42 protein-coding genes (1 of these 42 running past the window's edge) are annotated in these 57,671 nt (G+C 67.2%); 14 read left to right on the top strand and 28 right to left on the bottom strand.

Features of this window, described 5'->3' with window-relative positions:
- The 9 genes from BDO18943_RS30890 to BDO18943_RS30930 all read right to left on the bottom strand — a co-directional run.
- Positions 1-593: YbjN domain-containing protein (locus BDO18943_RS30890; protein WP_175025259.1), on the bottom strand; the 593-nt coding region annotated here is incomplete at its 3' end.
- 59 nt (positions 594-652) lie between these two features.
- Complete coding sequence (locus tag BDO18943_RS30895; protein ID WP_089452510.1) at positions 653-1,336, bottom strand: hypothetical protein; 684 nt, start codon at positions 1,334-1,336, stop codon at positions 653-655.
- Positions 1,337-1,348: 12 nt separating this feature from the next.
- Positions 1,349-3,160, bottom strand: a complete 1,812-nt coding sequence (locus BDO18943_RS30900; RefSeq protein WP_175025260.1) for a putative porin — start codon at positions 3,158-3,160, stop codon at positions 1,349-1,351.
- Between the two features lie 92 nt (positions 3,161-3,252).
- The gene (locus tag BDO18943_RS30905; RefSeq protein WP_175025261.1) at positions 3,253-3,951 is read right to left on the bottom strand and encodes an energy transducer TonB family protein; all 699 of its coding nucleotides are present in this window, start codon (positions 3,949-3,951) and stop codon (positions 3,253-3,255) included.
- A gap of 4 nt (positions 3,952-3,955) precedes the next feature.
- Positions 3,956-4,366 (bottom strand): ExbD/TolR family protein, encoded by a 411-nt coding sequence (locus BDO18943_RS30910; protein ID WP_043177386.1) that lies wholly within the window; start codon positions 4,364-4,366, stop codon positions 3,956-3,958.
- An 18-nt stretch (positions 4,367-4,384) separates the two neighbouring features.
- Complete coding sequence (locus tag BDO18943_RS30915) at positions 4,385-6,190, bottom strand: DUF2341 domain-containing protein (RefSeq protein WP_175025262.1); 1,806 nt, start codon at positions 6,188-6,190, stop codon at positions 4,385-4,387.
- Positions 6,191-6,256: 66 nt separating this feature from the next.
- On the bottom strand, positions 6,257-7,909 hold the full coding sequence (locus tag BDO18943_RS30920) for a ShlB/FhaC/HecB family hemolysin secretion/activation protein (RefSeq protein ID WP_235996231.1): 1,653 nt from the start codon (positions 7,907-7,909) through the stop codon (positions 6,257-6,259).
- 151 nt (positions 7,910-8,060) lie between these two features.
- Positions 8,061-8,711, bottom strand: a complete 651-nt coding sequence (gene cysC, locus BDO18943_RS30925) for an adenylyl-sulfate kinase (protein ID WP_175025263.1) — start codon at positions 8,709-8,711, stop codon at positions 8,061-8,063.
- On the bottom strand, positions 8,708-9,880 hold the full coding sequence (locus BDO18943_RS30930; RefSeq protein ID WP_175025264.1) for a TIGR03032 family protein: 1,173 nt from the start codon (positions 9,878-9,880) through the stop codon (positions 8,708-8,710). Before BDO18943_RS30930 ends, cysC begins: the two co-directional genes overlap by 4 nt.
- Before the next feature lie 650 nt (positions 9,881-10,530).
- Here BDO18943_RS30930 and BDO18943_RS30935 point away from each other — a divergent pair.
- The gene (locus BDO18943_RS30935) at positions 10,531-11,094 is read left to right on the top strand and encodes a hypothetical protein (RefSeq protein WP_175025265.1); all 564 of its coding nucleotides are present in this window, start codon (positions 10,531-10,533) and stop codon (positions 11,092-11,094) included.
- Positions 11,095-11,130: 36 nt separating this feature from the next.
- A complete protein-coding gene (gspK, locus tag BDO18943_RS30940) occupies positions 11,131-12,126 on the top strand; it encodes a type II secretion system minor pseudopilin GspK (protein WP_175025266.1) in 996 nt (331 codons plus the stop codon).
- A 16-nt stretch (positions 12,127-12,142) separates the two neighbouring features.
- Here the strand turns inward: gspK and BDO18943_RS30945 are convergent, their stop codons facing one another.
- Positions 12,143-12,340, bottom strand: coding sequence for a hypothetical protein (locus tag BDO18943_RS30945; protein WP_175025267.1), 198 nt, complete (start codon positions 12,338-12,340; stop codon positions 12,143-12,145).
- A gap of 43 nt (positions 12,341-12,383) precedes the next feature.
- Entirely contained in the window at positions 12,384-14,021 is a 1,638-nt protein-coding gene (locus tag BDO18943_RS30950; RefSeq protein ID WP_175025268.1) for a transposase, read from the bottom strand.
- A 182-nt stretch (positions 14,022-14,203) separates the two neighbouring features.
- Here BDO18943_RS30950 and BDO18943_RS30955 point away from each other — a divergent pair, with 182 nt between their 5' ends.
- Positions 14,204-15,028: a hypothetical protein gene (locus BDO18943_RS30955; protein ID WP_175025269.1), complete on the top strand. Its 825-nt coding sequence runs from the start codon at positions 14,204-14,206 to the stop codon at positions 15,026-15,028.
- Between the two features lie 265 nt (positions 15,029-15,293).
- Here the strand turns inward: BDO18943_RS30955 and BDO18943_RS30960 are convergent, their stop codons facing one another.
- The 6 genes from BDO18943_RS30960 to gspG form a co-directional block, all read right to left on the bottom strand.
- On the bottom strand, positions 15,294-15,545 hold the full coding sequence (locus tag BDO18943_RS30960) for a FecR/PupR family sigma factor regulator (RefSeq protein ID WP_175025270.1): 252 nt from the start codon (positions 15,543-15,545) through the stop codon (positions 15,294-15,296).
- 257 nt (positions 15,546-15,802) lie between these two features.
- On the bottom strand, positions 15,803-16,798 hold the full coding sequence (locus BDO18943_RS30965; RefSeq protein ID WP_175025271.1) for a FecR family protein: 996 nt from the start codon (positions 16,796-16,798) through the stop codon (positions 15,803-15,805).
- Positions 16,799-16,809: 11 nt separating this feature from the next.
- Positions 16,810-17,358: an RNA polymerase sigma factor gene (locus BDO18943_RS30970; protein ID WP_043177401.1), complete on the bottom strand. Its 549-nt coding sequence runs from the start codon at positions 17,356-17,358 to the stop codon at positions 16,810-16,812.
- Positions 17,359-17,364: 6 nt separating this feature from the next.
- Positions 17,365-18,111, bottom strand: coding sequence for a secretin and TonB N-terminal domain-containing protein (locus tag BDO18943_RS30975; RefSeq protein ID WP_175025272.1), 747 nt, complete (start codon positions 18,109-18,111; stop codon positions 17,365-17,367).
- Positions 18,112-18,294: 183 nt separating this feature from the next.
- The gene (locus tag BDO18943_RS30980; RefSeq protein ID WP_235996233.1) at positions 18,295-18,801 is read right to left on the bottom strand and encodes a prepilin-type N-terminal cleavage/methylation domain-containing protein; all 507 of its coding nucleotides are present in this window, start codon (positions 18,799-18,801) and stop codon (positions 18,295-18,297) included.
- A 4-nt stretch (positions 18,802-18,805) separates the two neighbouring features.
- A complete protein-coding gene (gene gspG, locus BDO18943_RS30985; protein WP_175025274.1) occupies positions 18,806-19,273 on the bottom strand; it encodes a type II secretion system major pseudopilin GspG in 468 nt (155 codons plus the stop codon).
- A gap of 64 nt (positions 19,274-19,337) precedes the next feature.
- Between gspG and BDO18943_RS30990 the strand changes: the two genes are divergently transcribed.
- Positions 19,338-19,784 carry a general secretion pathway protein GspC gene (locus BDO18943_RS30990; protein ID WP_175025275.1) on the top strand — a complete coding sequence of 149 codons (447 nt, stop codon included), beginning with the start codon at positions 19,338-19,340 and terminating at the stop codon, positions 19,782-19,784.
- Between the two features lie 8 nt (positions 19,785-19,792).
- Here the strand turns inward: BDO18943_RS30990 and gspF are convergent, their stop codons facing one another.
- A complete protein-coding gene (gene gspF, locus BDO18943_RS30995) occupies positions 19,793-21,010 on the bottom strand; it encodes a type II secretion system inner membrane protein GspF (RefSeq protein WP_175025276.1) in 1,218 nt (405 codons plus the stop codon).
- Positions 21,011-21,674: 664 nt separating this feature from the next.
- Between gspF and BDO18943_RS31000 the strand changes: the two genes are divergently transcribed.
- The gene (locus tag BDO18943_RS31000; RefSeq protein ID WP_175025277.1) at positions 21,675-23,000 is read left to right on the top strand and encodes a substrate-binding domain-containing protein; all 1,326 of its coding nucleotides are present in this window, start codon (positions 21,675-21,677) and stop codon (positions 22,998-23,000) included.
- Between the two features lie 152 nt (positions 23,001-23,152).
- The gene (locus BDO18943_RS31005) at positions 23,153-24,460 is read left to right on the top strand and encodes a substrate-binding domain-containing protein (RefSeq protein WP_175025278.1); all 1,308 of its coding nucleotides are present in this window, start codon (positions 23,153-23,155) and stop codon (positions 24,458-24,460) included.
- Between the two features lie 186 nt (positions 24,461-24,646).
- Here BDO18943_RS31005 and BDO18943_RS31010 read toward each other — a convergent pair whose 3' ends face one another.
- The 8 genes from BDO18943_RS31010 to BDO18943_RS31045 all read right to left on the bottom strand — a co-directional run bounded on the left by BDO18943_RS31010 (position 24,647) and on the right by BDO18943_RS31045 (position 47,041).
- Complete coding sequence (locus BDO18943_RS31010; protein WP_175025279.1) at positions 24,647-37,375, bottom strand: filamentous haemagglutinin family protein; 12,729 nt, start codon at positions 37,373-37,375, stop codon at positions 24,647-24,649.
- Between the two features lie 184 nt (positions 37,376-37,559).
- On the bottom strand, positions 37,560-39,827 hold the full coding sequence (locus BDO18943_RS31015) for a tetratricopeptide repeat protein (protein WP_175025280.1): 2,268 nt from the start codon (positions 39,825-39,827) through the stop codon (positions 37,560-37,562).
- Positions 39,824-42,064 (bottom strand): tetratricopeptide repeat protein, encoded by a 2,241-nt coding sequence (locus BDO18943_RS31020; protein ID WP_175025281.1) that lies wholly within the window; start codon positions 42,062-42,064, stop codon positions 39,824-39,826. The genes BDO18943_RS31015 and BDO18943_RS31020 overlap by 4 nt, the downstream gene beginning before the upstream one ends.
- A gap of 42 nt (positions 42,065-42,106) precedes the next feature.
- Positions 42,107-44,329 (bottom strand): tetratricopeptide repeat protein, encoded by a 2,223-nt coding sequence (locus BDO18943_RS31025; RefSeq protein WP_175025282.1) that lies wholly within the window; start codon positions 44,327-44,329, stop codon positions 42,107-42,109.
- A 178-nt stretch (positions 44,330-44,507) separates the two neighbouring features.
- A complete protein-coding gene (locus tag BDO18943_RS31030; RefSeq protein ID WP_175025283.1) occupies positions 44,508-45,182 on the bottom strand; it encodes a PulJ/GspJ family protein in 675 nt (224 codons plus the stop codon).
- Entirely contained in the window at positions 45,166-45,597 is a 432-nt protein-coding gene (gene gspI, locus BDO18943_RS31035; RefSeq protein WP_175025284.1) for a type II secretion system minor pseudopilin GspI, read from the bottom strand. The genes BDO18943_RS31030 and gspI overlap by 17 nt, the downstream gene beginning before the upstream one ends.
- A 291-nt stretch (positions 45,598-45,888) precedes the next feature.
- Positions 45,889-46,095, bottom strand: coding sequence for a hypothetical protein (locus BDO18943_RS31040; RefSeq protein ID WP_043177420.1), 207 nt, complete (start codon positions 46,093-46,095; stop codon positions 45,889-45,891).
- Positions 46,096-46,435: 340 nt separating this feature from the next.
- Entirely contained in the window at positions 46,436-47,041 is a 606-nt protein-coding gene (locus tag BDO18943_RS31045) for an alpha-ketoglutarate-dependent dioxygenase AlkB family protein (RefSeq protein WP_175025285.1), read from the bottom strand.
- Positions 47,042-47,271: 230 nt separating this feature from the next.
- Between BDO18943_RS31045 and BDO18943_RS31050 the strand changes: the two genes are divergently transcribed.
- On the top strand, positions 47,272-47,859 hold the full coding sequence (locus BDO18943_RS31050) for a malonic semialdehyde reductase (RefSeq protein WP_043177424.1): 588 nt from the start codon (positions 47,272-47,274) through the stop codon (positions 47,857-47,859).
- Between the two features lie 74 nt (positions 47,860-47,933).
- Here the strand turns inward: BDO18943_RS31050 and BDO18943_RS31055 are convergent, their stop codons facing one another.
- Positions 47,934-49,082, bottom strand: a complete 1,149-nt coding sequence (locus tag BDO18943_RS31055; protein WP_175025286.1) for a metallophosphoesterase — start codon at positions 49,080-49,082, stop codon at positions 47,934-47,936.
- An 826-nt stretch (positions 49,083-49,908) separates the two neighbouring features.
- Between BDO18943_RS31055 and BDO18943_RS31060 the strand changes: the two genes are divergently transcribed.
- The 5 genes from BDO18943_RS31060 to BDO18943_RS31080 all read left to right on the top strand — a co-directional run bounded on the left by BDO18943_RS31060 (position 49,909) and on the right by BDO18943_RS31080 (position 55,998).
- A complete protein-coding gene (locus tag BDO18943_RS31060) occupies positions 49,909-50,202 on the top strand; it encodes a hypothetical protein (RefSeq protein ID WP_175025287.1) in 294 nt (97 codons plus the stop codon).
- The gene (gene mdtN, locus BDO18943_RS31065) at positions 50,199-51,248 is read left to right on the top strand and encodes a multidrug transporter subunit MdtN (RefSeq protein ID WP_175025288.1); all 1,050 of its coding nucleotides are present in this window, start codon (positions 50,199-50,201) and stop codon (positions 51,246-51,248) included. The genes BDO18943_RS31060 and mdtN overlap by 4 nt, the downstream gene beginning before the upstream one ends.
- Entirely contained in the window at positions 51,229-53,454 is a 2,226-nt protein-coding gene (locus tag BDO18943_RS31070; RefSeq protein ID WP_175025289.1) for an FUSC family protein, read from the top strand. The genes mdtN and BDO18943_RS31070 overlap by 20 nt, the downstream gene beginning before the upstream one ends.
- Positions 53,441-54,985, top strand: a complete 1,545-nt coding sequence (locus BDO18943_RS31075; RefSeq protein WP_175025290.1) for a TolC family protein — start codon at positions 53,441-53,443, stop codon at positions 54,983-54,985. The genes BDO18943_RS31070 and BDO18943_RS31075 overlap by 14 nt, the downstream gene beginning before the upstream one ends.
- 305 nt (positions 54,986-55,290) lie before the next feature.
- Positions 55,291-55,998 (top strand): MgtC/SapB family protein, encoded by a 708-nt coding sequence (locus tag BDO18943_RS31080; protein WP_011354660.1) that lies wholly within the window; start codon positions 55,291-55,293, stop codon positions 55,996-55,998.
- Positions 55,999-56,048: 50 nt separating this feature from the next.
- Here BDO18943_RS31080 and BDO18943_RS31085 read toward each other — a convergent pair whose 3' ends face one another.
- Positions 56,049-56,768 carry an autoinducer binding domain-containing protein gene (locus BDO18943_RS31085; protein WP_089452485.1) on the bottom strand — a complete coding sequence of 240 codons (720 nt, stop codon included), beginning with the start codon at positions 56,766-56,768 and terminating at the stop codon, positions 56,049-56,051.
- 73 nt (positions 56,769-56,841) lie between these two features.
- On the opposite strand from BDO18943_RS31085, the gene BDO18943_RS31090 reads away from it, so the two are divergent.
- On the top strand, positions 56,842-57,285 hold the full coding sequence (locus tag BDO18943_RS31090; protein WP_175025291.1) for a DUF4902 domain-containing protein: 444 nt from the start codon (positions 56,842-56,844) through the stop codon (positions 57,283-57,285).
- A gap of 210 nt (positions 57,286-57,495) precedes the next feature.
- Positions 57,496-57,671, top strand: partial view of an acyl-homoserine-lactone synthase gene (locus tag BDO18943_RS31095; protein WP_175025292.1) — the start only. 433 nt of this gene lie beyond the right edge of the window; only the first 176 of its 609 coding nucleotides appear in the window; the start codon lies at positions 57,496-57,498; its stop codon lies off the right edge, out of view.

The following is a 57,671-nucleotide window of genomic DNA, read 5'->3' on the forward strand; positions in this document are numbered from 1 at the left end:
CACTGCGCGGTGGCCTCGAGCCCGGCGACTGCCGCTGCCGCCTCGGCGGCCGACGCGGTGGCCGGATCGCCTGCCGCCGCGCGCGCCGCCGCTTCCTGCTCGGCCATCGCAGGACGATTGCGCAGGTGCAGCAGGAATTCCTGGATCAGGCGATCCCACAGTTCGATCGTCGAGCGCAGGTAGCGCTCCGACACGCCGCCCGCGACGACCACGTCCATCTCCAGCGCGAGAAACGGCCCGTGGCTCGCGAGACGCGCGAAGCGCTTGGTCCGGTTCCAGTCCGCGACGAGTTCGGCCGGCAATTCACCCTGCACCTGCAGCACGCACGACAGCGTGTAGTCGATGAACAGCAGCGACGCGGGCGATGCGTCGGGCCCCTGCGGCGCGAGCACGGCGGCCGGGTTGCCGAAGCGCACCGCGAAGCCGATGCCCTGGCTCGCACTCATCAGTTGCACCGCGCCGTTCTGTTCGGCCGCCGTCACGCGGTAGCCCGCGCGGCGCAGCACGTCGGCGAGGCGGTCGGCGCTGATCGCTTCGATCGGCGCATCGTGTGCCGCGCGTTCGTCGCCGGCGTTCGGTTGCTTGTCTTGCATGTCTGTGTTCCCCGTATTCAACAAATCGATCGGTTCGACCCCGGCTGCGGGCCGCGCGCTCACTGCGGGTTCGCCGCAGCGGCCGATGCCGGTGCCGGCGTGGCGGCAACGGGCCGCGCAGCCGGGTCGTACTTGCCCGCATACAGCGCATCGCCGTAGCGTTGCGCAATGTCGTCATACTTCACGCGCGCCGACTGCGCGAACGGCTGACGCGACGAGAACAGCGTGCCGATCCCGACGTGCTCATAGGCGTCGAGAATCTCGTGCCCCACGCGATACAGCTCGGCATTGTGTGCCTGGCAGGTTTTCAGTTGCGTGTCACGCGCCGCCACGTCCTTCTGCAGTTGCGTGTGCTGCGTATCGCGGGCGCGCGACACGGCGAGCAAGTCCTCGTAGGACGACTTGTATTTCGCGAGCGACTTCGCGTCCTGCTCGCGGCCCGCACGCTCCTGCGCGAGCGCGCGCTTCGCGGCCGCTTCGGCGCCCGAGTCGCCGTGCGCGGCCGCCAGTTGCCCCTGCATCGCCTTCAGTTGCGCGAGCGCGTCGTCGCGCTGCTTCTCGGCCGCCACCTTGTCGCTTTGCAACTGCGCCTGGTTGTCCTGCAACTGGCGCAGCTCCTGCACGGTCGAGCGCAACTGGCTGCGCAGCTTGTCCTCGATGCTCTGCGCGTGTGCGCCGCCGGCCGCAAGCAGCAGCGTGCCGGCCACGCTGGCCGCGAACATCGTGCGAGTGATCGTGTTCATCCGCGGCTCCGGTCAGAAGCGAGCATTGAGCTCGATCTGCAGCACGTCGATCGATACCGGCGGCCCGTACACTTCCTTCGAGCTCAGGTAACGGGCCGACACCCACGTGTCCCGTGCGACCGCATACGCGGCGCCGAGCACGTAGCCGCGCGCGTTGGTGCCGCCGAGATGGAAGTCGGGATCGTTGAACGCGTCGAGCACGGCGTCCGGCTGCAGGTACTTGTACGCGATCGAGAAGTTCCACTGGCCCTTCTCGCGCGGCTCCGGCTCGCCGAACGTCGCCTTCGCGAGGAAGCCGTTCGGGCCGCTGCGATAGTCGGCGCGCGTCGCGTTCACCGACGTCGAATCGTAGTTGTTGACCGGCAGCGACGCCGCCGCGAACGCCTTGTTGTCGTTGTACGCGAGGTTGCGCACGTATTCGCCGTCGAGACGCAGCTTGAAGCGATCGGCCACCACCGTGTCCCACTGCGCCTTCAGGTCGAGCAGCCGATAGTTGTAGGCCAGGCCGAAGAGCTGCGGCTGCGGTGTCATCCCCGGCGCGAGATTCGGGTTCTGCACGATGTTGCGCAGCGCGACCAGCGTGTTGCCGCCCTGCATGAATGCCGGCGCCTCGTTGTCGGTGCTGCAGCTCGTCGCGCCCAGATACAGCGCGCACGGCGACGACAGCGTGCCGCGCATGTTCTGGAAGTCGTAGTACGCGACCGCGCCGCGCAGCCGGTTCTTCGCGTCGATCTTCCAGTCGGCACCGAACTGCGCGCCGAACATCCACTTCGTGTCGCTGCCGGCCTTGTCGGTGCTGTTCGACGGGAAGTTCTCGCTCGTGTACTGGATCGGGAACACGCCGAGCGTGCCGAACAGCGTGACGTCCGGATTCCACGGCAGCGCATGGCGCAGGTTCGCGGCGAGGCCGTCCATCATCAGGTCGTCCGAGAACACCAGGTCCGACTTGAAGAACGGATTGTCGAACCGGCCGGCCGTCAGGTTCAGCCACGGCGTCGGCCGGTACGCGAAGAACGCCTTGTTCAGCCAGATGTTCTTCTTCGCGAAGCCGCCGCCCGCGGTGGCCGTGGTCGACACGGGCCCGTTGTCGTTGCCGCTCGCGAGCTGGATGCCGGCGATCATCTCGTCGGACAGCGTCGCCGTCACGCCGAGCCGCGCGCGGTAGCGCAGCAGGTTGTTGCGGTTCTCCCGCGTGTTCTGCGTAGGAATCTGCGTGTTGTTGGTGTTCGAGTTGACGTCGAACCCGCCGCCCTGGTTGATCGCCGCGAAATTCGTCACGCCGTTCGTGTTGCGGCCGCCATAGAAGTGGTACTCGTCACGCACGCGCAGGTCGCCGTCGAGCTTGATGCGCGACACCCAGTCGGGGAACGTGTTCGGTTGCGCCCAGTTCTCGGCCTTCGCCTGCGCGATCACTTCCTGCTTCACCTGGTCGCGGATCTGGTCGCGCACGAGCTGCGGCACGTACGGCACCGCGACATCGCCCGGCTGTGTCGGCGGGTTGACCACACCGCCCGCCACGACCGGTGCGCCCGACGCACGGGCCGCCCTGGCCTGCGTGGCTTCGGTACGCGCCTCGCTGATTAGCTGGTTCGCGTTCTGCTGCGTGAGCACGCCGCGCTTGACAAGCAGGTTGATCAGGTTGATCACCACGCTCTCAGTCGGCGCAGCCTTCCCCGATGCCGCCTGCGCCTCGAGCGACTGCCCGTGCGCGGCGGACGCGCACGCCAGCCCGAGCGTCAGCACCGCCGCACCGACGCGCGACAGGCGCGCGGGCGGCGCGCCGTTGCGGGGCACCCCACCCCGTCCGTTCATCTTCCGAATCATCGAAGCACTCCGAACAATTTTCGTTTCTTTTCCGGCAGCATCCGTGCAACGGCGCTGCCCCATGATTCTTTCGTGATGTCTCGTGGTCGTCGTCATGCCGGCTTGCGTCCCTGGAGCTTGACGAGCACCGGATACGACGTCGCCGGCGGCGGCACTTCATCGACCTTGCCGAGCGCTTCCACCGCCGCGACGACGGCCGTATCGATCTTCGCGTCGCCGGTCGACTGCGCGATCGTCACCTTCGTGATCCGCCCGGCCGAGTCCATCCACAGGTTCAGGCTGCCCGCGAAACGCGCGCCGCCGGCCTCCTGCACGCCCTTGTCCTGCTCGATCGCACGCTGCAGCACGTACACCATGTATTGCGCGTAGCTCGCGTTGCCGAACTTCCCGCCCCCGCCGCTGCCGAGCATGCCGGACCCGTCGCCCGCACCGATGCCGAAGTTGTCGGTGCCCGCCTGCGCATCGGCATTCATCGTCATCTGCTTCGGCTGGTTGTCCGACGGCTTCGGCGCCTCGGACGGCTTCGGTGCGATCGTCGGCCGGTCGACCGGCGTCTTGACCTCTTCCTTCACCTTCTCGGGCGGCGGCTTCTGTTTCGGCGGCGGCGGGGGCGGCGGCAACGGAATCACCGTCGTCACCTGCGGCGCGCTCACGCGCTTCACGCCGGCCGTGTCGCCCGCGAAATGCCAGATCAGCGCGGCCACGCCGGCGAGCACCAGCGCGATCGCGATGGGCTTCACGTAGCGGCCGGGGCCCTTGTCCGGCGGGCCGCCGTTGTAGGTCATTTCCATCGCGTCAGCCGCCCTGCTTCGCCTTGCCGGTCACGAGACCGACCTGCGACAGATCGAGGCGGCGCAACAGGTCGAGCACGTCCATCACCTTCTGGTACTGCACGCCCGCGTCGCCCTTCAACACGATCGGAAACTCCGGATTGGTCGCCTTCTCGGTGCGCAGCCGGCTCTCGAGTTCGTCCATCGTCACCGGGTACGCGTCGAGGAACACCTGCCCCGAATCGGCCACCGTGATCGCCTTCGTCTTCGGCTTCGCGAGGCTCGCTGACGAGCTCGCCTTCGGCAGATCGACCTTGATGCCCTGCACCGACGCGGTCGTCATGATGATGAAGATGATCAGCAGCACGTACGCGAGGTCGAGCATCGGCGTGATGTTGATGTCGTCGTACGGCTTGTCGTCGTCCTGAACCTGCATGGTGGTCTCCTGCGTGCGTCAGTCGGCCAGCACCGCGTGATCCGGCGCGCGGTGCGCTTCGGCGAGGCGCGTGACGAATTCGTCGACGAACACCTGCATGTTCGCGGTCACGTTCTTGTTGCGGATCAGCAGGTAGTTGTAGCCAAACAGCGCGGGAATCGCGACGAACAGGCCCGTGACCGTCGCGAGCAGCGCGGCCGCGATACCCGGCGCGATCGCGTTCACGTTCACGTCGCCGGCCGCCGCGATCGCCGCGAACGTGATCATCACGCCGACCACCGTGCCCAGCAGCCCGAGGAACGGGCCACCCGAAATCGCGATCGTCAGCAGCACCATCGACTTCGACAGCCGCTGGTTTTCACGCACGAGCGTCGCGTCCATCGACGCGCGGATCGCCTCGATCGATTCGGACGTGATCACCGTGCGGCCGTTGTTGTCCACGCGGCTGTGGATTTCATGCACGCCGGCCTTGTACAGCCGGTACAGCGACGACTGGTACAGCCGGCGGCCGTCGGCGCTCGCTTCGTCGACATGCGCGAGGCCGACCAGATGACGCCCGGCCACTTCGCGGAAACGCTGCACGAAATACTGGTTGGCCTTGTCGACGGTGCCGACGTAGCGCGCCTTCGTCCACATCACGATCCACGACACAAGCGCCATGCCGAGCAGGATCGTGATCACGACCCACGCGTCGACGGTCACCGACTGCACGATCACGCCGAAGTAGCCGAAGCCGAAGCCCGACTGCTTTTCATCGGCGCCGTACGCGACGAGCTTCGATTCCGAACCCTGCGCGAGCGCGTCGACCGCGATCGCGGCCGGCGAGCGCGCGATCTTCGACAGACGCAGTTCGTCGAGCGCGCCCGCATACGCGGCGAACCCGGCCGGTGCACCGGCAGTGTCCGCACCGACCGTCGCCGCGCCGTTCAGCGCAGGCAGCGTCGCTGCGACCTGCGCGGCCTGCTTGCCGTTCACGTACACGGTCAGGCTCTTGCCGTCGGCCGTGACGGCGAGATGGGTCCACAGGTTCGCGGCGACCGGCGGGGCAGCCGGCGTACGCACCGGCGCAGGATTATTGGCCGCGCCATCGACTTCCGCGAACGGCACGCCGTTGTCGAGGCCGATCAGCAGTGCGTTCGCACCGTCGCGATGGCTGTACAGCAGCGTGTTCGCCGCCAGCGCAGACGGCTTCACCCACGCGCTGAACGTGAAGCTGCCGCCTGCCGGCACATTCAGCGACGCGCTCGCCGGCAGCGTCAGCGACCCCGTGCCGTCGAACCGCGCACCCTTGCCGACGATGCCGTCCTCGACCGTGCGGAACGACGCGTTCTGCGCGTTGTTGCCGTACGCCGTCGCATCCTTCGGCGGGGCGCCCGCCGCGCCGTTGAAGTGATAAACGAGCGTGTAGTCGGCATCGAACGTCTCGGCCGGCTTGCTGCCGTCCGGCGCCTTCTTGTTGCCGTAGTACATCCAGATCGACTCCGCGGCACCGGCCGGCATCTTCGGGATGTCCACCCAGATCAGCGCGACGCCGAGCACCGGATCGTATTGTTCGACGTGGTAGTTCAGCGGTGTCTTGTCGTCGGCGGCGACGAAGCGGATATCCGCGCCGTTGTCGGCCAGCCCGTCGAACTGGAAGTTGCCCGAGTGCAGGCGGATCAACAGCGGCACGCGGCCGGCCGATTCCGCGAGGTTCGCGCCTTTCGCGCTCGCGTCGATCGTGATCGCCTTCCGGTACGACCAGTCGTTCTGCCACCATGCATTCGCGATGCCGGGCAGCACGCCGAGCATCACCGCCAACAGGAAAAACAAGACTCGCTTCACGATCCACTCCCCGAATGTGCGGGCGCCGCGCTCGTCGCATCGCCCCGGCACGATCAAAAAAAACCGTCAGAAACCCAGCCTTACGTAGAAATCGAATCGCGGGCTGTACTGCCGCGTATAGACGCCCGCCTTCAACGGCCACCCGGCCTCGAAATCCGCGCTCGCATACTTCATGATCTGCACGCGTGTGCCGACGCCGACACTCATCAGGTTGAAACGCGACGTCTGCTCCGGCAGCGGGCTCAGCAGCCACAGGTGCGCCGCGTCGAAGAACGCGTGGAAGCGCCATTCGTTCACGCGGCTGCCGACCGCCCCGCCGAGCCACTTCGCGAGCGACGGGCTGCGCAGCTCGACCGATGCGATCACGCCGCTGTCGGCCGTGTCCTCGGCCTGCATGTAGCCGCGCACGCTGTTCATCCCGCCCGCGGCGAACTGCTCGCTCGACACGAGCGGCGAGTTCGAGATCTGCGCGTTCACGTGCGCGTTCGCCTGCATGTCGTTCGCAAAGCGTTGCGTGTGGTTGACGTCGAACTTGCCGTACACGAAATCGGGCGTCGCGTTGTAGCGCTTGTTGTCCCACGCGGCCCAGTCGCTGCCGACGCCGCGGAGGTTGGTCGTCACCGATGCGGCGAACGACGTCTGTGAATTCTTCAGGCTCAGCTGCCCGTTGTACGACAGCGTCACCGGCACGTACGTCAGCGGCGCCGTCGAGCTCGGCTGGCCCGGCATCGACACGTTTTCGTCGAAGTGCTTGCGGTCGATCTCGATGCTGACCGAGTGCGCGTAGGTTTCCGACGCCGGCAGCGAATAGATCGCGGTGAAGCCGTACGTGGTGCCCTTGCCGAGCACGTTGGTGCTCGCGACCGACGCGACGTTGCTGTCCGAATGCACGACCGTCGCGAGGAAGCTCCAGTGCGAATCCTTGATCGGCGCGAGATACGAGAACGCGTAGACGCGCGCATCGTTCGGATGCTGCGGCGCGAGCACGTAGGTGCCGGAAATCACGTGGCCGAGCTGCCAGAGATTCGAATAGCTGAGGTTCGCGGTCGTGCGCAGCGTCGACGTGCCGGGGCTGTTGTCGTTGTTCAGTTCGAGCGAGCCATGCAGCGGGCTGTGATCGTCGACCTTCAGGTCGACGTCGACCGTCTGCGGCAGCGCGCCCGGCTTGAGGATCGGAATCACCTGCCGGTCCGCCGAGCGGTTCAGGTCGGTGAGCTGTTGCTGCGCCTGGTTGAAATCGGGCACCTGGCCTTCGGCCAGCGCGGGCACCGCATCGCGGATGTTCTGCGGCGAGTTGTATTTCGCGCCGTCGACCCGCAAGCGGCCGACCTTCGCCTCGGTCACCTGCAGCAGGATCACGCCGTTCTTCACCTGCTGCTGCGGCAGCTCGACGACGACCGACTGGTAGCCGCGATCCTGGTACACCTTCTGCAACGCATCACGTGCCGCGTTCACGTCGGCGAGCGTGCGGCCCGGCCCTTCAAACGGATACACGGCCTTCTCGATCTCGAGCGTCGGCAACGTCGTGTTGCCGCGCACCACGAAGGCATTCACGTCGAACGACTGAGGCGCGGCCGGTGCCGCCTTCGCAGCCGGCGCGGCTTCCTGCGCATGAACGCCCGGCGCGAGGCCCAGCCCTCCGGCCAGCACGACACCGGCCAGGCATCGGCAGTTAAGCCGCCATCGTTCACGTGACTTGCGGTCTACTCTCGGCGGCATGCGCCATTCCCCTTTGTTGTTCCGGATCGCAACGAAGCACACCGCACCAGCCGTTCGCTCCGCTATCAAATGCCTGTTTCACTTTGATGACTATTTATTCGTCATCCTTAGCATAATCTTCGCAATGCCATTTCCGTTTTCCGAGCCGAATTTAGCCGTGACGCATCTGTGCCGCCCGTGCATCGACCGGACAATCGAACTGCGCACACGCGAACTGCATCAGCGTATCGACGCACATCGCAAGCGACGCACGACCCGTATCGATCTCGAGGTCGGCTGCCACCGGCGGTTCGTACGGCGCCGAAACACCCGTGAATTCCGGCAGCGCACCGCACCGCGCCTTCGCATACAGTCCCTTCGGATCCCGCGCCTCGCAGCAGGCCAGCGCCGTGCTCACATACACTTCACGGAATGCCGGTCCCACGATCGCTCTCGCTTCGTCGCGCATCGCCGCAAGCGGTGAAATGACCGCGACAATCGCAAGCGCGCCGGATTCGCTCAACAATGCCGCGACTTCGGCAATGCGCCGCACGTTCTCGAAACGATCATGCACCGTAAAACCGAGATCCCGATTCAGCCCGGTCCGCAGCCGATCGCCGTCAAGCACCACCGAATTCGCGCATCGGTCGCGCAGTTGCGCGGCCACCGCATCGGCCAGCGTCGTCTTGCCTGCGCCCGACAGCCCCGTGAGCCACAGCACCCCGCCGGCCCGCTGCGGCGAGCCCCCCCACCCTGCGTGAGCCCCGTCTACCGATAAGGACGAAACGACGCCGGAAAACCCGCAACGTTCGATCTTCATCACGCCCGCTCCCCCGTGTTCGCGGGTTCGTCGTCCTCGCGCGGACGCGTCTGCCAGAAGCCGCCCTGCATCGTCACGATCGACGGTGTCTCGGCCCATTGATGCGGGCTCAGGATTTCGGCACGCCGCACGTTCGGGAGCACCTGCACGTCGAAGATCTCGTCGACGCCGTTGAAGAACTGAAGGATGCCGAGCACGTCGCCGGTGTTCGCGTCGAGCGCGGCAACCCCCGCGACCAGCACATCCGATTCGCTTTCGATCGGCAACCCCTGCGGGCCGCGTTTGTCGCGCAGCTTCGATAGCCCGACGAACAACACGCCACCGTACTCGGCGAGACCGTGCGTAAACCCCGGCAGCTTCGCGAGCACACGCCGTGCGCCGGACTGCGGATCGATCTGCAGCACGTGGCCGCGGCCGCCTTCGAGCACATGCAGCCGGCCGCCGATCACGCGCGGCGAATGCGGCATCGACAGCCCCGATGCGACGACCCGGCCGGACGGCACCTCCATCACGATGCCGCTGTTTGCCATCCCGCTCCGCCAGCCGAACGGCTCGTTGCTCATGCCGAGCGCTGTTGCGAACCGAACCTTGCCATCGGCGAACGCCATGCCGTTCAGGTGGCAGCGATCGTCCGGCGCGGTTTCCGTCACGAACGGCGGCTGCCAGATCGGCGTGAAATTGAAATAGCCGTCGATCACGCTGATGCATGAATAACGTGTGTTGACCGCGAGCAGGACGTGCTTGTCGAACGCCATGTCGTGCAGGTCGAGATCGCCGGTGTAGTAGGACATGCGCGGCACGAACATCGCGTCGTAGCGATCCGGGCGAGCCGGATAGCGCGGCGCGAGCGTCGACACATTCGCGAACACCATCAGCTCGTGCATCGTCGCGACCGCAAGCCGGTTGCCCGACACGGCCATCCCCATCGAGCGCGGCAACAGACACGCTGACAGTGTGGGAACGCCGTCGTCAACGCCGATCACGGCTACGCCTGACGGGCGGCGGCTCACGGCCAGCGAGCACTTGAGCGCCTCGAGCACCTGCAGGAAGCGCCCAGTGTCGCGCAGGTTGATGACCGGCGACAGCGCTTCCGCTTGCCGTGCCGACACGTCGTCAGATGGCGTGCCGCTATCGCCGGCCGGCCGGGTTTCCTCGAACTGTTCCACTGTCATGCACCTGTCGGCTTCACGCCGCCTGATGAGAAAAAATGCGCATGTCCGCGTGCTCCCGCGCGCCGCCACGACGCATGTGCGCCGGTCGCGAACGGGGCCGCGTACGGCGCACCAAGTCGCAGCTCCCACCTACCTAGACGGAACGAAGCGCGCATTGCCGCAATGTTTTTTTGGCGTGGCGTCGATCGATCCGCCTGCACGGGCAAACGATCGACGCAAGCGGGCGGCAATGCGTGCGCAGCCGCCCCTCGCGCAAGACGTGCGAGATGCGGCGCATGACCTTGCGTGGCCCCCGTTTCGTGTACGTGTCGTCGCCTGGCCGACGTGCGGCGCTCGGCGTCCGCCGTTGCGCGCGGACGGCCGGCAAACGTGTCGCCATCTGGCCGGCCGACGCGCAAAAAGCGCGCCGTGCCAGCGAGCGGCCCGACAATCCTCGGGTTTCAACCGGGAAGTTTTTGTGACATTCCGCTGAAGATATTCACGAAACGCTCGCGAAGCGCGGCAAGCGAACGTCGAGACCGTTTACGCGGCACGGCGGAGTCGCGATGCGCAGCGCGGCAAAACGCCGGTACGCACGAAATCCTGCGGCTTGCGGCTGCCCGCTTCGTCCTAGCTATTGAGAACGGAACACGTCAACGACAGGACCCTCCATGTCATTCGCCACGATGCTCGTACGGTGGCTTGCCGGGCGATTGTCCGGCGCCGCCGGAATGCCGGGCCGGCCGCTTCCGCATGCCGCTCATGCCGCGCTGATCCCGCCGCTGCGCTGGCGCGCGCCGTGGCTCGCGTGGCAGCTGCTGTCATGGTCCGTACTCACGCTGCTCGCGCCGCCGATCTGGATGATCGGCACGCTGCTGCTGATCAATCCGTCGAGCGATCAGCCACTGTTCTGGGGGCTCGCGATGGCGATCGTGCCCATCGCAAACGGGGTCGCGATCGTCGCGACGAACCAGCGGCATCACCGCATGCCGTTCACGCGGCGTCCGGCGGTCGCGGCGCACATGTTCGGCATCGCGATGGCCGTCGGCTGCGCGCTGTTCGTGCTGCTGCTGTGGCGTACGCACGCGATCGCCAGCCTGGTCGGCCCGCTTGCAAACGACGGCATGCGTCCCGCGACGCTCGCATGCTGGGTCGCGGGGCTCGCCGCGCTGTTCGGCGTCACGTCATCTGCGCATGCGAGCATCGCGCATGCGTGGCTGGCGTTCGAGGTGTGAGCGCACCGCGCCGACAGACACTGCGGAGGCACGTGGATGCATCGATACGGGACAGGAAGAACGGCGCGCGCACGACGCGAAAGCGGCATCGCAATCGTGACGGTGCTGCTCGTCGTCGCGCTGGCGGCCACGCTTGCCGCCAGCGTGCTGTGGCGCCAGCAGGTCGCGACGCGCGACGTCGAGAACCAGCGGCTCGCGACGCAGACGATGTGGATCGAGCGCGCCGCGGTCGAGTGGGCACGCGCGACGCTGCGCGCGCAAAGCGCGACGTCGAACGTCACGTTCGTCGGCCAGCCATGGTCGGCACCGGTCGCCGACGTACCGCTCTCGGACCTGCTGCCGTCCGACGCGCTGGCGGTCAACGCCGAGCTGTCGCGCGCGTGGATCTCCGGCAGCGTCGAGGACGCGCAGGCCCGCTTCAACCTGACGAACCTCGTATCGCGCGCCGCGCCCGGCAAGCCGTGGCAGTCCAGCGGCGAAGGCGTGCTGGCGTACCGGCGCCTGCTCGGCCAGCTGTCGCTCGATCCCGCGCTCGCGCAATCGACGGCCGACTACATGCTGCGCTCGCTGCGCGACGCGAACGGCCCGGACGGCTGGCCGCTGCAGCTCATGTCCGTCGACGATCTCGCGCGCATTCCCGGCTACGACGCGCGTACGATCGAAGCAATCGCGCCATTCGTGACGATCCTGCCCGACCTGACCGTCGTCAACGCGAACACCGCGGCCGAACCCGTGCTCGTCGCCGCGATTCCGACGCTGTCGCAGAGTCAGGCCAAGCGGCTCGTCGACCGGCGCGCGACGGCCTATTTCGTCAGTACCGGCGACATCGCCGAATACTTGCTGCCGGCGCAGGGCGGCAACCCGACGCTGCCTGACGGCTCGGCCGTCGGCGTGAACAGCGGCTATTTCATCGTGCATTGCCGCGTGCATTCGGCGCGGATCAACACGCGTATCGACACGCTGATCGCGCGCTACGGCAGCGGCAATTTCGCGTGGACGTCGGTCGTCTGGGTACGGCGGCTCACGAGTTGAAGCCGACGGGCTGGCCTCAATGCGTACACGGGCCGACGGGCTTCATGTCGGTCTGGTCGATACCCTGCATCGTCCACAGACCGGATCCGTGGTCGCGTTCAAGACGCAGTTGCTGAATCGGGCAAACGCCTCGGACGACGTGAATCGGCATGCCGTTCACGAAACGGCCTTTGACGAGCGCATCCATACCGTACAAACGATCGTCGGCCCGCATGAATGCGGACTCCCCGGATACCGGACCGGGCCGGAGCGGAACGCTAGACCTGCGACAACTCGCCCAACTCGACCGCACGCCCCCCCTGCGGCGTCACCGCCGCATCGAACGACAGCCGCGAGAAACTGGTCTCGCGCACTTCGCCGAGCAGCCGGTTCCAGTCGTCGATCGACACGAGCAGCGCGATCGGCCGGTTGTACTTGGTCACCATCACGAGCGCCTCGCCCGCATGTCGCAGCGCCTTCGACGGATTGCTGCTGAAGTCGCGCGTCGCCATCGCGATCGTGCGCAGGCTGAACACGTTCGCGGCCGGATCGTCGCCGTCGTCGTGCATCAGGCGCTCGAGCGTCGCTGCGCGCAGCAACGCCTGCGACTTCGCGGACAGCCGGTTGTCGCGGCGCCGACGCCGCTCACTGCGCGGGTCGACGTGCACGGCGAGCATCCGCACGATCTGGCCGAGCGTCGTCGCGGGCAACTGGTCGTATCGCTGCCACCAATCCGGCGGCAGCGCGATCATCATGCCCGCATAGGTGGCCGTCACGCCGTCGGCGATCAGTGACGGCAGGCGGTCGACGTCACGCACATCGAGATCGAGCGCAGCGCCGACGACGCGTGTCATCACGCTGAACGTGTTGTATGCGAACGCGGCGATCCCGCTCGCAAGCAGTGCCGCGCGTGCGGGCACGGCGCCGAACGGCGCGCCGCCCGTGACGAGGTCAAGCGCCAGTGGCATCGCATCGCGCCAGCGCCGGCACGACAGCGCCACGACCTGCGGCGCGTCGAAACGCTCGGCCGGTAGATCGGTCAACAGCGTGACGATTTCGCCGGGCGCCTCGGCGCTGTGCCATTCGATTCGCCGAAACGCGCCCGACACGCCGCCTTGGCCGGCCATCCCGACGGATTGTTCGCGAACGCGCCCGTTGTCGAACACGCCGCCCTCCTGCCAGTCGTCAAGCGGCCGGCACGCGGCCGAGCGGCCGTATTCACGCATCACGAACGCGCCGCCGCGACGCGGCCATCCAGAAAGGAGCGCGTCCGTATCGAAGCGCCCGTCGACGATCCACAGCTCGCCGGGCCGGACCGTTTCAAGCAGCGCGCCGACGAATGCACGCTCGTGCGTCCGGCCCCGCTCGCACGGCAGCAGGTCGACGATCATCCCGAGATCCGGATCGTAAACCGGCAGGACGCGCGCACCGCCCGCCGCCGCATCGCGCGCGGGGTCATCGCACGCGCGCCCGCAGTCGCATCCGTCGGCCCGTGGCGCGCAGGCCTCGCCGGTACCGTCCAGCACGCGCAGCCGCATCCCGTCGACTGCACGCTCACCGTCGACGTTTCGCACCGACACGACCGGCAGCAGCAGTTCGACGCTGTCCTTTGCCAGCGCGCGCCCCCAGCCGGACCGCCACCGACTCATGCAGTCGTGCAATCCCGCCACGGCCGCGCCAAACCCCGGCGCAGCCGCCACGGCGGCATCCGGCGTCCGCTGCCACGCGGCAATCGACGCGAGCGCGTCGACGGCGACGGCGAACAGCGCCTCGCGGATCGACTCGCCATCGGGCTCCTCGCCGGCGTCCGCCGCAGCACCGACCCAGTCGTCGTGCAGCGCGCATTGCAGCACGAGCCGCGCCATGATCGTCATCGGGCTCTGCTCGACAAAGCGTTCCACGATCGTGCGCATCATCGGGTTACCCCACACTGTCTGGTTGAGCGCGCGGGCCGCCGGGACGGCATGCGCACGCGTGCGTCGCGCCCCGTCCGCACTTGACGGAGCGCTGTCGACGCCGCAGCATCGTGGGCGACCGGACCCGCGCGACGGCGCGCCGCCGCGGCGGTCCGCCCGCAATCGATGCACGAGGCACCGGCATGTACGTAGATCCCCGCGTGGCCCATGGCCGCGCCCGGTTCGACCTGAGCGGCTCTCCGCGGCTCGTCGCCGACGAGCGTCGCTGGGAAATCAGCGACGTGGTCACGCGCGGCCTCGACGACTTCACAGGCGTGCGCAACCGCCGCAACCTGATGCGGCTGCTCGAACGCCAGATCGCGCCGAAGCTCGCGCGCCTCGGGCTCGAGCCGTTCGTCGGCGCGCTCGGTCATGCAGAAGGGTTGTTCGTCAACTTCTCGACGATGAGCGCCGAGCATGGCCTGCGCGAATTCCAGCTTCAACTGACCGTGCCCGACCTCGTGCTGCGCAGCTTCGCGTCGAACGTGATCCGGCCGCATGCGGTCGCGCGCTGCATGCAGCGCAACGGCGTGATGTCGCTGGCGGAAATCGAGCATGAATCGCGCATCGCGTTCGTCGCGGCACGCGTGATGCGCTCGCTCGCCCTCGCGGAAGGCTGGCAGCAGATCGGCGTGCCGACGCCGCACGGGCTGTTCGTCGGTACGCTGACCGATGCGCGCGATGTCGCGATGAACACCTATTTCCGGCCCGGCGACAACGACCGTCCGTCGCGCTGGAGCGGCTTCTCGGCCCTCTTCTCGACGATGCCGGACTGGCGCCCGGAACAGGTCCGGCACGGCGGCGAACTGCTGCAATGGATGGTCAACCATATCGTGGCCCTGCAAGAATCCGCACCGTTCGTCGAACGCTTTCCCTTTCTGCGCGAGCCGCTGCACGATGCCGGCGATCCGCTCGACGCCGCCTGGCACGGCGCACGCGCCGGCCTGCAGCCCGGGCCGCCCTCCTGAATCCCGAGTCGTAAATCCGGGCTTGCGTGACGCGGCCGGCACGTACTCGGCCACGCCCGCCACCATGCGTGAGCGGTGATCCGGAAGCCCATTCAGACCTCCGTTCCCCGGTCTCCGCTTTACAGCCCCTCTGTACAGCCCCCTCGCTCTCTCATATACAAGGTCGAAGCGGGCCCGCCTAACCCGCATACTTTCTTTCAGCACGCGCGTGCCACGGCGCAAATGCGAATGCGCACCACACCAGTGCGCACGACAAGCCGCCGTATCAATGCGTACGCGTCGACCCGCCAGGCGCCTGGCGGCCGACTGCCTCCAGCACGGCCCACATCCAGATCAGCTCGCGAACCGTGCGCGCATGCTCGTCGCTCTGCGCACGCCAGCGCGCGAAGGCGTCGAGTTCCTGTTCCGTCGTGTCGCCGGCGCGCAACCACAGCAGCCAGCGCACGGCGCCCTCGCGGATCGCATCGGCGCGCGTAGTCGCGTCGCCGGGATCCGACTCCCGTTGCGATTCGTTCATGATCACGCCACCGCCCGAAGCTCCCTCGACACACCTCCCCCGCACCGCGCATCGCTGCACGACCGGGGCGCTTGCCACCCACGCCTCGGGTCCGACGACGTCACACCGGGCCGCCATGACAGACAGCCCGGCGTTTGCCGGCCCTCATTGATCAAGTCGTATCGGACGGCCGTAACCCGCAGCGCGCGGACAGCCGGAAGCGACGCGAACGCATCGCCAGCGGAAGGAAGAAGGAAAAGTAAAACGCGGGAAGCCGGTCAGCTCAGCAGCACGATGTTGCCGGGCAGGCGCGTGATGTGCGCGCCATACAGACGGCCGACCATGTCGATCACGTCGTCGAGCCGCGTGATCGGGAACTGCGCCTGCATGCGGTTCTCGCCGAGCGACGCGCTGCGCAGGATGACCTTGCCGCGCCGGTAGCGGTTGATCTCGTCGACGACATCGGCGAGCGGCACGCCGTTGAACACCAGCATGCCGCGCCGCCATGCACTGACGGCGCCCGGATCGATCCGCGACACGGGCTGCACGCCACGATCGTCGTAGACGACCTGATCGTCGGTCGCCAGCGTGCGCGCGCCGCGCGGATGCTCGAGCGCGACCGTGCCCGACAGGCAGGTCACGCAGACCTGCGAACCCGTGCGCCGCACGTTGAAGCGCGCGACGGTGGCCTGCATGCGGCCGCCGCCCGCCACCACGGTGACGGGCTGGATCGGTGTCGCGCGGCCGGCCGGCGGCACGGCCGCATCGATCTCCGCCTCGCCAGCGACGACTTCGACGCCGTGCGCGGCATCGCCCGCGGCGAGCACGTCGAGACGCGTCTGCGTATTCAGTTCGACCGTCACGCGCGACGACAACGCGACGCTGCGCTGCTCGCCGGTGCCCGTGTGGTAATCGGCCGCGAGATCGCCGAGCGACGGCCACAACTGCATCGGCGGGCGCAGCGCAAGCCACGACGCGCCGGCCGCCACCGCGAAGCCGATAAACGCGCGCCGCCCGGTGCGCATCGTGCGCTCGCGCTTGGCAACGTTTGCCCAGGCAGCGGCCGCGCGTTCCTCGTGGGCGAGTTCGGTCGCCGCCGTGCGCAGCGAGCGCCAGGTATCGCGCAGCAGGTCGGCGGCTTGCGGACGATCGGCGCACCAGCGCTCGAACGCATCGGCTTCGGCCTGGCTCGCGTCTCCCGAGCGCAGACGCAGCAGCCACGCACTCGCTTCGTCGAGTTCGTCGTGGGCAGGTTCGGCCTGGGCTTTCGTCATCGTCCTGATGCTCAAAATTTACGCGGGCCGCCTCGCGTGCCCGTGTACGGATCACCATCTTCCTGCATGCGCTGCAGGCAGTACTTCATTGCCGCACTCAGCTCGCTTTCGACGAGCCGCAGCGAAATGCCGAAATGCTCGGCGATCTCGCGGTTCAGCAGGCCGTCCACACGGGCGGCCAACAGGATCGCGCGGCGCCGCGGCGGCAGGCCGCGCAACACGTCCTTCAGTGTCTCGACCTTGCGGCGCGCCGCGACGATACGCTCGGGATCGGCCAGTTCGTCGGGCATCTCGAGCAGCGTCTCGACATCGTCGTCGTGCAGATGCCGGCGTTCGCGGCGATGCTGGTCGATCGCAACATTGTTCGCCATCCCGAGTATATAGGCGTCCGCGTTCGTCACCTGCGTGGAAACGTTCGCGTTCTCGAGGCGCAGCCAGGTTTCGTGCAGTGCGTCGGCGGCGCCGTCCTTCGACCCGGTCACACGCTCGAGGCGCCTGACGAGGTACGCGTAGCGCGTCGCCAGCAGCTTCCTGAGCCCGGTGCGGTTGCTGTCGGTCATCGCGGCCTAGCCCCGGACCACCGGCTGCGGCGCCGGACAGCGGAAATGCACGCCGTTGCCGGCCGGCCGCAGCAGGATCGTGACCGGCTGCGGCAGGTCCGCAGGCGGCGCGTCGTCCAGCTTCAATGCGCGCAACGCACGCATCACCGCCGCGTCGCGGGCGGCTGAACCGCTCGATGCCACCATGTTGACCGCCACCACCGCCCCCCTGTTGTCGATGCGCACCTGCGCGACGAGTCGATAGCTGCCCGGCACCGCCCCCGGCTGCCCGCACAGCGCATCGATCAGATGCGCCTGCAGCATGCCCGCGAACGCGCGCCGATCGCCGGAATCGCCGATCCCGTCGATCGGCAAGGCCGCCTCCGCCGGCAGGTCGGCCGTCGCGGGTGCCTGCTCGGCAGCCGGCTGCGCGACGATGATCGCTTCGTCCGGGCGCGAGAATTCCGCACGCAATCCCGTTCCGGCCAGCATCCGCTCGAGCGCGTCGCGCGGCGCGAATTCGCCCTGGACCGGCGCACTCGTGCGCCCGTCGAGCAGCGGCGCCGGCGCCAGCACGATCAGCTCGGTCAGCCGCGCGAAGTCCTGCAAGGTCTTTGCGAGCGGCTGCGCGGGCAGATCGAAATGCACCATGCTGCCCGGCTGGCGGCCGCTGGAACCGGTCTCCTGCGCCTGTACGCCGCGCATGCACAGCACGACGAACGCAAGCCACGCGACGAACGCCAGGACACCGGTCGGCGCCCGTGAACGAGTCATGAATCCCTGGACGGAAGTGGAGTTGCACGTTGCCGTGCGAAACGCGCACCCCCGTGAGCGGTTCCGCGGCAAACGAACGTCAGATTGTGAGCGGGCACTATGACAGTCAGGTGAAGCGTGCAGCGATGCGATTCAACCGCGGCGCGTTCGCGCATCGCGGGCGGGCCGGGCGCCGGGCGCCGCTCACGGCCGACGCACGACGAAGTTGCCGATGCCGGTGCCGACGACGGCCATCCGCACGTCACCGGACCACAGCGTGATCGTCACGGGCACGTCGATGCTTTCGCTGCCGAGCACGACGCGCGACGGTACTTCACCGCCGCCTGTGTAGCGTACCGACACGCCCGTCACCTCGGTTCCCCAGCGGCGTGCGCGATACAGGTCGTCGGTCATCGGGGCCCAGGTACCGCTTTCGGTGCGCTGCACGAAGCGATAGCCTCCGCCGACCGGCTGCCACGCGATCGGAATCGACCGCACCTGCGCCTCGTCACCGGCCGATTCGAGCAGGTTCGCCAGGCGCTGTGCCTCCTCTGCCAGATCGGTGCGGCGATTGCGCGACGGCGCAAGCGTCACGACCGCGACCAGCAGCCCCACGATCACGAGCACGACGAGCATCTCCAGCAGCGTGAAGCCCGCCTCCATATGACGCGCGGTGCTCGAGTGCCGTACCCGCCTGTTCACGCCGGGCATGCCGTCACTGCCACGAGCCGATGTCCGCATCGTTCCCCTCACCGCCCGGTTTGCCGTCCGCGCCGTAGCTGAATACGTCGATCGCGCCATGCGCGCCCGGGTTCAGGTACTGATACGGGTTGCCCCACGGATCCTTCGGCAACCGCTCCAGATAGCCGCCGTCCTTCCAGTTGTTCGGCACCGGATCGGCGGCCGGCTTCTGGACCAGCGCGGTCAGCCCCTGCTCCTGCGACGGATAGCGCCCGTTGTCGAGGCGATACAGGTTCAGCGACTGCATCATCGTGCCGATGTCCTGCTTTGCCGCGATGCGGCGCGCCTCGTCCGGACGGCTCATGATCTTCGGCACGATCAGCGCCGCGAGAATCCCGAGGATCGCCACCACCACCATGATCTCGATCAGCGTGAAGCCGCGTTGCGTGCGGCGTCCCACATAGCCGGCGTACCGCGTTCGGGTTTCGTTGGGCCCCGTCATCATGCATTCACCCTCGCAACAAAGAATGGAAAACATCTTCTGTTCATCGCACCGACCTGCCGCCATGAAACCGCTCGACCTGCTTCGCATCGCGCCATCCCGCGCCGATCTCGTACCACTCGCCGCGACGCTTGCTGCCGCGGCCGCGCTCATTACCGTGTCGCTGTGGGCCGTGCGCGTGCTGAGCGCTGCCGATGCGCCGGTCGCGGCGCTTGCACCGCCGCCCGCGCCGATCGACGTCGCCGCCGGCGCGCGGCTGTTCGGTGCCAAACCCGACGACGGCCGCGATGCCATCCAGCTGCTCGGCGTGCTCGCTTTCGACGCGCGCCGTGCGGCCGCGATCGTCAGCGTCGGCGGCGAAGCGTCGCGTGTCGTGTCGCTCGGCGCGGCGATCGGCGAAGCCGCGCAACTGGCAGAGGTTCGCGCGCGTTCGATCGTCGTCGACCGCCACGGCCTGCAACGCGAGATCACGCTGCCCGCCACGGAGAAGGCCAACGCATACGTGCGTTGAGCCGCGCATCACTGCACCATGTTGTTCAGCTCGATGATCGGCATCATCACCGCCAGCACGATCACGAGCACCACGCCGCCCATCGCGAGGATCAAGAGCGGTTCGAGCAGGCTCGTCAGGAACATCGTGCGGCGCTCCAGCTCGCGCGATTCGCCCTCCGATGCGCGATCGAGCATCGTCGTCACGTCGCCCGTCGCCTCGCCCGAGCGGATCAGGTGCACGAGTACTGGCGGAAACGTCTTTGTATGCGCCAGCGCGCGCGACAGCGCCGACCCCTCGCGCACGCGGACGATCGCGTCGTCGACGTTCGCGCGCATCGCACGGTTCGACAACGTCTCGCCGGCCGCCTGCAGCGCGCGCAGGATCGGCACGCCGGCCGCGGTGAGAATGCCGAGCGTGCTGGCGAAGCGCACCGTGTTGTAACCGCGTACGAGCTTGCCGGCCAGCGGCGCAGTCAGCAGCCACGTGTCGAACCTGAGCCGCGGCGCATCGCGCGACAGCACCTTGCGGATCGCATAAACCATCGCGACCGTCGCGGCGAGCGACGCCCACCACCAGTGCCGCACGAAGTCCGACAGCGCGAGCATCACGACCGTCAGCGTCGGCAGTTGCTGCTTGGTGCTGGTGAACACGTTCGCGACCTGCGGCACCACGTAGCTCAGCAGGAACGTGACGATGCCGAACGCGATCAGCGTGACGATGCCCGGATAGGTGAACGCCAGCAGGATCTTCTGCTTCAGCGCGTTGCTTTGCTCGATGTAGTCGGCCAGGCGCGACAGCACGATGCCGAGCTTGCCGGTGTGCTCGCCGGCCGCGACGAGCGCGCGATAGATCTCCGGGAAATCGCGCGGATGCTGACCCAGCGCATTCGCGAATGAATGGCCGCCGACGACTTCCGCGCGGATCGACGCCATCAGCTCGCGCACGTATTCGCGCTCGGCCTGCTCGCTCAGCACCGACAGCGATTCGTCGAGCGGCAAACCTGCGACCAGCAGGCTCGCGAGCTGGCGCGTGAGGATCGCCTGCTCGCGCTGCGACAGCTTGCGGCCGAGCGACAGCCGTTGATGACGTTCGCCATGCAGGCGTTGCGCGGCCAGCTCGACGACAAGCGGCGTGAGACCTTGCGTGCGCAGATGGCTGCGGCCTGCGCGCGCGCTGTCGGCTTCGAGCACGCCTTTCAGCGTACGGCCGGTGGGATCGATCGCTTCGTAGCGGAATGCCGACATGCCGGTGCTCTCCTGTCACATGCGCGACTGCTTTCGATGACGTCGCGCAGCGTGCCGGACGGAGTCGCCGGGGAAGACTACGAAGCGAACCGGCGCAAATTTGTGACGGATGTTGGGCTACCTTTTCCGGCAGGCTTTATTACCGGGCGGCGATATTCTTATATCGCAAAAAAATTACATGACCACCACCGCAGTCAATTTATTATGCATTGAATATGCGATATTTTATCGGCCATCCTGTTATGCAATTACACATCCAATGGAAGAAATAAATCAAAGAGATGAATATTCATCAACGCGCGGAATGTTCCGTAACATCTGCCACAAAAACGCCTTGGAATTGCGATAGCGCCGCGCCGGCTCGTGCGCGACATCGACAGCTTTTGCGACACTGGATGCAGGGCTCCTGCACGCGATCCGTCGGATCGGCTCCCGGCTGAACGCCAATATCCGGACGCTTCATTTCGTGTCGAATTACGCCCCAGCCGACGATTTATCAATCCGAATAACGCAATCGCTTAGTCGATAAAAATGTTACGCACCATTCGTTATGAAAAATTCACGCTCCTCATTCGGATTTCCTCCTACATTTACCCGGCGGTCCATAAGCATTCCAACCGCAGTAGCAGGGGTTCCCGTATATCTTCGTCCAAGGAAATTTCTCATGAAATCCAGCAAGCGCAAGATCTGTCAAGTCCTCGCTCTCGTTGTTTCCGGTCTGGGCGCCACGGCCGCGATGGCCTCGCCGAACGTGCAAGGCGGCGGTTCGTCGCTCGTCGCTCCGACCATCGGCGCAATCGGCAACAACGCGACCGAAATCGGCCTGTTCGGCACGAACGAAGGCTCGTTCACGTATTTCTCGGTGGGTTCGGGCGCCGGTCAGAACGCGTTCCTGAACAACCAGCCGACGTATCTGAGCCCGGGCCTCACGGGCACGGTCGACTTCGCGAACAGCGATGCTGCGCTGTCGTCCGCGCAACTCACGTCGTACAAGACCGGCACCGGCCTCGGCGTGACGAATGGCCCGCTGATCCAGATTCCGTACATCGTCACGCCGATCACGGTGCCGGTCGTCAACGGCCCGGCCGTGACGAGCACGACGACCCCGCAAACGACGCCGGGTCAAGCGCACAGCATCGCGCTGAATGACAACGACCTGTGCGGCGTGTTCTCGGGCAAGCTGACGAACTGGAACCAGGTCACCAACCCGGAAACGGGCTCGGCCTACACGCTGAACGCACCGATCACCGTCGTCTACCGCTCGGACAGCAGCGGCACGACCGAACTGCTGACCCGCCACCTGGTCGCCGTCTGCTCGGCCGCCAACACCGCCCCGGGCGTCACGTTCGCCGATTCGACGAACTTCACGGCGTCGTTCCCGACCGGCTTCCCGTCGGGCTCGAATTTCGTCGCGGCTTCAGGCAGCGGCGGCGTGCGCAACCAGTTGGTCACGTACGCCACGACGACGACGACCACGACGGCCGCAGTCGCCTATCTGAGCCCGGACTACACGAACACGTACCTCGCGCCGCAGAGCACGGTCACGACGTCGGCCAGCGCAACGCAACTGCCGGTGGCAAGCCTCCGGAACACGGGGAACGGCACGTACTATGCGCCGACGTACGCAAACGCGTCGACGGCGCTGGGTTCGTTCGCACCGCCCACCACGTCGAAGGCAGCCGCCTCCAACCAGGCAAACTGGGTGCCCAACGCGGGCAACCCGGGGTCGGGCTATCCGGTTTCCGGCACCAGCCAGATCATCCTGAGCCAGTGCTATGCCGATTCGAACGTCAAGACGGCCGTGCATGACTTCCTGAACGCTCACTACACGAACGCCAGCTTCGCGTCGATCGTTCACGGCAACGGCTTCGACACGGTTCCCTCGAACTACCAGACGGCCATCTCGAACGACTTCCTGAGCAACGCTAGCACGTGGAACCTCGATATCGGCAACACGAGCGTCTGCACGGGCACCGTGACCGGTCGTTAAGTCCATTCGGCGGCGGATGCTCCGCCGTTGATTCGACCGCGCCCCTGGATCGTCAAGGGCGCGGCTTTTTGTTTACACGTCCAATCGGTATTGCTCATCGTCGCCCGCTCGAGCACGCACCGGGCATCCGGTTGACACAACGGGAAAATCTCATGAAATTGCAACAACGCAACCTCGGCCGGATCATCACTTTTCTGATTGCCGGCATCGGTTCAACGACCGCGGTGGCCTCGCCAAACGTGCAAGGTGGCGGTTCGTCGCTCGTCGCCCCGACCGTCGGCGCGATCGGCAACAGCGCGACCGAAATCGGCCTGTTCGGCACGTCCGAAGGCTCGTTCACGTATTACTCGGTCGATTCGGCCGCGGGCCAGAAAGCATTCCTGAACAACCAGCCGACGTACTTCGGCTCGACGGTCACGGGCACTGTTCACTTCGCGAACAGCGATGCGGCGCTCTCGCCCGTGCAAATCACGTCGTACAAAGTCGGCCTTGGCGCGACCAACGGCCCGCTGATCCAGATCCCGTACCTCATCACGCCGATCACGGTGCCGGTCGTCAACGGCCCAGCCGTGACGAGCACGACGACGCCGCAAACGACGCCGGGGCAGGCGCACAGCATTGCGCTGAACGACAACGACCTGTGCGGCGTGTTTTCGGGCAAGCTGACGAACTGGAATCAGGTCACCAACCCGGAAACGGACTCGGCCTACACGCTGAACGCGCCCATCACCGTCGTCTACCGCTCGGACAGCAGCGGCACGACAGAACTGCTGACCCGCCATCTGGTCGCCGTCTGCCCGACCGCCAGCACCGCCGCGGGCGTCACCTTCGTCGATTCGATGGACTTCACGGCCTCCTTCCCGGCCGGCTTCCCGTCAGGCTCGCATTTCGTCGCTGCTACCAGCAGCAATCTCGTGCGAACCGCGCTCATATCGTTCGCATCAGCGGGGCTAGCCGCAGTCGCTTATCTCGGTCCTAACTGGACCAATACCTTACTAGCCCCGTCAAGCACTGTCGTTACTTCGGCTAGCGCATTGCAACTGCCTGTAGCAAGCCTCCGGAACGCGGCGAACGGCACTTACTATGCACCGACGTATATGAATGCAACGATGGCGCTCGGAACCTCCGTACTCCCGGTGGGCAAACTATCGGCCTCCAACCAGGCAAACTGGGTACCCAACGTGGGCAACCCCACGTCGGGCTATCCGGTTTCTGGCACCAGCCAGATCATCCTGAGCCAGTGTTATGCCGATCCGAACATCAAGACGGCCGTGCATGACTTCCTGAACGCCCACTTCGCGAACGCCAGCTTCGCGTCGATCGTTCACGGCAACGGCTTCGACACGGTTCCCTCGAACTACCAGACGACCATCTCGAACGACTTCCTGAGCAATGCGAGCGGCTATAACCTCGACATCGGCAACACGAGCGTCTGCACGGGCACCGTAACCGGTCGTTAGCGGTCTTCGAACTGGTATTGATCCGCCCTTGGAACACCAAGAGCGGAGTTTTCGCATGTCCAATCGCAAACGTCACCACTCGTGTCACAGAACGGCCGTCCCAAACCATCGCCGCTGAATCTGCTAATCAATATGAAAACGCGAGCCACCGATCGAACCGGCTGCTCGCGTCAGCTTCGCCCTTCGTCAGATTTTGCCTAACCGCCCACGCTCATCCTCGGTCAATGTCGCACGCTGCGTCGGCCCTACCTGACCGAATCCCAATACCGACACCGCATTCGACGCATCGTAGCCAACCTGCTGCCGGTGCTTCTTCGCACCATCACCGCCCGCATCACCGAATCCCTCGACCTGCACCGAAATCGTCCAGCGCCGCGCCGACGCACCGGATGCGTTGTTCTTCGCAATATCCTGCGCGACCTGGGTCGCCGCCGACGCAGCCGCGCTCGCGGCCGTCAACGCTCCCGTGTTCACCGCCTGCACGAGCGGGATACCGGTCGCCTTCCCCGTCACCTGAATGTTGTCGGCGTTCACGACGCGCAGCGCCGCGACGTTCACGTTGCCCGCCCGAATCCCGGCATCGCCCGCATCGACCGTGCCGCGCGGCGCAATCAGGTTGACCGTACCGGGCGGCACGCCCGGCACGGTCTGCAGCGTTGCGATACCTGCACCGGTCACCTGCCCGCGCGCATCGACCGTGCAATAGTGGTTCGCGTCGCACTGATATTGCGGCGCCGGGGTATCGGCCGACGACTTCGCGCCCTTGCCGGCGTTGATGTCGCCGTTCGAGCTCCAGATCGTCATGTCGCCCCCCTGCTCGGTGAAGATCCGGCTCTGCGCGAGCAACACGCTGCGATCCGTGAAGATATTCACGTCGCCTTTCTCGAGCGTCAGGATACCCATCGACCCCGGGCCGGCGATCACGGTTCCATTGTCATTGACGATCTGCGGCGGTGCGGACGTGCTCCCGACCAGCGCCTGCCCACCCGGGCCGAGAATCGACACGTTGCCGCCCTGCTGCGTCTGGATGGTCGTGCCGCGCATATCCAGATCGCCGGTGTCGACCCGCTTGTTCGCTCCATTGCTACCGCCGCCGAGACTGTTGGCCGTGTAGCCCAGCGAAGCCGGGAACAACGTATTGAGCGCCTGATAGCCTCTGGCATATTTCTGGAAATACGGGCTCGCGGGATTGTTGTAGTCCTCCCCGACGCGGGCCAGCACGTTGAACAGCACCTGCTCGGCAAAAAGCTGCTGAACATACTGCGGAAGCACCTTGAATTTCGACCACGCTTGCGCTGCCGTCAGCGGTGCGCTTGCCGGCTGATCGTTCACCAACCCCGTGTCGACCACCTGTCCCGCTTCGTACTGCTGCAAGAATGCGATCAGCGCGGGCGTCGTGCCTGCCCCCCATGCCACCGAGCTCGCCGGATCGATGTAAGTCGAGACGAACGTCGCAGTGTCGACGCCCGGCCCCACGCCGAACAGCACGTTGACGCTCGCGCTTTCATGAGGCAGGTACGGATTATTCGCATTGCCGATCGCATCTATCCCGGTAACCACACCTTGAAGATTCACTTCAATCTGGTTGGTCAGCGGTCCGATGTTCCGCCCCGCCTCGATGTCGAACGTGCCGGGGCCACCCAGTACCAGTGCCGGAACGACGGCGTTCACGGTACCTGCGAACGGCGTATCGTAGATGTCGCGCCCGGCCACGATGCGCGTCACATCGGACTTGCGCAGGTTCTGCCCCTGGAAAGCGAGGTTGACGATGTCTTGCCCGGCCTGGATGAACGTGGGCTTGTCGATCGAGATGGGAACGAGTTGGTCGTAAAAGCCGGTGGCCTGCAAAATCCCGTCGACGATGTCGCCATTCAGGCTATAGATGCGCGCCGGAACGGTATCGCCTTCGTGCAGCGCGCTGGACGCATGAGCGGCCAGCGTCGTGTCGGTCAGGAGCGGCACATTGGCATGAGGATTCGTCGGGGACGGCATCGACGCAGGATCCACATCGAGCACGCCGAACACCGGGGTGCCGTCCCCCCCGCCACTGGTCGCCAGCCCATTGAGGCTGGAAAAGTTGATCGACTGGTCCGCGATCAAGCTCAGATTGCCCGACGGAGACGGAGCAAGTTCTCCGCTGGCCGCTATCGTGATACCACCGGTGAACGCAGTGAGGTTCAATCGGGCAGGTAACACGAACGACATGTCGTTGAGCCCGAATGTGGCACTTGAAGCTCCTCCCCCTATCGTGTCGATCCGCTTCAGCGTGCCGATTGCCACGTCGCCCGTCGTTGACGTGATATTGACAGCCGAATTCGTCGAATAGCCTTGCGCGTCCGCGTATTGCCGATAGGCATTCAACAGTGTAGTGCTCTGCACGTACGACGGGTTGAACACCCTTCCAATGCTGGCGCCCTGGCGGGCGCTCACGTCGAGCGTGCCATCCTGCGTCGCCAGCAACGTATCCAGCGCACCTGGGAGTTGTCCGACCAACAGCGACGGCAACGTGATATCCGAGCCGATCTTGCCGTCCGCGGTAATCGTGCCGACGCCCTTCGCGACGAAATAGCCGCCGCTCAGAATATCCCCGCCGGCGTGTACCGCAAGGTTGCCGCCACCGACCGTATTGACCGTCGGGTTATCCGTATTGGCCGCGGTCAAATACCACGTCGTCGGCAGTGACACCGACAGATCGGCAATATTCCCGCCTGCCGACACGGAAATGTTGCCGCCAGAACTCATCACGCCCTGGTCGAAGGCGCCGAAATTGATCGATGTTTGAACGGTCTGCATCACAGGACGCGTTGCGCCGACGGCTCCCGTCGGATTGCCGATCTGCATCCACTGCCACCAGAATTGGCTGATATCGCTGCCTTGCTGGCCTGTCACCTCACCGGTCGCATCCGTCAAGCGCTCGGCACCGACGATGTTCCCTTGCGCGTGAATGGTGATATCGCCGGCGGAATCGGGGTTGACGGCCGGCGTCACCAGAATGTCCTGCTTGCCGGTCCACAACGGATGCACGATCGCGACATCGCTGCCCTGCGCGGGCGCTCCGGCAGCCGGAGCACCCGCCGTATAAATGACACCGGGGACAACCATCACGCTCGGATCGTTCGCCGGCGTCGAACTCGCATCGAACAGTGCGATGTCATTCGCGGCCGACACATCGATCGATCCCGTACCGGTGCGTAGCGCTGTCGGCGCAAGCAATGCCAAACCGTTGGCGTCCACATAAGCGGTGTGACCGTCGAAGGTCACACTTCCGTTGCCCGGCGATTTCGTCGAAGCCGACGCGGCCTGTACGGCAAGCGGATTCGTGCTGCCCAGATCCGCACCCGCAACCACACGGAAAGAACTGCTTGCTCCTCCAGCCAATGAAGCAGACTGAAGCGGGATCGGATTCGCCGCAGTGGCGACCGGTGATGGCGTATTGTCGGCCACGGCGGGCAAGTTGATCGTCGACGTCGCAATTACCGCGACCGGCTGAACAGTCGGCGGTGTGACAACGTCCACGAACGGATACGGATCGAGTTGATGCTGGTTGCGATAGTTGGCAGCCGCTAAAAGATATGTCTTGTATTGATTCAAATAGATCAGATAGGAGCCTGGATTGATCGCCTGTTCCGAAGCGGTCGGAGCAATCGGTGCAGTGAGACCTGCCACTGATTTACCGGTGCTTCGAAAAGTGCTGATGATGTTGATGTTGTCATTGGTCGGATCCCATCCGAACATGGAATTGATCGTAGTGGCTGTCTCCGTCAGATAATTCGCATACGCTGAATACAATGCATAGTATTCCGCTATTTCGTCCGGGGTCCCGCCCGTCGGCTGACCAGGCCCAAAAGCCAGATTCCGATTGAACCCAAATCCGTTTGTTCCAAAGTAGCGGAGCGTGTATCCGTAGTGATATCCACCTGATCCGGACGGCATGTCGTAAATCGACTGTGTCGCACTCAACGTGGACAACGCCGGCACCGGAATCGTCCCCCCGCCGCCAAGCGGATTCGCGATCTGGAAGAACCCGTCCGTCAGGCTCGCCTTGAGCTTCACGTTGTTCTCGGCGCGCAGCGTCACCACCGGCGCCTCCCCATTGAAACGGAACGCGAGATCCGTCGGCGACGTGCCGGCACCCAGGTTCCAGTTCGTCAGCACCTGAATGTCGCCGCCATTGATCGCCCGGCTCGGATTGTCCAGTTCGATGCCCGGCACCACATGGACGTTCGCGACGTTCTTCCCCGCGAACGGATCCACCAGCGCGTCGAGCCCGTGCTGAACGAAGCCCATCAGCGTACCGGGTGTCGTCGCGGTCGAACCGCCAACCTGATAGCCGTAGAACGTCTGGTGATCGGCATTTGCCGCGCCCGGCGCGAAGTACGTGCCGTTCATCCCGCCGAAGCCGATCGACGCCACGCCGTTGCGCAGTTGCGCCTGATCGCCTGCGCTACCCGTCAGCACCACTTGCGCGCTGGTCGAGTTGTTCGTCAGCGTGCCGCCACCGTCGCCGCTTGCATTCGGCGTGAAGCTGAACGTTATACCGCTCGTGCCCTGCGCCGTGAACGTACCGGCAACCAGATGTCCGTTTCCGTCGTACCAGCCTGCCGGATCGATGATGCCGTCGAAGTGCTGCGCATGCGTCGTCGCATCGGTCGTGCTCCATACCGCATAAGCCTCGAGCGTCGTCGCGCGCGACCCGACGATACCCTTTCCGTCGTTGAATGCCGCCGGCGGATTGACGTTGACGCCGCCGTCCGCAAGCAGCGGCGCACGGAAATTCACCGTCCCGCCCGATAACCCGCCGGCCGTGCCGCCCGACACGTCGATCAGCGCGTTTGCCCCCAGCGTAATCGTCCCCGCGTTCGCACGCGCGATGTTCTCGTAGCCGTAGGTCGCGTTGTACGGATTCGCGACGGTCGGATCGAACGTCGCGCTGGTGCCGATATCGACCTTGCCGCCACGCTGCTTCGGATCGGAGCCGCGCGCCAGCAGCGTGCCTTCGATATCCACACCATTGCGGCCGTACAGGTCAATCTCCCCACCTGCGTTGCCGGATGCGTCGATCGTGCCGAACACGTTCACGTTGCCGTTGACCGTGTCTGCCGCGTTGCCCGCCCCGCCGTCCGCCGTGAGTTGCACCGTACGCGCGACGAGCGTGTTGCCCTGCGACAGCGTCAGGTTGCCCGTGTTCGTGCGGATCGCGATCGACTGGTTCACGCCGCTCGACGCGAGCGTCTTCGACAGCGTGTCGAGATCCGCCGCGCCGCCCGTATTCAGCGAGAACGAGCCACCCGCATAGCCGTTCGCCGCGCCACCCTTGATCGTGCCGTTCAGGTTCACGACCTGTTGCGGCGCGGACAACGCAAGGCTGCCTGCCGCGCCGCCACCATTGGCGCCGGAAAAATCGATCGTCGAGCCGGCCTGGACATCGACGGTACCGGCGTCGGCCGTCAGCGTGATCGATCCGGCCGGCGCGTAGCGCGTCACATCGAAGAATTGCTTCGACACGCCGGCCGAACTCACCGTCGAGCCGCTGCCGATCGTCAGATTGCCGCTGGTCGCCTCAAGGCTCACGTTGCCCGCCGGCGCGGCAATCGCCGCGCCGTTGTCGGCGATCGCGCCGCCGATGAAATGCCACGCACCGCCGACCGGCGTCTTGGTCAGCGCCGTGCCCGATGCGCCATTCAGCGTCAGTGCACCGGTCGTCTTCACGGTCGACGCGGAGCCTGTGTCGGCGAGATACACCGGCGCACCAAACGTCACCGGCAGTGCGCCGAAATCGAACGTACCCGTGCCCTGACCAACGATGCCGCCGGTCGCAGTCATCGTCACCGCGCCGAAACCGCTCAACGTCTTCGTGCCGGTGCCTAAATCGATCTCCTTCGCGTTGACCGTCAGCGTGCCGTTGCCCGGCGCGGCCACGCCGTTCGGCGCCCCGGTCTCGTTCGTGAACGCGATCTGCTGCGCATTCAGCGTCACATGGCCGCCATCGCTCGTGAACGCGCCCGCGCTCAGGTCCACGCTGTTACCGAACGTCGCGTTCACGTCGCCGACGAAGCCGATCGCGCCGTAGCTGCGCAGCGCCACCTGCTGCGCATTCGCGAACTGTGCCAGGCCGGCCGGATCGATCACGAATCCCGGCAGGCTCGCGGCCGCGCCGCCGCTCGCGTTCGTGAACGTGATCGCCGAACCGTCGGCCGTGATCGCCTTGGCCGACAGCACCGCGGACGGATCGACCTTCAGATCGCCGGACGAATCGAGCGTCAGCGCCTGGCCACCTGCGAGCGTCGCACCGGCGCCAACGGTCAGCAGGCCCGTGCCCGTTCCGCCCGTGCGCGTCAGCGGCGCCATCGCGCCGTTCGATACGCGCAACAGTGCGCCGTCGCCGGCGATCGAGAGCGGCTGGTCCTTCGCCGCCGGATAATCGCCCTGCGCGGCGATCGATGCGCCTGCGTCAACGCGCAAGCCGTTCGGCGCGTTCGGATCGGTGCCGCTGCCGTCAGCCTTCGTGACGAGCAGGATCTCGGGGCCTTTCAGCGTCGTGCTCCCGTCGTTCGATAAGACGACGCTGTTCGCGATCGGCGTGATCGCAACGCCCTGCGCCGTCGCTTGACGCGTACCGCCGATCAGCAGGCTGCCCGCGTTCAACGAATCGAGATCGCTTGCGCCGATCTGCAGATAGCCGGCCAGCGCGGCACTGCCGCTGCCGGTGATCTGAATGTCCCGCGACGCGATATCGACCTCGGCCGGCGCGCCACCGGTGCCAGCAGCGGTATTCAACGTCGCGCCGAGCGTCAGCGCCTTCGTCGCCGCCAGCACCAGTTGACCGCCATCCACCGGCAACGGCGGCGTCACGCTGCCTTGCTTCGCCGACTGCGTGGCGAAGAAACTGTTCGCCCCTGTCAGCGTGTACTGCGAGTACTGCTGCCAGACCGGACCCGACTGCACGTTGAACAGCGTCGGCGTCGCGTTGCGGCCGCCCGTCAGCGCGTCGGCGAAATAACCTGCCGTCGTGACCGTCCCGTCGGGCAGCACGGTGCTCGCGCCCGGCACGACGGAGCCGGCCGTACTCGCGACCGTGACGCGATACGCACCCGGCAGCGTCGCATACTTGCCCGGCAGCAGCGTGTAATACCCGGCGGCCAGTCCCGGCACACCGGATAGGTACACCGCCTTGCCGATCCTGTCGCTCAGGCCGGCCTGCCCGACACCGAGCGTCGCGGTCGTCTTGGTCGGCGTGCCATAGACGCTGGTGGCCGGCTGGACCGCCTGCGCGAACACCGGATCGTAGGCCGCCACCGGCGACTGCGCGCCCGGCAAAATCGCGTAGACATTGCCCGCACCGGCATTGACCGGTACGGCCGTGGCGCCCTTTCCGCTCGCGTAGCTCACGTTGTATTGCGACAGCACATCGCGCGTGCCGCCGGTGCCCGGCACCCACTCGGCCGCCTGCAGATCGCCGCCGCCCGACAGGTCGATCGTCGCGCCCTTGTCGAGCGCGACGTTGCCTGCGTTCACGCCGACGTACTTCGCGGGCGGCGCAGTCAGGTCGGCGACTTTGGTGTTGTCCGCCATCGGGTTGAATTGCCATTCGACGCCGTCGACCGTCGTGCCATACGGGATGACTGCTCTGTCGCTTGAGACCGACGTCACGCTGCCGTTCGCGAGCCTGACCGATTCCGTCGCAACGAGCGGCAGGCCGTTGAATTGCGCCTGCGTCGCCGTGCTGGCCGGATCGCCGACACCGAACACGAGCGAACCCGACGGCGCGCGCACCGTACCACCCTGCACGATGTTCGTGGCATCCACGAGCAGCGTGCCGCCGGCCGACAACGGCGTGCCCGACGCGCCGTTCGGCGCGAACGTGATCGTCGTCGGGACAGGCTTGCCGGTGGCCCGATCGTTCGGCCCGACCGCATCGACGATGAACGTGCTGCCGGTCGCCGGATAGAGATCCGCCGCCTTGAAGGTCAGGTTGCCGGAGGTATAGAGCATGCCGGCCGCAGTGGGGGTGGTCGACGACGTCTGGGGCGCGTTCGTCGAGCCGAGGCGAATATCCCCGCTGCTCGTGAAGTTTGCCTGCCCGAAGTTGTTGAGCTGAAACTGGTTCGTCAGATCGATGAACGACGCGTTCACGTTCAGCGTTGCATCGGAAATCGTCTTGACCGGCACGGGCGCTGGCGACCGCGACGTCAGCGTCGGCCCGTTCAATGCGACATACGGTGCATCGATCTCGACCGTCGTGCCGGGCAAATGCCGCGGCGGCTGCGCAAGCAATGCCGAAAGCGTCGTCGAGGGCGCCGAAAGGAGCGTGGCAAGCTGATCCGTCCCGATCGCGGCGATCCGGCCGGCATTCAGCGTCACCGACTCGGGCAAGCTCAGGTTCACGTTCCCGGCGAACGCGATCAGCGACGCCGACGATGTCGCGCTGCCCAGGACGAGATTCGCGATACCGGAGCCGTCCAGGCGGTCGACAGCGAACTGAATGACACCAGTCGGCTGGCCAATCGGCAACCCGGTCGTCGAATCGATCGCCGTCTTGAAACTCTGCCCCGCGATCAGCCCGACCGGCGTCAGCTCGCCGCTTTGCCGGATCACGAGCGTGGTCTCACCGGTACCCGCTCTGCCCTGTTGCGGCAGAATCGTCAGCGCGCCGCCCCGCGCCTGTGCGGCACCGGCGTGAGCAGCCAGCGTCGCGTCGGCAAAGAGCCCATACCCGGCGGACAACGTGATCGAACCCGCATCGCTCCACACCGGCTGCGACGCATACGTGCCGTTCGGCTGCAACTGGTCGAAGTTGGCCGAGGTGCCCGACACGTCGATGTTCGAACCCGGCTGAGCGACCACGTAACCGGCGTCGCTCGACAGCGTGATCGAGCCACCCGGCAGGACCTTGCCGGTGTTCGGCACGACGACCGCCGCGCCGATCCTGACCGGCGCCGCCAGCGGGTTCACGAGCGCAGTGCCCGACACGTCGAGCGTGGCGGCCGAGCCAAGCCAGACCGATCGACTGTCGCTCGGCACGAATATGCCGTATTGCCCCGTCTGCGCGAACGTGTTGCCTGAATCCGCGCTGAGCGTGATCGACCCGCCGGGCGCGACGATCGAGCCGAGCACCGTCACCTGCATCGGCGAACCGAAGCCGATGTTCGCGCCGGCATCCGCATGAATCGACGCGCCGGACGACAACGTGACGGCACCCGTCACCCCCGGATACGACGGTGCCGTATTCGCCGGCGTGATCCATGACGCGTCATTGCCGCCCGTCAATACGAGACTCGTGGGCTGCCGGTGATAGTCGTCGAGACGACCCGACGTCGTCAGGCCCGACGTCGACAGGTTGGCGCCCGTCGCGGTTTGCAGAAGCGCCGGCACATCGGGAATCAGATTTCGTTGCGTTAGCGTCACGGCCGCACCGGGCGCCACGGTCGCGTCGTAGTATGCGTTCAACACATACTTGCCGAAACCCTGCTGCGCGAAAAAGCGCTCCGGCAAATAGACATCCCACGGCGCGGCCGCCTTCGGATCGCCGCCGATCTGGAAGCCGAGTGCCTGCAACGCCAACGTGCCGCCGCCCGAGAAACCGTCGCTGAGGATCGTCCCGCCGAGTGCGATCGTACCGTTGACGGGTTGCGTGGTCGGCATCACCTGGCCGCCGTCGCCCGTATGACCGAACTGCCGGGTGACCGGCTCCGAGTACGCCGACAGCGATACGTTGCCGCCGCGTCCGACCGGAATGCCGTTCTGCATCAGCAACTGGCCGTTCGCCAGCAGTTCGCCGCCGCTCGACACGTCAAGTACGCTGCCGGGACGCAGCAGAATCGATCCCGTCGCGTCCCTGAAACCGTCGCTCGAGTTTCCGACCGTCTGTTCGGTGGTCGATAACGCGATACTGCCGCCATTGATGAACTGGCTATTGCCCGGTGTCGTGCCGGGTGCGGCCTGCACATCGTTGTTGACCCATTGCCCGGCCGCACTGATCACCGCCTGCGGTCCGACGACGATATTCCCGCCGCTCGCAATCGAAATCGTGCCCGACGGTACGATCAGCTTGCCCGCCACGTTGACATCCGCACCGATGGGCATGCTGTTGAGCGAAATGGAGCCGCCCGGCTGCAGGGCCAGCTGCGTGCCTTGCGGCACGACAAATCCCTTGCCGCCGCTCCTGTCCTCGGTCACGTTCAGGTTCGCGAAGCCGCCGTTGTTCAGCGTCGCGACAGGCACCACGGTGGTCGTCAGCACGTTGCGCGGATCGTTCGCGGGCAGCGCCTGCAGTGCCGTCTTGTCGAGCGGCGTGTCGATCGAGAAACCTGGCGCGATGTTGGCGAGCAGCGGCGCATTGTCCTGCAGCACGACCAGGCCCGCGGTGCCCGATGCGACGTCGCTGCTGTTCGACGTCAGGTGCACCAGCGCGCCGCCGTCGAGCTTCGGATCGGCGCCGAGGTTGAACGTCCCGCCGCTCGGCAGGCTGTTGCCCTGCATCTGCTTCGCGCCGCCGAACGCCTGCGCGCTGATGTCGCCGTCGAGCACCGTCGACTGCAGCGCATAGATGTCGAGCGTACCGGCGTTGCCGCCGACGATGTAGTCGCCCTGATAGCCGCCCATCGTCAGCAACGGGTTGTACCACGTCTTCGTCACGCCCCAGCGCGGATGGGATTCGACGAATTGCCCCGCGATGCCGACGTAGGTGTCGTACGGGCTTGCCTGTCCGATCGGCACGAGCGCGCCGTTGGCGTCAACCAGCCGCGTGGTGTTGACGATCCCGCCGTCGTAATGCACATAGCCGCCGTTCAGGTTCATCGACGAACCGTTCGCGGTCATCACCTCGTTGCCCGACAGCGTGATCGAACCGCCATTGGTCAGCAACTGGTCGACCGTGCGCGGAATCAGGTTCACGTATCCCGACAGGTTCAGGATCGGGCTGCCGACCCATTGCACGCCGTCGCTGCGGGTGCCCGTCAGCGTGCTGTCGAACACGAGATTCTTGTATCCGAACAGGAAGCCGTTGCGCAGCAGCGGCGAATCCGCGAGTTCGTTCTGGCCGATGCGGTCGACCGTCACGAGCGTCTGGGAGATCGGCACCTCGACGTTCGCGAGGCCCGATACGTCGATCGTCGCGCCGCTGTCGAGATAGATGCGGCCCGGCACGGCCGTCTGGCCGGCCGGCGGCTGCGCGCCCGATGCCGAGGGCGTCAGCGCCGTGACGGATACATTCGAACCGGGTGCCTCGATCAGCGAGCCGCCCTGGAACCAGACCGAGCCGGCCGTCATGCCGATGCTGCCTGGCGTGAAAGTCGCGCCGGGCGTCGACGGCGTCGTCTGGCCGTTGCCGTCCGGCATCACCGTCGTCACCGAATCGGGGCCGAAGCTCAGCAGGCCGGCGCGGTGTGTGTCGTTGGCGCCATCTAGAACGCTTGTCGGAAGCTTCTGCCCGAAATAGGCCGACCCGGTCGGATTGTTGGAAGAATACTCGTCGACCGTGGAAATCGTGATCGTGCCGGGCGAATTGACGCTCGTCGTCACGCCCACCACGCCGTTCTGCGCGACGCGGCTGCCGAGCAGGTTCACATTGCCGCGCGCGGCCTCGACGATGCCGGTATTGGTCAGCGTACCGGCCGGCGTGATGTCGGTCATCTGACCGTTCGGGCCGAGCAGCGTGATCCTTCCGCTGAGTTCCGGGAGCAGCACCTGCGGATTCGTCGTCGCTCCGCTGTTGGGCCGCAGGCTCACCCCGACGCCGGCCGCCAGCACCACCTGCCCGTCCGTCGCCTTGATATGCCCCGCGTTCGTCACGTTCGGTGCCGCGATCATCACGAAGCCGCCATCGCTCACTTTGCCGTTCGCGTGCGTGGTAATCGACGCACCCTGTTCGATGGTGACGTCGCCCCACGGTTGATACTGGCTCGCGGACGTAAGATTGATCTGGTTGCCCAGACCGAGCACCTCGTTCGGAAACCGGCTGCTACCATTCACCCCGGTCGAACCGCCCGACTCCGGATACGCGAGCCCGCCCGTCGTCCCGGCCGGCAGGCTCAGGAACTGCTTGTTGCTCGCGACGATCCCCGCCGCATCCTGCGCGAGACTGTTGTCCGTCACAACCGGCACCCGGTTCTGCAGGGTCTGGTTGTAGTTGTTCATGTTCAGCAGGTCGAGCGACGACGCCACCAGCGAATGCACGTTCACCTGCGACCCGGCACCGAACAGCACCCCATTCCGGTTGATCACATATACCGCCCCTTGCGCGGTAATGTTTCCCAGAACCTGACTCGGCCTGCCGCTCGGATCGTTGACCCGGTTCAGCACGGCCCAGTTGTTCGCGCCGTTCGTCTGCGTGCCCCCCGACTGATCGAAGTTCAGCGTCGTCTGCCGGCCGACGTTCATCGTCTCCCACGTCAGCACCGCGTTCTGCCCGGTTTGCTTCACGTCGACGTTCACGTGACCGCTCGCGTCGACGTTCTGCGTCGGCGCGTTCGCGTTGAACCACAGCACCGGATTGTTCGTATCGCCCGACGCGCCCGCTGCCACCTGCAGCCCGCCCGGCGCCAGCCCGTTCGGCACGGTCGACGGCAGCTTCGCCGCGGCTGCCGCCGCATTCTGCTGCGCGGCGATCTGCGCGGCGATCGCGTGCGCGGCATAGCCGAGATTGCGGATCGACGGCTGGCTTGCCTGCAGCGCCTGCTGCGGCGACACGCCGAGATTCGGTATGCCCGGCACGCCGCCGACACTGCCCACGCCGCCGCCCGCCGGGCTCGCGGCCACGTGACCGAGGTTCATGATGCCCGCAGCGTCCGCATGGGCGGACACGCCCGCCGCGAGCATCAGCACGACCGCCCGGTAAAGCGGGCTCAGCTCCGATTTCAGGACCGACCGCGAAGCCGTTGCGCGAAGTTGCCGTTCCGTACGTGCACGTGCTGCCATTCTTGCCACCCCGATGCTAGGAATTTGCGCGCGGCGCCGGTTCGGCACCGCTCATGTCGTTGGGCCTGAAACAGGCCGCTGGAATCCGAAGACCATACGAAGCGCGAATGGCAGCGACATGGCGACTGTTACGGACCATCCCGGTCGCGGTGAAAAGGTCCGTAGCTTTTGTCATGGAAGGCCGTCACGCCGCCCCGAAGGAGGCGCGATGCGCTGTGACGAGCGCGTCGACCACGCGGCCAATGACGGCCGGCCAGTCTCCCGGCCGCGTTTGCCGGAACAGCGTCGCGGCCGGATACCACGGGCAGTCGTCGCGTTCGAGCAGCCAGCGCCAGTCAGGCACACGCGGCAGCAGCACCCAGACGGGCCGCCCGAGCGCGCCGGCCAGATGCGCGACCGACGTGTCGACGCTGATCACGAGATCCAGCGTGTCGACCAGCGCCGCCGTTTCGGAGAAGTCGTGCAGCGCGTCCGCGAACGACAGCACGCCGCTCGCGGCGAGCGCGTCGGCATCGCGCGCACGCACCTGCGGCTGCAGGCTCACGAACGTCGCGTCGAGCGCCTCGCTCGCGACGAGCGGCGCGAGCACGGCGAACGGTATCGAGCGGTTTTCGTCGTTCGAGTGGCGCGGGTTGCCGGACCACGCGAGCCCGACTCGCAACCGGCCCGTCGGCGCGATCGCGTCGATGCGCTGCGCCCACGCGGCACGCCGCGACGCATCGGCGCGCAGGTACGGCACGTCGGCCGGCACCGTATCGAGCGTCGTGCGGAACGCGTACGGCAGGCTCATCAGCGGACACTGCAGGTCGAACGTCGGCAGCGGCTGCCCTTCGGTAACGACCCGGCTCACGCCGCGCAGCGTGCCGAGCAGTTCGCCGAGCGCGGCCGGCGCCTCGACGATCACGGTCGCGCCCGCGTCGTGCGCCAGGTTCGCGTAGCGGCAGAACTGCAGCGTGTCGCCGTAGCCCTGTTCCGCATGCAACAGCAGCGTGCGGCCCGCGAGCGGCTCGTCGCCGGTCCACCGCGGCCGGTCCGCATGACGCCGGTGCAGCATCACGTCGGCCGCCTCCCAGCGCGCCTCGTGCTGCCGCCAGCCCGCGTCGAAATCGCCCGTCAGCAGCCGGCAGAAAGCCTCCGAGCGACGAGCGGCGCCATGATTCGGATCGCGCCGGCATGCTTCGGCGTAATCGGTCAGCGCCGCGTCGTCGTCGCCGAGGTGCTGGCGTGCAAGCGCACGCGTGAACAGGGCCTGCGCCGTGTCCGCCGGCGCGGCCGCCGCCGCCGCATGGCTCGCGAGCGCCTCGTCGTAGCGGCCGAGCTGCTGCAGCGCGAGCGCGCGGTTGTAATGCAGTTCCGCATGCGGGCCCGTCAGCGCCAGCGCCGCGTCGTAATCGGCGAGCGCGTCGTCGAACCGGCCGAACGCACGCAGCGCGGCCGCGCTGTTGCGGCGTGCGTCGATATCGTCGGGTTTGCGCGCCAGCGCTTCCACATAGGCCTGCGCCGCTTCCGCATGACGTTCGAGCCCGAGCAGCGCATTGCCGCGCCCGACCCACGCCGCGACGTTGCCGCGATTCAGCGCGAGCAGCCGGTCGCAGCGATTCAGTAATTCGTCGCGGGCGTGCAGCAGATCCAGCGCGACGCAACTCGCGTACAGCAACTGCTCGTCGTTCGGCAGCCGCGCAAGCCCTTCGTCGAGGCACGCGAGCGCGTCGGCCGGGCGGCCGAGTTCGGTCATCACGACCCCGCACGCGTAGACGAGCTCGGGGGTCTTGCCGCGCACGACCATCGCGAGCTGATAGCAGTGCAGCGCCTGCTCGCGATGGCCGAGTGCGCGCAACGCATGCCCGCGCTCGATGTTCGCAGCCGCATCGCTCGGGTCGATCCGCAACGCGCGCTCAATGCTGATCAGCGCATCGGCAGGCCGTTCAAGCCAGCGCAACGTCTCGCCGCGCTTGCGCCACGCCGCCGCGTGGCCCGGCTCCCGCACGAGTGCGCGATCGTAGGCCGTCAGCGCCGCGTCGTATTGCCCGAGCGCGAGCAGCGCATCGCCGCGCGCCGCATTCGACGGCACATGTTCCGGATCGGCTGCGAGTGCGCGATCGGCGAGCGCGAGCGCGTCGCGATGGCGGCCGACGCCGGTCAGCGCCGCCGCATGATTCGCCAGATTCCACGGCTGGTTCAGCCCGAACCCCATCGACCGCGCGATCAGCGGCTCCGCCCTTGCAGGATCGCCGAGCTGCAGATACACGAGCCCCAGCAAGTGCAGCGCCTCGACATGGTCGGGCGCCATCGTCAGCACACCTTCGTAGAGCCGTCCGGCCCCCGCGAAGTCGCGCCGTTCGAGCCGTGCGCGCGCATTGCGCAGCGCATCGTCGAGCACTGCCCGCAATGGCGCCGCGGTTGCGCCGAGTCCGGCGCCGGTCCACGGTGCGGCCTCGCGGCGCGCACTCATCGCGGGCCGCCGACGAGCGTCGGCAACCCGGCCGCGATCCGCTCGACGACGGGTGCCCACTGCCCGCCCTCGGGCTGGCGGAACAATCGCGCGGACGGATACCACGGGCTGTCGTCCCGCTCGAGCAGCCAGCGGAAATCGGGCGTATGCGGAATCATCAGTGCAAGCGGCCGGCCGAGCGCGCCGGCGAGGTGCGCCACGGACGTATCGACGCTGACGATGCCGTCCATCAGCGCAGTCAGCGCCGCCGTATCGGCAAAGTCCGCGAGTTCGTCGCCGACAAAGCGGACCGCGCTCGCGTCGAGCACCGGGCGATCCTCGTCGCGCACCAGCTTCTGCAGGCTGATCCACTCGTAACGGTCGTCGAACAGCGGCAGCAGATCCGCGAGCGTCATCGAGCGATTGCGGTCGTTCAGGTGAAGCGGGTTGCCGGACCACACGAGACCGATCCGCGGCCGCGTCGCCGCGCCCAGCCGCTCGCGCCACTGCGCGACACGCACGGGGTCGGCGGCGAGATACGGTACGCCGGCCGGAATCGACGCCAGGTCCGTGCGGAACTCCAGCGGCAAACTCAGCAGCGGGCAATGCAGGTCGAACGGCGGCAGCGGCTCGCCGCGCGTGACGAGCGTGTCGACGCCGTCGAGCATCGCAAACAGCGTCTTCAGTTCGACCGGCGCTTCGAGCACGACGCGTGCGCCAAGCGCTTTCACGAGCGGGACATAGCGGCAGAACTGCAGCGTGTCGCCGAGCCCCTGTTCCGGGTAGAGCAGGATCGTCTTGCCGTCGAGCGGCATCCCGTGCGTCCAGCGCGGCTGCGCGAACGTGCGCCGGCTCGCATCGAGCTGCGTATCGCGCCAGCGCCATTCATACTCGGCCCAGCCGGCTTCGAAATCACCGATCGACAGGCACAGGAACGCGCGCATGCAGTGCGCGAGCACGTAGTCGGGATCAAGATCGATCGCGTCCGCATACGCCTGGCGTGCGGCATCGTGATGCCGCAGCGCGCGCAGCGCATTGGCCTTGTGAAAGTGTGCGAACTTGTCGCGCGGCGTCGCGTCGATCACGCGCGCGAAATCGTCGAGCGCGGCCTCGTAGCGGTGCGTCTCGAGCTGCACACGGCCGCGCGTGAACCAGCCGGGCACGTAGCCCGCATCGAGCGCGAGCGCGCGGTCGCACATGTCGCGCGCATCGTCGTGCCGTTCGATGCGCATCAGCGCGCTCGCGTAGTTGCACAGCACGCCGGTGCTGCGCGGTTCCGCGTCGAGTGCACGCGCATAGCTGTCGGCCGCGTCGCGATAGCGTTCCAGGTGGCTGGCCGCGTTGCCGCGGTTCGCCAATGCCCGCGCGTGGCGCGGATCGATCGCGAGCACACGGTCGCAGCGCACGAGCGCTTCGTCGTGCCGGCCCAGCAGCTCGAGCGCGATCGAGCTGTTGAAGATCGCATCGATGAAAGTCGGGCTCGCCGCGATCGCCGCATTGAAATCCGCGAGCGCGCGCTCGGGATCCTGCAGATCGAGATACGCGACACCGCGCAGGAACAGCACTTCGGCGCTGCCGGGCGTCTGCGCAAGCGCGTAGCCGTAGCTGTCGACCGCATCGCGGAAGCGACCGAGTTCGCGCAGCGCGAGGCCGCGTCCGCGCATCGCATCGAACAAACGCCCGGCCAGCGCGATCGACCGATCGCAATCGGCAAGCGCTTCGTCGTGACGGCCGAGCGCGCGCAGCATGTCGCTACGCTTCACATAGCCGTCGGCAAAACCGGGCGTCAGCTCGAGCAGCCGATCGTAGACCGTACATGCGTCGTCGTACCGGGCAAGCTGCCCGAGCAGGCCCGCGCGCTGAAACAGCACGCGCTGATGAACCGGGTTGATCGCGAGTGCTTCGTCGAGACGCACGAGCGCGTCGTGCTCCCGCCCGAGCCCGGTCAGCACCGCCGCGTAATTCGCGAGCGCGAGCGGCACCGGCCGGTGCTCGATCGAGCGCCGCATCAGCGGCTCGGCATCGTCGAGCCGCCCTTGCTGGAAGCGCACCGCGCCGAGCAGGTGCAGCGCCTCCGGATGCTCGGGATCGAGCGTCAGCAATTCGGTATACGCGTGCTCCGCATGTTGCAGCGCGCCGTCGTGGTGCGCCTTGCGCGCGCGCAAGAGCAGCCGTTCAAGCTGCGCGGTGTCGGGCGGACGGCGATCCGGCGCGACCGGCGCGCTCGCGAGTGTCGTCCCTTCCCCGTTCGGTGTCATCGTGTGGCCCCCACTTGTCGCTGTTCGTATCGCGTGTCGTGTCTAACGTGTCATCGGCCCGATCGCGGCACGCACCGCGTCGATCGCGCCCGTCCAGTCCCCCGGCGCCGCCTGCCGGAACAGCCGCGCGGACGGATACCACGGGCTGTCGCCGCGCGTGCGCATCCAGCGCCACTCCGCCGGATCGGGCAGCAGCACCCAGAGCGCGTGGCCCAGCGCCCCCGCCAGATGCGCGACGGCGGAATCGACCGCAATCACGAGATCCAGCGCGCCGATCAGCGCGGCCGTGTCCGCGAAGTCGCCGAGTTCTTCGTCGACGCGAAGCACCGGCGCATCCGCGAGCAACGCCTCGTCGCGTTCGCGCACGGGCTTTTGCAGGCTGATCCAGTCGACGTCGAGATCGAACAGCGGCGCGAGCCGCGCGAAATCGATCGACCGGTTGTGATCGTTCCGGTGCTCCGGATTGCCGGCCCATGCGATCCCGATCCGCGGCCGGCGCCGCTCGCCGAGCAGCGCTTCCCACTGGCGCGTGCGCTGCGGGTCGGCATGCAGATAGGCGCCGGCATGCGGAATCGTGGCTTCGTCGGTGCGAAAGGCATGCGGCAGGCTCAACAGCGGCACCTGGCAGTCGAACGCTGGCAGCGGTTCGCCGCGCGCGATCACGTCGACCGGCCCCGGCAGCGACGCCATCAGCGCGCGCAACGGCGGCTGCACCTCGAACACGACCCGCGCGCCGCGCGCAGCCACCAGCGGTATATAGCGGCAGAAATGCAACGTGTCGCCGAACCCTTGCTCTGCATGAATCAGCACGGTTCGGCCATCGAGCGGCGTGTCGCCCTGCCATGCCGGCTGCGTGAACGGCCGGTAGTGCCGCGCCAGTTGCGCGTCGCGCAGCCGCCATTCGTATTCGGGCCAGCCACGCGCGAAATCGCCTTCGATCAGATACAGCGACGCGCGCGCGAAATGCGCTTCGGCGTAGTCGGGTTGCAGTGCGATCGCGCGGTCGTACGCAGCGAGCGCGTCGCCTGTGCGCGCCGTTTCGAAATGCAGGTTGCCGCAGTTGAGCCAGTTCGTCGCGTGATCGGGACGCAGCGCGAGCGCACGGTCGAGCGACGCCATCGCTTCGTCGTAGCGATGCAAGTCCTGCAGCACGCTGCTGCGGTTGGTCCACGCTTCGGCGAACCGCGCGTCGCGCGCAAGCGCGGCGTCGTAGCTGGCCAGCGCGTCGTCGTAACGCTTCAGGTAGCGCAACGCGGTGCCGCGGTTGCACAACGTCTCCACCGAGTGCGGATCGAGCGCCAGCGCGCGCGCATAGGCAGACAGCGCGTCGTCGTGGCGCTTGAGCTGCAGCAACGCGTTGCCGCGGCTCGCATGGGCGCGGACATGATCCGGATCGAACGTCAGCACCCGATCGCAGCGAGCGAGCGCTTCGTCCGCGCGGCCGAGCCGTTCGAGCGCAACCGCGCTGTTGTAAAGCACGTCGATCCGCGCGGGATCGGCCGCGATCGCTTCGTTGAACGCGTCGAGCGCCTCGCCCGGCCGGTCGAGATCGATCAGCGTGCGGCCACGCTCGGCCATGATCGCGGCCATGCCGGGCCGGATCGCGCTTGCGCGCTCGAAGCACTGCAGTGCATCGGCCGGCCGCCGCAGTTCGCGCAGCACGAGGCCGCGGTTGAACCACGATTCGAACGAACGGGGATCGACCATCAGTGCGCGGTCGTAGGTATCGAGCGCCTCGTCGAAGCGACGCAGCGCACGCAGCGCGCTGCCGCGGTTGCAAAGCGCATCGAGCACCAGCGGCGATCCTGCGAGCGCGCGGTCGAACGACGCCAGCGCATCGTCGTAGCGGCGCAGCCCGAGCAGCGTATTGCCGCGGCGCACGAGCGTCTGCACGTCGTCGGGCGTCGCGCGCAGCGCGGCCGCGAAATGCTCGAGCGCCTCGCCGACACGACCGCGCTCGCCGGCGATCGCGCCGAGATCCGACAGCACGCGCGTGCCGGGTGCGATCGCGATCGACTGACGCAGCAACGCTTCGGCGTCGTCGGCCGCGCCGCGCTGGAACTGCAGCACGCCGTACAGGTGCAATGCCTGGGGATTGTCCGGTTCCTGCTCGAGCACGGCGAGATACTCGCGCGCCGCGTCGTCGAACCGTCCGGCGCTGTGCCAGTTTTGTGCGCGGCTCAGGATCGCCGCCGATTGCCGTTGCCCGCGCGCGTCGAGCCCCGACGCGCCCGCGTGTGCATCATGCCGGTGCTCGACCGTCACGTTCGCCCCCTTCCCGTTTGCCGATGCCGCCGCTGGCCCGGCTCGATGGAACCGGTCGCAGCGGTCATGCTCGTCACGAGACTAACGGACGGGCAATAACAGACGTATGACGAAAGTTACGGACCATTTTGTCCGGGGGACGGAACACGTTCCGGGCTGCGGGCCACCCGCGCCGCAGTCACTGGCCGATCGGGATCGTCCGCACGTATTCGACCGCCGGGGCGCCCATCGTGACCGAGAAGCGAACCCCGCGCGGCACCGGCACGCCGATCGACGTGAAGTTGCTGATGCCGTGCTGCGCGAGAAACTGCGCATACGACTGTTCGATGGCGGCCTGGCTCGTCGTCCACCCGCCGGGCGGGATCCACACGGAAAGCTGCATCGAGCGCGCATCATTGCTGACCACCACGCGCGCGAACGCATCCATGTGATGCAGCGCGTCGTCGACTTCGGCGAGCGATGCAAGCGGCTGCGACGCACTGCGCACGAGCTCGCGTCCCTTGAGCTGGTAGCGCACCACCTGCATCTGTGTCGGCCCGCCGCCGACGCCGAGATGGCGCACCATCACGAGTTCGCCCGGGCGAATGCGCAGCGGCGGCCCGAAAACTTCATCGGGCGTCACGAGGTTCGTCAGGTCGAACTGCAGTTGGGAGAAGTAGCGGCCGAGCAGACGCGTTTGCGCCAGATTCGACGCGATATCGTCGCGACCGCGAATCGTCGCATCGAGGCCGCGCCACGACAGCAGTGCGATCACGGCGAGCAGCGCGATCGCGACCAGCATCTCGATCAGCGTGAAGCCGCGGGCACGGTTACCAGCACGCGCCGCCTTGCGCGGTTCAGCGGCGCGCTTCATTCTGGATCACCGTGACGACTTCGGCGAGCACGTTGCGGCTCGACGCGGACGGATACACGCTCACCGTCACGCGCCGCACGAGCGGGCTCGGCAGCGCGGCCACCGACTGGCGGCACACGAACCGGTAGCGCCCCTGCGGGCACGCGAACGTGTTCGTGCCGACGGACGGCCAGGTCGATGCGATGCGGATCTCGCCGAGCGCGTTGTCAGCGCTCCATAACGCGAGCAGGCGCATGCGCGCCATGTCGGTGTCCGACGCGAGCGCGCCGATCGCGCGCATCACGGCGCCCAGCGCGACGGCCACGATCGCCAGCGCGATCAGCACCTCGATCAGCGTGAATCCCCGTTCCGGCGCCCGCGCCGGGCGCGATCCGCCGCGCGCATGGCGGTGGTAGTCGGTTCTGTCGTCGCACATGACCTGCATTCTTGTCGATGGGTCGTCGTCCGGCGTCCGCCGTTCGAACCGCGGCGCGAGGCCGCATCGCCGGCACGACGGACACCGTGCGAGGACGTTAAGCGCGACGTATGGCACACACGTGTCGAATGGTACGGACCATTTGGGCGCGACTGGCCCGAGCGGGCGGACGCGCAGGCGTGCGCTGCCGCGCGACGGGCGGACTGAAAACTGAAAACGATCGGGGAAAACCACCCGGCGGCGGGCGGTGAACGATGAGGACGATCCTCGGGCGGGATCGACGCGACGGCGTCAGGCCGTCACGGCGTCGTCATACTCGGCGCGGGCAAGCTGGCCGGCGGCATAGGCCTCGGCTTCGCCGCGAAAGCCTTCCCGGCTGAACGCAACGACTTTCACGCCGACGCCGGTCGCCCGCCTCACCGTCAGCGCCCATTGCCATCCGCCGTCTTGTTCAAAGACGTGCAGCGAGGGTTCGAAGGAAGGGTCGAATACGGTCACGCGTTTTGCTCCTGCCCCCTTGCGCACCGCATCGGCGACGCGTGGGGCATGTCGAAAGGATCGCGTCGAGATGCGACGCGCTTTTGCCATTCGACAGTCTAGTCAATGATTGTTGCGACGCACCATCAGAGGTTTCACTCATCTATCGGTACCGGGCGGTCGATGAAATTTTCATGAAACCCTTATGGGACGCGGCTCAGCGCCGTTTCAGGGCGCACGGATCAGCGTTCGTGCGGCAACGTGCCGCACATTCGACCGCTTGCCTGCATCGATCGCCCATGAGTCGCAAAAACGGGGCGCGAATCGCCCGTCGCTCCGGGCACCTCGGCGACGACGGTTGTTACCGGCCCGTATCGACCGGCATCACGCGCCGGAACGTCAGGTTCACGCGCTCGCCCTGCACGCCCGGCGCCTTCGGCACGCGATGCTGCCATTCGGCCTGCGTGCGCCCGCGCATCACGAGCAGGCTGCCATGCCCGAGGCGATACGCATGCGTGACGCCGGTCTTGCGATGGCGCAGGTCGAACACGCGCATCGCGCCGAGGCTCACCGACGCGATCACCGGCGCGTCACCCAGCTCGGGCTCGTTGTCCGCGTGCCAGCCGAGGCTGTCCTGCCCGTTGCGGTAGCGATTGAGCAGCACGCTATTGAAACCCGCGCCGCACGTCGCCTCGACCGCGCGCTTCAGGTCGAGCACGGCCGGCGTCCACCGCGCCGGCACGTTGCGGATCCCCGAATACACGTAGACGGCATCCGGCTCGCCCTGCCATGCGGTGAGCCGCGGCAACGGAATGCGTCCGCGCGGCGTGCGGATCGTGTCCTGCTGCCACGCGACCTCGCCGATCAGCGCGGCCAGCGCGCGGTCGGCGTCGGGCGGCGCCAGCCAGTCCGGATACCAGTCCACGTCGGGGGCGGGCGTGTCAGCGAAGAAATCGGGCGTCGACATGTCGAAAGGAACGGAGCGAACAGTGCATGCCTGCATACTAGCCAACGGCGTCGCGCACCGCCATGCGCTGTCATTCGCGGATGGAAGGAAACCGCCGCGCCCGGCGATGCGCGTTCGCGCATCACGCTATCATCGCGGCGTGTCGCTGCCCGCCTTACCGACGGGTGCCGCGTTCCCTCCTCCGCCCTGCCGGCCGGCGCGATCCGGCCGCTTGCTTTCCGGATCCCATCATGACGACGCTGTCCGACGCCGCCCTCGATCAACTGTTTCTCACCGCGCGCACGCACAACGCGTGGCAGGACAAACCCGTCGACGACGCGCTGCTGCACCGGCTGATCGACCTGGCGAAATTCGGGCCGACGTCGGCGAACGCGAGCCCCGCGCGCTTCGTGTTCGTCAAGTCGCCAGAAGCGAAGGCACGCCTGAAGCCCGCGCTGTCCGCGGGCAATCTCGCGAAGACGATGGCCGCGCCCGTCACCGTGATCGTCGGCATGGACATGGCATTCCACGAACACCTGCCGCGCCTGTTCCCGCACGCCGACGCACGCAGCTGGTTCGCCGGCAACGATGCGCTGATCGAGGCCACCGCGTTCCGCAATTCGTCGCTGCAAGGCGCCTACCTGATCCTGGCCGCGCGCGCACTCGGCCTCGACGCGGGCCCGATGTCCGGCTTCGACGGCGCGAAGGTCGATGCCGCGTTCTTCGCGGGCACCGCGATCAGGAGCAACTTCCTCGTGAATCTCGGCTACGGCGATCCGGCCGGCCTGTTCCCGCGCAGCCCGCGCTTCGACTTCGACGACATCGCCCGCATCGAGTGATGCGCCGCCGGTCAGGCCCGGTTCCCGCTGATGACGGGCCGACGCCGACCTCTTGTCAACCGGGGGAGCGTGCCCTAGCCGCCGCGTGTCAGCCGGATCAGCGTGATCTCCGACGGCACGCCGAAGCGGTTCGGCGGGCCCCAGTATCCGGTGCCGCGGCTCGTATAGAGCCACAGATCGCCGAAGCGGCTCAGCCCGCCGATCACCGGCTGCTGCAACCGCACGAACGGCGGCCACGGCAGGAACTGGCCGCCGTGCGTGTGCCCCGACAACTGCACGGTAAAACCGGCGCGGTTCGCCGCATCCGCGCTACGCGGCTGGTGCGCGAGCAGGATCTTCGTGCCGACATCGTGCGGCGCGCCCGCCAGCGCCTGCGCGGGGTCGCTGCGATGGGCGGGATCGAACCCGCCCGCCGTGAAATCGGTTACACCCGCGAGCACCGCGCGCGCGCCGTCACGCTCGATCAACACGTGCTCGTTGAGCAGCACCGTCAGCCCGATGCGGCGGAATTCGTCGATCCACGCACGCGCGCCCGCGTAATACTCGTGGTTGCCCGTCACCAGGAAGCTGCCGTGCCGCGACTGCATGCGTCCGAGCGGCGCCGTGTGCTCGCGCAGGCGCTTGACCGAGCCGTCGACCACGTCGCCCGTCACGACGACGAGGTCGGCATCGAGCGCATTGACCGCGCGCACGATCCGTTCGACATAGGGCCGCTTGATCGTCGGCCCGACGTGGATGTCGGACAGCTGCACGATCGTCAGCCCGTCGAGCCCGGCCGGCAGCCCCGCGACCGGAATCGACACGCGCTTGACCGCCGCCGTGCGGCGCGCACCGACGAACCCGATCACGGTGACGAACACCGCACCGGCCAGCACGCCGAGCGCCGTGTCGGTCGCCACGCCGGGCCACGCGCCGTCGTGCCCGAAATGCCGCCATCCGAACACGCCGAGCAGCACGAATTCGCGGAGGAACGTCAGCAGGAGCAGCGACGAGAAGAAGCCCATCACGAGCGAGCCGGCCCAGCCGGCCAGCGTCGCGGCCCAGCCTTCGTCGAAGCGGCGAGAGAACATGCCGACCGGGATCAACACGACGAAGCTCGCCAGCACGAGCGCCGCGATCGTGCGCGCGACCGGCGACGCGAACGCATCGGGAATGATCCGCATCCCGACGTACAGATGGAACAGCACGCCGATTGCAATGAACCGGACAAAGAAACTTCGCATGGAACGTTCACCTTCGTAGCGATACCGCTTTACCGCGTCCGCGCCGCGTGTCGCACGAGACCGTGAGGGTTCGTGCCGCGCGTCGCGCCATCCGTACGATGGTACACAGATCGCGGCGGCGGCGACCGGTCGCCGGCCTGGCTTCGATCCCGTTCGCCGCGGCACTCGACCGCGACTGCATCAGGCGACCCGAAGCGAGCGCGATCGACGATTTCCTGAAGCACCCCGTTCGCGACATGAAGCATATGCTGCGTTTGCACATCCAGGTCGACCACGTCGGCACGGCCTGCAAGACGATCGACGCGAACGACCGCATCTTGCCCGATGGCGCTGCGGAGCGTCGCCCTCGCCAACGACCCGGGCCACACGCCCGCTGCTGGTCTGCATAGCTGATCACGCCGCGCTGCCGCGCTTCGCACGCGATCCCGTCGACCTGCGCGTCAACATCCCCCCGGCCTGCCAACCCGACTGAATTCCCGTGCGCCCGTGCTGCAATCGCCCGTTTCCGCACCGATTCCGCGCTGTCGACACGGCAAATTCAGCGACCCTTCGTTCGTCTGACGATCCTTTACAGTCCGTTAGCAACCCTATGCGAGCCGGCACTGGCAGAATCGCGGCGATCCGATCCCGGTTGCCGAAACGCGATACCGGACATGTGGACTCGCCTCCCCGATCGGCAACGCCCCCCACGGTGTACAGGGCGGATGGCTGGCGATCCGCATCGCACTGATTTATTATCGGCTCCGTATCCCGGAATCGTCGTCGCGGCGACGATCCGCATTGCGCCGCGCCCGGCATCCACCCCCAACGTCGAGCTCGTCACACCATGAGAAAAACAACGCCGCGCGCGCCCTTGCGCGTCGCCGCCGTCCTCGCGCCCGCCCTGCCGCTCGCGGGCTGCGCATCGCGCGGCGCACCGTCGTACGTCCTGTTCGGCGCGTATTTCCCGCTTTGGCTCGTCAGTGCGATCGTCGGCGTCGTCGGCGCGATCGTCGCGCACCGCGTGTTCGTCGCGACCGGCTGGGCCGCCACGGTGCCCTACCAGCTTGCCGTCTGCACCTCGATCGGGCTCGTGGTCGCCGTGATCGTCTGGCTCACCGGTACGGGGCCGTTCGCATGAAAGCCGCCGGCACCGCCCGCCCCTCCATCAAAGGCCGCGTGATCGCATTCGCGATCATCGCGCTCGGCATCGCGGCGCTCGCGTATGCGTATCACCGCACGACGGCCTACCCGTCCACCGACGACGCGTCGATCGACGCGGACGTCGTGCATGTCGCGTCGCCGGTCGGCGGCCGCATCGTGCAGCTCGCGGTGCATGAAAACCAGCGCGTCGCGAAGGGCGACCTGCTGTATGTCATCGATCCCGTCCCGTACCGGCTGACGGTTGCGCAGGCGCAGGCCGACCTCGAGCTCGCGCGCGCATCGCTCGACACGCGCCGCCGCTCGCTGATCGGCGAGCGCTCGAACGCGGCCGTGGCCGCCGAGCAGGTCAAGCGCGCGACACAGAACCACGACCTTGCGATGCGCGACGTGAACCGGCTCGCACCGCTCGCCGCGCAGGGCTACGTCAGCGCGCAGCAGTTCGACCAGGCGGAGGTCCGCCAGCGCGACGCGGCCGTGTCGCTCGCGCAGGCGCAGGAACAACAGCGATCGTCGGCGCAAACGATCGGCGACGAGGCCGACGCGATCGCGACGCTGCATGCGCGCGAGGCCGCGCTGGCGCGCGCGCAGCACGCGCTCGACGACACCGTCGTGCGCGCGCCGCACGACGGCCTCGTCACGGGCCTGACGGTACTCGCCGGCGAAACCCTTGCGCCGAGCCAGTCGATCTTCACGCTGATCGACGCGAGCGAATGGTTCGCCGTCGGCAACTTCCGCGAGACGTCGCTGAGCCGCATTGAGGTCGGCGACTGCGCGACCGTCTATTCAATGATCGACCGCAGCCGCCCGCTGACGGGCAAGGTCGTCGGCATCGGCGCGGGCATTGCGGACAGCGACCGCATCAACCTGCCGCGCACACTGCCGATCGTGCAGCGTTCGGTGAACTGGGTGCACGTCTCGCAGCGCTTCCCCGTGCGCGTGAAGCTCGACGAACCCGACGGCAAGCTCGTGCGCGTCGGCGCCAGCGCGATCGTCGAGGTCCGGCATGGCACTGCCTGCCGCTGAGGTTCGCTCGCCGGGCCCGCGCGAAGTCCTGCGACTGCTCGCGCCGTTTCCGGGACGCGCGTCGATTGCCGTGCGGGTCGCGCTGATCTGCGCGCTGACCGCGCTCGTGACGGCCGCCTACGGCACGCCCGAAGCCGCGCTGTCCGCGTACGTCGTGTTCTTCATGATCCGTGCCGATCGCGTGACGAGCATCGTGCTCGCGGCCGCGCTGCTGCTGATCGTCACGATCGTGATCGGGCTCGTGCTCGGCGTCGCGATCTTCAGCATCGACTATTCGATCCTGCGGGTCGCGTGCATGGCCGTGCTGTCGGTCGGCCTCCTGTACCTGACGTCGGCCAGCAAGCTGCGCCCGGTCGGCGCGATCCTCGCGATGATCGTCGGCTTCGGGCTCGACCAGCTCGGCCTCGCACCGTTCGGCGAAGCCGCGACACGCGCGCTGCTGTACATCTGGCTGACGATCGCGATCCCGGTCGGCGTCGCGATCGTCGTCAACCTGCTGATCGCGCCGTCGCCGCGCAAGCTCGCGCACGCGCAGCTCGCGAAGCGCCTGCGGCTCGCCGCGCAGCGGCTGCGCGGCGACGATACGGCGCGCGATGGATTCGATGCCTGCCTGCACGAAGGCGACAAGCAACTGCTCACGTGGCTCAAGCTGTCGAAACTCGAAGGCTCGTCGTCCGCCGCCGACTTCGCGGCATTGCGGCAGGCCGTGGCATCGAGCACCGCGCTGCTGGTCGGCGTCGCGCTGGCCGATCGCGAACCGGACGCGCGGCTGCCCGATACGGTCACCGCACCGATCGCCGCGACGCTCGACGAGATGGCCGATATCCTCGAACAAGGCGGCTACCCGGTCGACGTGACGCTCGTGCTGCCGCCGATCGACGCGCTGCCGCCGCTCGCGCGCGTCGCCGCGACGGATCTCCATGCGGCGATCACGCACTTCGCGGAACCGGCCGCAACGGCCAATGTCGCTTCGGCAGCTTCGGCAGCTTCGGCAGCTTCGGCAGCTTCGGCAGCTTCGGCAGCTTCGGCAGCTTCGGCAGCTTCGGCAGCTCCGGCAGCTCCGGCAGCTCCGGCAGCTCCGGCAGCTCCGGCAGCTCAGGCAGCTCAGGCAGCTCAGGCAGCTCCGGCAGCTCCGGCAGCTCCGGCAGTTCAGGCAGCTGGACACGATGTCCCCGCAGCCGGCCCCGAAGCCGCCCCGCCCCCCGCACCGCGGGGCGGCTTCTTCCTGCCCGACGCGCGCACCAATCCCGACCACATCCGCTACGCGCTGAAAACGACCGCCGCGGCGATCTTCTGCTACCTGCTGTATTCGCAGCTCGACTGGTCGGGCATCCATACGTGCGTGGTCACCTGCTACATCGTGTCGCTCGGCTCGACGGCCGAGACGGTCGAGAAGCTCACGCTGCGGATTCTCGGCTGCATGGTCGGCGCGCTGCTCGGCACCGCGGCACTCGTCTTCGTCGTGCCGTCGCTGTCGTCGGTCGGCCACCTGATGGCACTGGTGTTCGCCGGCGGGTGGCTCGCCGCGTGGGTCGCGTTCGGCTCGCCGCGCATCGCGTATGCCGGCTTCCAGATTGCGTTCGCGTTTTTCCTGTGTGTGATCCAGGGCGCCGGCCCCGGCTTCGACCTGACGATCGCGCGCGATCGCACGATCGGTATCCTGCTCGGCAACGTGGTCGTGTATCTCGTGTTCACGCGCATCTGGCCCGTCAGCATCGGCAAGCAGATCGACGCCGGGCTCGCGGCGCTGATCGACCAGTGGCGACGCCTCGTGCAAATCACGCAGCCGGCCGAGCGGCGCGCGCTCGCGGCCGAAGCGTTCGCCCGCCACGGCGCGATCGCGCAGGAGCTCGGGCTGATCCACTACGAACCGTCATGGGTGCGACCGGCCGCCACGTGGCTCGCCACGCGACGGCGCGCGCTCGCGGAACTCGGCGCGCTCGAAGGCCCGCTGTTCCTGCTTGCCGAACGCAAGCCCGGCGATGCGGCGATCGGCGAGCAGCTCGCCCGCGTGACCGAACCGCGCGACGACGAAGCCACGCGCCCGGCAGATTCGACCGCGCCGCCGGCCACCCCGCCGGGCACCGCCCCCATCGACCCCGCACGCGACGCGTTGCTGAACCTGATCGACACGCGGCTCGCGCACATCGCCGATGCCGCTCGTCAAGCCACACCGAAGGAGCCTGCCCCCCATGCGCCTACCTGAACCGCCGGCCGCCTCGATCGCCGCCGCCGCCCTCGCGACCGCCGTCGCGCTGGCCGGCTGCGCGACGTCGTCGATCGATCTGGCGCCGGAGGCGTCCGACCGCCCGTGGCAGCCGCAAACGTCGGCCGCAGGCGATATCGTGCCGGGCCCGCCTCGCGCGTCCGCGCAAAGTTCGCACGACTACACGCTGCCCGCGTCACCGGCGCTCGCGTCAGTCCCGCCGCCGGCCGCGCTCGATGCCGCGCACGCGTACACGCTGCCCGAGCTGATCGATGTCGCCGAATCGGCGAACCCGCTGACCCGCATCGCGTGGAACGACGCGCGCAACGCCGCACTCGCGGTCGGCCTGGCCAAGACCGCCTACCTACCGAAGCTGTCCGCGACGGCAATGGGCGGGTACCAGGCCAACCACGGCTCGACGTCGTCGTTCCTCGGCGACTCGTCGAGCAACTCCACCGCGCACGGCACCATCTCGGCGCTGTCGCTGCAATGGCTGCTGTTCGATTTCGGCGGCCGCGCGGCGCGCGTCGAAGCGGCCGAGCAGGCGTCGATCGCGTCGAACGTCGCGTTCACGGCCGTGCACCAGCAGGTGATCCACGACGTGACCGTCGCGTACTACCGCTACGAAGCCGCGCGCTCGCGCGCCCTCAGTGCCCAGCAGGGCCTCGCGAACGCGGACGCGATCCTCGCAGCCTCCCGCGCGCGGCTCAAGCATGGCGTCGGCACGGTCGTCGAGCTTGCACAGGCGACGCAGAACCGCGCGCAGGCGAACCTCGCGCTCGTGCAGGCGAACGGCGCGGAGAGCGACAGCTACCTCGCCCTCGTTTCCGCGCTCGGCATCTCGCCGCTGTCGAAGCCGACCATCGCCGCGCTGCCGAAGCGGCCGCTGCCGCCCACGCTCGGCTCGTCGGTCGACGCGATCGTGTCGGATGCGATCGCGCGCCGCCCCGACCTGCAGGGCGCGTTCGCACTTGAAAAGGCCAATCGCGCGAAGATCAAGGCCGCGGAAGCCGCGTTCATGCCGAAGATCTTCCTGTCCGCGTCGACGTCGTACGCGAGCGGCGGCACGTCCCTCTCCGCGCTGCCCGCAATCGGCGACCAGGCACCGACCGTCAACCTGAACGGCAGCCGCTACGGCGGCGGCGTGTTCCTCGGCGTGACGATCCCGCTGTACGACGGCGGCCTGCGCTCGGCCGTGCTGATGCAGGCGCGCAACGATGCGGAAAGCGCCTCCGCGCGCCTCACGCGAACCAAGGAGGAAGCCGTCCGCCAGGTCGTGGCCGCGCAGAACGCGGTGCAGACGAGCCTTGCGTCGCACGACGCCGCGACGGCGCTCGTCGATGCCGCGCAGACGAGCTACGACGCGGCGCTCACCGCGTACCGGAACGGCGTCGGTTCGGTCACCGACGCGACGATCGCGCAAAGCCAGTTGCTCGCGGCCCGCAACGCGGAGGTCGACAGCTATGCCGGTGCGCTCTCCGCCGCGGCCGCACTCGCGCTCGCGACGGGGACGATCGGCTCGGCGCAGTAGCGCAACCGCCGCGAGGCGGTTGACGCATGCGCTCGCCGCCCACTAGAATGCCGGCCAATCTTCCTTCAGGAACCATCGTGGACAGTTGCAGCACTCCGTTGCGTGCGCCGCTTGCCGCCTGAACGCCTGTCCGACGCAGTTCTCCTGCCCGGCTCGCGTTCCGCGAGCCGCACGCCTACCGTTTCACACTGAATGACGCATTCGCGCGGTACAGTACCGCGCGATGACGGCTATCTTCGCGTCGCTTTCGGCATTGCGCCGCAGCGACGCGAAACGGCACGCGCTCCTTGCACGGCAGGACAACCATGACTTTCGATTTCGCACTCCGTCTTTTCACCGCGTTCGCCTGCGGCGTCGCCATCGGCATCGAACGCCAGATGCGCCAGCGCACGGCCGGCCTGCGCACGATCACGCTCGTCGCGAGCGGCGCGTGCCTGTTCGTCACGCTTGGCGTGCTGACCGGCAACGGCGTCGCGGGCGTCACGCAGATCGCCGCGTACGTCGTGTCGGGCGTCGGCTTCCTCGGCGGCGGCGTGATCATGCGCGACAAGGGCTCGATCCAGGGCATCAACACCGCTGCGACGCTGTGGTGCTCGGCCGCCGTCGGCGTGCTGTCCGGTTCCGGCCATTACGTGCCGGCGCTCGCCGGTACCGGTGTCGTGCTGCTGACCAATACGCTGTTGCGCAGCGTCAGCCAGGCGATCAACGCGACGCCTGTATCAAATGCCGATCTCGTGCGCGAATACCAGATCACCGTGATCTGCCTGGCCTCCGACGAAGTGCACATCCGCACGCTGCTGTCGAACTCGATGTACGCGAAGCCGCTGTCGTTCCAGAGCCTCACGAGCGAGGACGTGCCCGACCAGCCGGACCGGCTGAAGGTAACCGCGACCCTGAAGCTGCATCCGAAGGATCAGCAGAAGCTCGAGCAGATCGCGAGCCGGATGAGCATGGAGAAGAGCATTTCCAGCGTGAGCTGGACCGCGAAGGAAGCAGAGCCGATGATGGAGTGAGCGGCCTGGCGGCAGCCGCGTTTCGCGCCGCCGCCCGCCCTCGTGCCCTGTCAGGGGGTCTCGATCAGCCCGGCCGAGATTGCCTTGACGACCGCCTGGACCTTGTTCGTCGCACCCAGCTTCTCGAGGATGTTGTTGACGTGGAAGTTGACCGTCCGTTCCGAGATGCTGAGGATCTGGCCGATTTCGCACGCGGTCTTGCCCTCGGCCGTCCAGCACAGCACCTCGCGCTCGCGCGCGGTCAGCGTGACGCCCGCCGCCGGCGCCAGCTTCGGCACCATGAAGCGGCTCATCAGCGAATGCGAAAGGTTCGCGAGCCAGTTCGTCTGCAGCGTCAGCATGTTGATTTCCGCCGGCGTCAGCCGGTCGGCATGGCGGGCGATGCTCAGCAGGCCGAACGCGCCGCGGGCCGCCCAGCTCGACTGCGCGACCCCCACCGACAGCCCGAAATCGCGCGCGTCCTGCCACAGCGGGCACGGCTCGATCCGGTCGACGTCCGGCCAGACGATCATGTTGGTACTGAGCGCGCCGTCGCGCACCGTCGAATCGATCTCGATGTAGTTCTGCGCCTGGTAGTGCGCCATCCAGCCGTCAGGATAGGTATCGAAGATCGCGACCGACGGCTTCGATACGGGCAACGGCACGCGAATGCCGTAGCAGCAGTATTCGAATCCCAGCCGTTTGGAATAGGCGGCGATCCGCTGGAAGAGCTGCTGCTCGTCTTCCGCGGCGCTGAATTGTTGGTAGGCATCCTGCCAGCGCAGTTCCATTCATTCTCCGACAACGACACGCTGTCATACTTGTCAGGTTCCAGCACCCGTTCGAGGCTGATACATTCCGCGCATGACTTCACCTTTGCTGCACCCGGTCCCCGGCCCGTCCCCGGACGGCTACGTACGCCTGTCAGAAGGCGCACTGGCCGCGCTTGCGCTCGACCATGTCGCAAGCGGCCTCGACGCATCGCTGCTTGCGGAACTGCACGACAGCGCCATCGACGCACGCCTTGCCGGCTACACCGAATGGCATCGCCCGGCCCATACCGGCGTCGCTTACGTGACGGTCGGCTGGGACTGGTATCTCGACCGCGCGACGGGCACGTTCGTGATCGCGGGCAGCGACGTCCGCAGCAACGTGATGGCCGTCGACGCCACGGGCGCCGACATCGGCATGTTCCGCACGGCCGCCGCGCTCGCCGCGCGGCTTGCATCCATCGACTGGCCCGCCGCCGTCGCGTCGGCCGTGCTCGGGCACAACGACGCCTATCATGCCGGGCCGACGCTCCAGTGACAACTGGCCGCACATTCCTCTGACGATTTCCGCGATGCTGGCGCTCTTTATAAGCAAAAGCGGCTCGGTTTTCAATCCCGTTGATCAAGAAACCGATACCACGTCCTGAACGGCGCCCTTTCGCCGTCACCCTGTAAGAGTTACCAGTTACAGCCCCCTCGTGCTGCGCGATGTAATGCACGGATACAAAAGCACAGATCCGAGGACACCATGCGTACCTTCGTTCACGAGGAAGGGCGGTTGCCACACGAACTTGCAGCGGATCTCGGGCGCTATCGGCGCCGTGTGTTCGTCGAGCAGCTCGGTTGGGCGCTCCCGTCGGCGAACGAATGTTTCGAGCGCGACCAGTTCGATCGCGACGATACCGTCTACGTGTTCGCTCGAAA

Source organism: Burkholderia aenigmatica (assembly GCF_902499175.1).
Taxonomy (GTDB): domain Bacteria; phylum Pseudomonadota; class Gammaproteobacteria; order Burkholderiales; family Burkholderiaceae; genus Burkholderia; species Burkholderia aenigmatica.

Bases quoted from the DNA above. Each gene is read 5' to 3' on its own strand.
- BDO18943_RS30895 (WP_089452510.1), bottom strand. From the start codon at position 1,336: ATGAACACGATCACTCGCACGATGTTCGCGGCCAGCGTGGCCGGCACG.
- BDO18943_RS30900 (WP_175025260.1), bottom strand. From the start codon at position 3,160: ATGATTCGGAAGATGAACGGACGGGGTGGGGTGCCCCGCAACGGCGCG.
- BDO18943_RS30905 (WP_175025261.1), bottom strand. From the start codon at position 3,951: ATGGAAATGACCTACAACGGCGGCCCGCCGGACAAGGGCCCCGGCCGC.
- BDO18943_RS30910 (WP_043177386.1), bottom strand. From the start codon at position 4,366: ATGCAGGTTCAGGACGACGACAAGCCGTACGACGACATCAACATCACG.
- BDO18943_RS30920 (WP_235996231.1), bottom strand. From the start codon at position 7,909: ATGCCGCCGAGAGTAGACCGCAAGTCACGTGAACGATGGCGGCTTAAC.
- BDO18943_RS30930 (WP_175025264.1), bottom strand. From the start codon at position 9,880: ATGACAGTGGAACAGTTCGAGGAAACCCGGCCGGCCGGCGATAGCGGC.
- BDO18943_RS30935 (WP_175025265.1), top strand. From the start codon at position 10,531: ATGTCATTCGCCACGATGCTCGTACGGTGGCTTGCCGGGCGATTGTCC.
- gspK (WP_175025266.1), top strand. From the start codon at position 11,131: ATGCATCGATACGGGACAGGAAGAACGGCGCGCGCACGACGCGAAAGC.
- BDO18943_RS30945 (WP_175025267.1), bottom strand. From the start codon at position 12,340: ATGCGGGCCGACGATCGTTTGTACGGTATGGATGCGCTCGTCAAAGGC.
- BDO18943_RS30950 (WP_175025268.1), bottom strand. From the start codon at position 14,021: ATGATGCGCACGATCGTGGAACGCTTTGTCGAGCAGAGCCCGATGACG.
- BDO18943_RS30955 (WP_175025269.1), top strand. From the start codon at position 14,204: ATGTACGTAGATCCCCGCGTGGCCCATGGCCGCGCCCGGTTCGACCTG.
- BDO18943_RS30960 (WP_175025270.1), bottom strand. From the start codon at position 15,545: ATGAACGAATCGCAACGGGAGTCGGATCCCGGCGACGCGACTACGCGC.
- BDO18943_RS30965 (WP_175025271.1), bottom strand. From the start codon at position 16,798: ATGACGAAAGCCCAGGCCGAACCTGCCCACGACGAACTCGACGAAGCG.
- BDO18943_RS30970 (WP_043177401.1), bottom strand. From the start codon at position 17,358: ATGACCGACAGCAACCGCACCGGGCTCAGGAAGCTGCTGGCGACGCGC.
- BDO18943_RS30975 (WP_175025272.1), bottom strand. From the start codon at position 18,111: ATGACTCGTTCACGGGCGCCGACCGGTGTCCTGGCGTTCGTCGCGTGG.
- BDO18943_RS30980 (WP_235996233.1), bottom strand. From the start codon at position 18,801: ATGCCCGGCGTGAACAGGCGGGTACGGCACTCGAGCACCGCGCGTCAT.
- gspG (WP_175025274.1), bottom strand. From the start codon at position 19,273: ATGACGGGGCCCAACGAAACCCGAACGCGGTACGCCGGCTATGTGGGA.
- BDO18943_RS30990 (WP_175025275.1), top strand. From the start codon at position 19,338: ATGAAACCGCTCGACCTGCTTCGCATCGCGCCATCCCGCGCCGATCTC.
- gspF (WP_175025276.1), bottom strand. From the start codon at position 21,010: ATGTCGGCATTCCGCTACGAAGCGATCGATCCCACCGGCCGTACGCTG.
- BDO18943_RS31000 (WP_175025277.1), top strand. From the start codon at position 21,675: ATGAAATCCAGCAAGCGCAAGATCTGTCAAGTCCTCGCTCTCGTTGTT.
- BDO18943_RS31005 (WP_175025278.1), top strand. From the start codon at position 23,153: ATGAAATTGCAACAACGCAACCTCGGCCGGATCATCACTTTTCTGATT.
- BDO18943_RS31010 (WP_175025279.1), bottom strand. From the start codon at position 37,375: ATGGCAGCACGTGCACGTACGGAACGGCAACTTCGCGCAACGGCTTCG.
- BDO18943_RS31015 (WP_175025280.1), bottom strand. From the start codon at position 39,827: ATGAGTGCGCGCCGCGAGGCCGCACCGTGGACCGGCGCCGGACTCGGC.
- BDO18943_RS31020 (WP_175025281.1), bottom strand. From the start codon at position 42,064: ATGACACCGAACGGGGAAGGGACGACACTCGCGAGCGCGCCGGTCGCG.
- BDO18943_RS31030 (WP_175025283.1), bottom strand. From the start codon at position 45,182: ATGAAGCGCGCCGCTGAACCGCGCAAGGCGGCGCGTGCTGGTAACCGT.
- gspI (WP_175025284.1), bottom strand. From the start codon at position 45,597: ATGTGCGACGACAGAACCGACTACCACCGCCATGCGCGCGGCGGATCG.
- BDO18943_RS31045 (WP_175025285.1), bottom strand. From the start codon at position 47,041: ATGTCGACGCCCGATTTCTTCGCTGACACGCCCGCCCCCGACGTGGAC.
- BDO18943_RS31050 (WP_043177424.1), top strand. From the start codon at position 47,272: ATGACGACGCTGTCCGACGCCGCCCTCGATCAACTGTTTCTCACCGCG.
- BDO18943_RS31055 (WP_175025286.1), bottom strand. From the start codon at position 49,082: ATGCGAAGTTTCTTTGTCCGGTTCATTGCAATCGGCGTGCTGTTCCAT.
- BDO18943_RS31060 (WP_175025287.1), top strand. From the start codon at position 49,909: ATGAGAAAAACAACGCCGCGCGCGCCCTTGCGCGTCGCCGCCGTCCTC.
- mdtN (WP_175025288.1), top strand. From the start codon at position 50,199: ATGAAAGCCGCCGGCACCGCCCGCCCCTCCATCAAAGGCCGCGTGATC.
- BDO18943_RS31070 (WP_175025289.1), top strand. From the start codon at position 51,229: ATGGCACTGCCTGCCGCTGAGGTTCGCTCGCCGGGCCCGCGCGAAGTC.
- BDO18943_RS31075 (WP_175025290.1), top strand. From the start codon at position 53,441: ATGCGCCTACCTGAACCGCCGGCCGCCTCGATCGCCGCCGCCGCCCTC.
- BDO18943_RS31080 (WP_011354660.1), top strand. From the start codon at position 55,291: ATGACTTTCGATTTCGCACTCCGTCTTTTCACCGCGTTCGCCTGCGGC.
- BDO18943_RS31085 (WP_089452485.1), bottom strand. From the start codon at position 56,768: ATGGAACTGCGCTGGCAGGATGCCTACCAACAATTCAGCGCCGCGGAA.
- BDO18943_RS31090 (WP_175025291.1), top strand. From the start codon at position 56,842: ATGACTTCACCTTTGCTGCACCCGGTCCCCGGCCCGTCCCCGGACGGC.